The sequence below is a fragment of the Acidovorax sp. SRI_002 genome (assembly GCF_057586455.1).
In genome coordinates, this window is the sequence record NZ_JBYCZW010000006.1 from 57672 (window position 1) to 115342 (window position 57671).

Consider the following 57671-nt stretch of genomic DNA (forward strand, 5'->3'; position numbering starts at 1 on the left):
AAGTACATCAGCGACGACTACCCCCAGAACATCGGTGCCATCAGCGGCATCGTGGGCTTGGCCGGTGGCATGGGCGGCTTCATCCTGCCCATCCTGTTCGGCGCGCTGATGGACCTCACCGGCATCCGCTCCAGCGCTTTCATGCTGATGTACGGCGTGGTGTGGGTCTCGCTCATCTGGATGTACTTCACCGAAGTGCGCCGCACCGATCTGATGGCCACGCAGGCAGCACCGGCTGGCCGCTGAACTTTCACTTTCCAAGGAAACACCATGTCTGCCACACCCGCCAGTAGGCGCCAGGGGCGTCTGCTCACCCTCTGGGCTCCTGAGGACAAATCGTTCTGGGAGCGCGAAGGCGAAGCCATCGCCAAGCTCAACCTGTGGATCTCGGTGCCCGCGCTGTTCCTGGCCTTTGCCATCTGGCAGGTCTGGAGCGTGGTCGCCGTGAGCCTGCCCGGCCTCGGATTCAAGTATTCGACCAACCAGCTGTTCTGGCTGGCCGCAGCGCCCGCGCTCAGCGGCGCCACGCTGCGTATCTTCTATTCGTTCATGGTGCCGCTGGTGGGTGGACGCCGCTGGACGGCGATCTCCACTGCCAGCTTGCTGATCCCTGCGATTGGCATCGGCTTTGCGGTGCAAGACAACACCACGACCTATCCCACCATGCTCATCCTGGCGCTGCTGTGCGGCCTGGGCGGCGGCAACTTCAGCTCCAGCATGGCCAACATCAGTTTCTTCTTTCCGAAGGAGCGCAAGGGCTCAGCGTTGGGCGTGAATGCAGGCCTGGGTAACTTGGGCGTTTCGGTGGTGCAGTTTCTGAGCCCGCTGGTCGTCACGGCCGGCATCTTCGGCATCTTCGGTGGCGAAGGCCAGACCATCGTCAAGAACGGCCAGACCGTGCAGGTGTGGACGCAGAACGCCGCATTCATCTGGGTGCCATGGATTGCGCTGACGGCGCTGGCCGCCTGGTTCGGCATGAACGACATTGCCGATGCCAAGGCCTCCTTTGCCGCGCAGGCCGCCATCTTCAAGCGCAAGCACAACTGGCTGATGTGCGTGTTGTACCTCGGCACCTTCGGCTCGTTCATCGGCTATGCAGCGGGCTTTCCGCTGCTCATCAAGAGCCAGTTCCCTGGCATCAACCCGCTGGCCTACGCCTGGCTGGGCCCGCTGGTGGGCGCCGTGATCCGCCCCTTTGGTGGTTGGCTGGCCGACAAGCTCGGTGGTGCGCGTGTCACGCTGTGGAATTTCATCGTCATGGCCGTGGCCGTGATGGGTGTGACGTTCTTCCTGCCCTCCGGTGGCCCTGGCGGCAACGAAGGCCAGTTTGCCGGTTTCTTCGTGTGCTTCCTGGTGCTGTTCCTCACCACCGGCATCGGCAACGGCTCGACCTTCCGCATGATCCCCGTGATCTTCCTGACCGAAGCCATGCGCGGAGTGGACAAGCACAACGCCGCCGCTGTGGCCAGCGCCAACAAGGAGGGCAACACCCTGGGCGCGGCCACGCTGGGCTTCACCGCCGCCATGGCCGCCTACGGCGGGTTCTTTATCCCCAAGAGCTATGGCAGCTCCATCGCGCTGACCGGCAGCCCCCACGCCGCACTGTGGACGTTCTTCGCCTTCTATCTCGTTTGCATCGTGATCACCTGGTGGACCTACGCACGCAAGCACGCCGAGATGCCTTGCTAGTCAACCCCAGAACAGAAATCAGAAAAGGAGCCCTTCGATGAGCCATTTCCTCGATCGCCTTTCGTACTTCTCGCAGCCCCGCGAGACCTTTGCCCAAGGCCATGGCGAAACCAACGGTGAAGACCGCACCTGGGAAGACGCCTACCGCGACCGCTGGGCGCACGACAAGATCGTGCGCAGCACCCACGGCGTGAACTGCACGGGCTCCTGTTCGTGGAAGATCTACGTCAAGGGCGGCATCGTGACCTGGGAAACCCAGCAGACCGACTACCCCCGCACCCGCCCTGATCTGCCCAACCATGAGCCCCGTGGCTGCGCACGCGGCGCCAGCTACAGCTGGTACCTGTACAGCGCCAACCGCGTGAAGTACCCCATGGTGCGTGGCCGCCTGCTCAAGCACTGGCGCGCCGCCATCGCCCTGGCCAAGAGCCCGGTGGACGCCTGGGCCAGCATCGTCGAGAACGATGCCTCCAAGCGCGAATGGCAAAAGCAGCGCGGCCTGGGCGGCTTTGTGCGCAGCACCTGGGAAGAAGTCAACCAGATGATCGCTGCGGCCAACGTGTACACCATCAAGAAGCACGGGCCCGACCGCATCATTGGCTTCTCACCCATCCCGGCGATGTCGATGATTTCGTACGCTGCAGGCAGCCGCTACCTCAGCCTGATGGGCGGCGTGTGCATGAGTTTTTACGACTGGTACTGCGACCTGCCTCCCAGCAGCCCGCAGACCTGGGGCGAGCAGACCGACGTGCCCGAGTCGGCCGACTGGTACAACAGCTCGTACATCATTGCCTGGGGCTCCAATGTGCCCCAGACGCGCACGCCCGATGCGCACTTTTTGACCGAGGTGCGCTACAAGGGCACCAAGGTGGTGTCCATAACGCCCGACTACTCCGAAGTCGCCAAGCTGGGCGATCTGTGGATGCACCCCAAGCAGGGCACCGACGCCGCCGTAGCCATGGCCATGGGTCATGTGATCCTCAACGAGTTCTACTTCAAGGAAGGTGGCAAGGGCCGCAGTGCGTACTTTGACGACTACGCGCGCCGCTACACCGACCTGCCGCTGCTGGTGGTGCTCAAGGAAAAAACGCTGCCCGATGGCCGCACGGTGATGGTGCCCGACCGTTATGTGCGCGCCAGCGATTTCCCAGGCCAGCTTGACCAGTCCAACAACCCCGACTGGAAGACTGTGGGCTACGACGAGCTGGGCCAGGTCACGCTACCCAATGGTTCCATCGGCTTTCGCTGGGGGGCGGACGGCCGCCCCGACCAGGGCCTGTGGAACCTGGAGAACAAGGAAGCACGCACCGGCAACACCGTCCAGCTCAAGCTGTCGGTGATCGAAGATGGCGAGCAGGCCCACGACATTGCCGATGTCGCCTTCCCGTACTTTGGCGGCGTGGCAACGCCCAACTTCACGGCCAACGAACAAGGTGGCGACGTGATGGTGCGCCGCGTGCCGGTGTCCCACCTGGAGCTGGCCGGGCACGAAGCCCAGGGCCGCGTGATGGTAGCTACCGTGTTCGACCTGCTGGCGGGCAACTACGGCATTGACCGAGGCCTACCGGGCGAAGAGGCCGGTGGCGGTTACGACGCCGACCGCCCCTACACCCCCGCCTGGCAAGAGGCCATCACCGGCGTGCCGCGCGAGCAGATCATCACCGTGGCGCGCCAGTTTGCCGACAACGCGCACAAGACCCAGGGCAAGTCCATGGTGATCATCGGCGCGGCCATGAACCACTGGTACCACAGTGACATGAACTACCGGGGCATCATCAACATGCTGATGCTGTGCGGCTGTATTGGCCAAAGCGGTGGCGGCTGGGCGCACTATGTGGGCCAGGAAAAGCTGCGCCCACAGACAGGCTGGACGGCGCTGGCCTTTGCGCTGGACTGGATCCGTCCACCCCGCCAGATGAACAGCACCAGCTTCTTCTACGCCCACACCGACCAGTGGCGCTACGAGAAGCTGGGCATGGAGGAAATCCTCTCGCCCCTGGCTGACAAGAAGGCCTACCACGGCGCACAGATCGACTACAACGTGCGCGCCGAGCGCATGGGCTGGCTGCCATCAGCGCCCCAGCTCAAGACCAACCCCATGCAGGTGGCCAAGGATGCAGCTGCAGCGGGTATGGACGCGAAGGATTACGTCGTCAAGTCTCTGAAGGACGGCACGCTCACGATGAGCTGCGAGGACCCGGACCATCCGTCCAACTGGCCGCGCAACATGTTCGTGTGGCGCTCCAACATCCTGGGCTCGTCGGGCAAGGGGCATGAATACTTCCTCAAGCACCTGCTGGGCACCACCCACGGCGTGCAGGGCAAGGACCTGGGCAAAGACGAGGCCAAGCCTGAGGAAGTGCAGTGGCACACCAACGCACCCGAAGGCAAGCTGGACCTGCTGGTCACGCTCGACTTCCGCATGAGCACGACCTGCCTGTATTCGGACATCGTGCTGCCCACGGCCACCTGGTATGAGAAGAACGACCTCAACACCAGCGACATGCACCCCTTCATCCACCCGCTGTCCACGGCGGTGGACCCTGCCTGGCAGGCCAAGAGCGACTGGGAAATCTACAAGGGTTTCGCCAAGGCTGTGAGCGAGGTCAGCGTGGGCCACCTGGGCGTGGAAAAGGACGTGGTGCTTACACCCATCATGCACGACACGGCGGGTGAAATGGCCCAGCCCTACGGCGTGCGCGACTGGAAGCGGGGCGAGTGCGAACTGATCCCCGGCAAGACGGCGCCGCAGGTCACCGTTGTCGAGCGCGACTACCCCAACCTCTACAAGCGCTTCACCGCCCTGGGCCCCTTGATGGACAAGGCAGGCAACGGCGGCAAGGGCATCGGCTGGAACACGCAGACCGAAGTCGGCCAACTGGGCGACCTGAACGGCCGCGTGAAGGAAGAGGGCGTGACGCAGGGCATGCCCCGCATCGTGACCGACATCGACGCCACCGAAGTGGTGATGATGCTGGCGCCCGAAACCAACGGCCACGTGGCCTGCAAGGCCTGGGAAGCCCTGGGCAAGCAGACTGGGCGCGACCACGTGCACCTCGCGCTGCACCGCGAAGACGAGAAGATCCGCTTCCGCGATATCCAGGCGCAGCCGCGCAAGATCATCAGCTCGCCCACCTGGTCCGGTCTGGAAAGCGAAAAGGTCAGCTACAACGCCGGCTATACCAACGTGCACGAGTACATCCCATGGCGCACCCTCACGGGCCGCCAGCAGTTCTACCAAGATCACCCGTGGATGCGTGACTTTGGCGAAGGCTTCGTGAGCTACCGCCCACCCGTGCACCTCAAGACGCTGGAAGAAGTGGAAGGCAAGAAGCCCAACGGCAACCGCGAGATCGCGCTCAATTTCATCACGCCGCACCAGAAGTGGGGCATCCACAGCACGTACAGCGACAACCTGATGATGCTCACGCTGAACCGGGGTGGCTCGGTGGTGTGGCTGAGCGAGGACGACGCGAAGGTCGCTGGCATCGTGGACAACGACTGGGTCGAACTCTTCAACGCCAACGGCGCGATTGCAGCCCGTGCGGTGGTGAGCCAGCGCGTGAACCCCGGCATGGTGATGATGTACCACTCGCAAGAGAAGATCATCAACACCCCCGGTTCCGAGATCACCGGCACGCGCGGCGGCATCCACAACTCGGTCACGCGCATTGTGCTCAAGCCCACCCACATGATTGGCGGCTATGCGCAGTTGAGCTACGGCTTCAACTACTACGGAACCATTGGTACCAACCGCGACGAGTTCGTGCTGGTGCGCAAGATGGACCGTGTGGACTGGCTCGACGACGAGCCCGTGTCCAGCACGGCAGCCCACGCCTGAAGCCGAAGACAAGGAGAAACACGATGAAAATTCGCGCACAAATCGGCATGGTGCTGAACCTGGACAAGTGCATCGGTTGCCACACCTGTTCCGTCACCTGCAAAAACGTCTGGACCAGTCGCCCGGGCGTGGAATACGCCTGGTTCAACAACGTCGAGACCAAGCCTGGTATCGGCTACCCCAAGGAATGGGAAAACCAGGACAAGTGGAACGGCGGCTGGGTGCGCAACCCTGACGGCTCCATCGCCCCCCGCCAGGGCGGCAAGTGGAAGCTACTCATGCGCATCTTCGCCAACCCCAACCTGCCCCAGATCGACGACTACTACGAGCCCTTCACGTTCGACTACGACCACCTGCAGTCGGCGCCTGAAACGAAGGCCGCACCCACGGCCCGCCCGCGCAGCCTGATCACCGGCAAGCGCATGGAGAAGATCGAGTGGGGCCCGAACTGGGAGGAAATCCTGGGCGGCGAGTTCAGCAAGCGCAGCAAGGACAAGAACTTCGACGATGTGCAAAAGGACATCTACGGCCAGTTCGAGAACACATTCATGATGTACCTGCCACGCCTGTGCGAGCACTGCCTGAACCCGGCGTGCGTGGCATCGTGCCCCAGCGGCTCGATCTACAAGCGCGAGGAAGACGGCATCGTGCTGATCGACCAGGACAAGTGCCGTGGCTGGCGCATGTGCGTCTCGGGCTGCCCCTACAAGAAGATCTACTACAACTGGCAATCGGGCAAGGCCGAGAAGTGCATCTTCTGCTATCCCCGCATCGAAGCGGGTCAGCCGACCGTGTGCTCCGAGACCTGCGTGGGCCGCATCCGCTACCTGGGTGTGCTGCTGTATGACGCAGACCGCATCCAGGAAGCCGCCAGCGTGGAACGCGACCGCGACCTGTACCAGGCGCAGCTCGACATCTTCCTCGACCCGAACGACCCGGACGTGATCAAGCAGGCCCGCATCGACGGCATCCCGGACAGTTGGATGGACGCTGCCCGCAACAGCCCCGTCTACAAGATGGCTGTGCAATGGAAGGTGGCCCTGCCGCTGCACCCCGAGTACCGCACGCTGCCCATGGTCTGGTATGTGCCGCCGCTCTCGCCCATCACGGCCGCCGCCAACGCGGGCCATGTGGGCGTGAATGGCGATATCCCCGATGTGTCGCAGCTGCGCATCCCCGTGCAGTACCTGGCCAACCTGCTCACCGCTGGCGATACCGGCCCCGTGGTGCGGGCGCTGGAGCGCATGCTGGCCATGCGCACCTACCAGCGCGACAAGCACGTGGAGCAGCGCCAGAACCTGGCCGTGCTCAAGCAGGCCGGCCTGTCGATGGCCGAGGTCGAGGAGATGTACCACGTGATGGCAATTGCCAATTACGAGGACCGCTTCGTCATCCCATCGGCCCACCGCGAATACGCCGAAAACGCGTTCGACATCCGGGGCGGCTGCGGCTTCTCGTTTGGCAACGGGTGCTCGGATGGCGCCACCGAGACCAGCATGTTCGGTGGCAAGAAGCCCCGCACGATCCCGATCAAGGCCACGGTCTGATTGCACACAGGAAGGAATCACCATGTTCAAGAAGAACCCGACCTCTGTGCGCCTGACCCTGCGCGCCCTGGGCTACCTGCTGAGCTACCCCGATGCGCAGTTGCGCAGCGTGATGCCGCAGCTCATCGACGCGCTGCAGGCCGAGCAAGCCCTTACGGCTGATCGCATGGATGAGCTGAAGGCAGTGTGCGAGCACCTGGCTGCACTCGATCCGCTGGAAGCCGAGGCCCGCTACGTGGACAACTTCGACCGGGGCCGCCAGACCTCGCTGCACCTGTTCGAGCATGTGCATGGCGACTCGCGCGACCGGGGGCCTGCGCTCATCGATCTGCTGCAGACCTACGACAAAGCAGGTCTGAAGTTTGAAGCCGAAGAGCTGCCCGACCACCTGCCGGTGGTGCTGGAGTTCGCCTCCACCCAGCCGCCCGAAGTGGCCAAGGAGTTCCTGGGCGAAATGGCCCACATCCTGAACGCGCTGTTCAGTGCGCTGGTGGCAAGAAGCAGCCCCTATGCCAGCGTGATTGCTGCGGTGCTCGAAGTGTCGGGCCAGCGCGTGCAGTCGGTGGCGCTCACGCCCGAGCCGCCCATGGACGAGGTCTGGGCCGAGCCCGAAGCGTTTGGCGGTTGCAGCACCCAGGGCCAGGCCAAGCCTGACCAGCCGCAACCTCTGCATTTTGTTCGTACCCCCCGCGCCGAGCGGGCACCAGAAGGAGTCTCCGTATGACCGCCTGGCTTGACACCCTGTTGTTTGGCATCTATCCGTATATTTGCCTCGCTGTCTTTTTCATTGGCAGCTGGGCGCGGTTCGACCGCGACCAGTACACCTGGAAAAGCGATTCGTCGCAGCTGCTGCGCACCGGCAGCCTGCGCTGGGGCAGCAACCTGTTCCATATCGGTGTGCTGTTCCTGTTCTTTGGCCATACCGTGGGCATGCTCACGCCGCACTTCCTGTACGAAGGCTTTATCACTGCAGGTGCCAAGCAGATCATGGCGATGGTGACGGGCGGTATCGCGGGCGTGCTGGGCTTCATTGGCCTGTCCATCCTGCTGCACCGGCGCCTGTCGGATGACCGCATCCGCGCCACGTCCAAGACCAGCGACATCCTGATCCTGGTGCTGCTGTGGCTGCAACTGGCGCTGGGCTTGGCCACCATTCCGCTGTCGGCGCAGCATCTGGATGGCTCCATGATGATGAAGCTGGCCGAGTGGGGTCAGCGCGTGGTGACCTTCCGCAGCGGCGGCGTCGAGCTGCTGGCCGAAGCGGGTTGGATCTTCAAGGCCCACATGTTCCTGGGCATGACGATCTTCCTGGTCTTCCCGTTCACCCGCCTGGTGCATGTGTGGAGCGGCTTTGGCGCGCTGGCCTATGTGCTGCGCCCCTACCAGGTGGTGCGTGCGCGCCGCCTGAACCTGCCACCCGGCCACACGCAGTCGCAAGACCGCCGTGGTGTTTGAGTTCGTACCGCATAAGGAGCACACCATGAGCGGATGTGGAACCGGTAGCTGCGGTTGCAGCACCAGTGCAACCAGTCAGAGCGCCCCCCAAAGGGTGCTTTCCCCCGAGCAAACGGCCGCTTACGAGGCGCTGTCTGCCACGGTAGGGGCGACTGTCATGGCAGACACGCCCGCCATGGCGGCCCCTCAGCCCACGGGGCTGGCCCCGGTGGCGCGCATTAACGGCGTGGCGTTGAACTCAACGGCCGACTGGCTGGATGACGAAGCCTTGCGCCAGCGTGCCTGCACCGAACTGCTGCGCCAAGCGGCCCAGCAGGCGGGTTTGCTCTCAGCAGACGATGTGCCCGGCGTCGGGGGAGCCATCAGCACTGAGGCCTCCAACGCCATCGAGCAGCTGCTGGAGCGTGAGCTACCCATCCCCGACCCATCGGAAGAAGCCTGCCGTCGCTACCACGACGCCCACCCTGCGGCACACGCTCAGGGCGAGCGCGCCCAGCTGCGCCACGTGCTGTTTGCCGTGACGCCGGGCGTGGATGTGAAGCAGCTGCGCCTGCGTGCCGAGGCCATGTTGATTGACTTGCGCTGTGCGGACGATGGTGGTGCCAAGTTTGCCGAGGCGGCTGCGCAGTGGTCCAACTGCCCCAGCGGCCAGCAAGGCGGCGACCTGGGCTGGCTCACCCGCGCCGACTGTGCCCCCGAGTTCGCCCGCGAGGTGTTTGGCAGCGCCGAGATCGGTGTGCTGGCACGCCTGGTCCACAGCCGGTTTGGCCTGCATGTGGTGGAGGTGGTGGCGCGCGATCCGGGGCAGCAGCCTTCGTTCGAAGAGGTGCGCCAGGCCATCGCCCTCACGCTGCGCCAGCAGGCCTGGGTGAACGCATTGAGGCAGTACCTGCAATTGCTGGCGGGCGCTGCCGTGGTGGAGGGCGTGGCACTGGACGCGGCCGATTCTCCGCTTGTACAGTAGTTGCATTGCACGCCATCTGATCGCACCATGCCCGACGAGCTGCTTGATCGCCTGCGTCGTTTTCACGACGACGCCTTTCCCCAGTACCGCGAACAGTTCCAGACGCTGGTGGACGAGGGGCAGCACCCCACCACTTTGTTCATCGGCTGTTCCGACTCGCGCCTGGTGCCCTACCTGTTGACCGGCGCGGGCCCGGGGGAGCTTTTCCTGGTGCGCAACGTAGGTGCGTTCATCCCGCCGTATGACGGATCTCACGGCCACCATGGCACGACGGCTGCCATTGAGTTTGCAGTGCTCAACCTGCACGTGCGCCGCATCGTGGTGTGCGGCCACAGTCACTGTGGGGCTATCAAGGCGATGTATGGTGAGGTTTCGCCCGAAGCGCCCAACCTGAACCGCTGGCTGGACCTGGGGCGCGAGGCCCTGTTGCCCATGCAGGCGGGCCCCGAGGTGCTGCGCCGCACTGAGCAGCGCGCCGTGGTGCTGCAGCTCGAACGCCTCATGGAGTACCCCATGGTGCGCAGCCGTGTGCAGTCAGGGCAGATCAGCCTGCACGGCTGGCACTACGTGATCGAGGAAGGAGAAGTCCATGTGTTTGATGTCAAGACGGGCGGTTTTGTGCCGGCCTCGCTGGCGGACAACAGCGGCACCGGCCCCTACCACCCTTACGTGGAGCATGATGGGCAAGTTCTTCTGGACGAGCTTTGACCTTGTCCGGCATTCTCGCGGCAGATCCGTGAGGAATGAGGCCCTCTTGATGGAACGCAAGACCTCACAGGCGTGAAACCCAAATCATCGGCCCCCATGAAACGCGAACCTCAGCCCCCCCTCAAGCCCACCTCGTCCCTGCAGCCCATCAGCCTGGATGTGCTGCGCGAGAAATACCTCAAACCTGGCGAAACCTCCGCCGACGAGCTGTACCAGCGTGTGGCGCGGGCTCTGGCCTCGGTCGAAAAACCGGAGCTGCGCGACAAGTACGAAGCCTTGTTCCTCGCCAACCTGAAGGCAGGCGCCATCGGCGCGGGCCGCATCATGAGCGCGGCAGGCACCGACATACAGGCCACCCTCATCAACTGCTTTGTGCAGCCCGTGGGTGACTGTATTCAGGGCGTGGATGACGAAGGCTTTCCGGGCATCTACGAAGCGTTGCGTGAGGCGGCCGAGACCATGCGCCGTGGCGGGGGCGTGGGCTATGACTTCTCCCGCATACGTCCCAAGGGCGCACAGGTGAAGGCCACCGCCTCCATGGCATCGGGGCCGTGCAGCTACATGAACGTGTTCGATCAGTCCTGCTCCACCGTGGAGAGCGCGGGAGCGCGGCGGGGGGCGCAGATGGGCGTGCTGCGCATCGACCATCCCGATGTGCACGAGTTCATCACAGCCAAGCGCACGCCAGGGCGCTGGAATAACTTCAACGTGTCGGTGGGCGTGTCGGACGAGTTCATTGCAGCCGTGCAGAACAACGCACAGTGGGAGCTGGTGCACAAGGCTCGCCCCGGCGCTGCGTTGCTCGCCCAGGGCGCCCACCAGCGTGCAGACGGCCAGTGGGTGTATGCCACCGTGCCCGCACGCGAGCTGTGGGACACCATCATGAAGTCGGCCTACGACTTTGCCGAGCCCGGTATCCTGTTCCTGGGGCGCATCAACGAAGACAACAACCTGCACTATTGCGAAGACATCGCCGCGACCAATCCCTGTGGTGAGCAACCGCTGCCGTCGTACGGTTGTTGTGACCTGGGCCCCATCATCCTCACCCGCTTTGTACGCCACCCCTTCGGTTTTGGCGGGGTTGCTGCGTTTGATTTCGATGCGTTTACCAAAGCCGTGGCGCTGCAGGTGCGTGCGCTCGACAACGTGCTCGATGTGACCTACTGGCCGCTGCCGCAGCAGCGCGACGAGGCCATGGCCAAGCGCCGCATTGGTGTGGGCTTTACCGGCATGGGCAACACACTGGCCATGCTGTGCCTGCGCTACGACCTGCCCGAGGGCCGCACCATGGCTGCGCGGATTGCCGAGTACATGCGCGACGCAGCGTATGCCGCATCGGTGGACCTGGCGCGTGAGAAAGGAGTGTTTCCGAAGTTCGATGCCAACGGCTATCTGGTCGAAGGCACGTTTGCCAGCCGCCTGCCGGAGTCGCTCCAGGCTGCCATCCGCCAGCATGGCATCCGCAATAGCCATCTGCTCTCCATCGCACCCACGGGCACCGTGAGCCTGGCCTTTGCCGACAACGCTTCCAACGGCATCGAGCCGCCGTTTTCGTGGATGTACAAGCGCAAGAAGCGCGAGTCCGACGGCAGCACGACCGAATACGCGGTGGAAGACCATGCCTGGCGCCTGTACCGCGAGCTGGGCGGGGATGTGGAGGCGTTGCCGGACTATTTCGTCTCGGCCCTCGCCATGCCCGCCGAAGGCCACATCGCCATGATGGAGGCCGTGCAGCCCTTTGTGGACACGGCCATCTCCAAGACTGTCAACATCCCTGCCGACTACCCCTACGAAGGGTTCAAGGACCTGTACCTTCAGGCCTGGCGCGCCAAGCTCAAGGGCCTGGCCACCTACCGACCCAACGCCATCCTGGGGTCGGTGCTGGAGACCCACGCTGCACCTGCGCCCACGCTTGCTGCTGCGCCCATGGTGCCACCCGCACCCCCGGTGGATCCCATGCGCACCGTCATCGAAAGCCGCCCCCAAGGCGGTCTCTCTGCCGTGGCGGAGAAGCTCGAATACTGGACGCAAGAGGGGCACAAGACCCTGTACCTCATCGTGTCCTTCCTGCCCGTGCCCACGGGCGTGGGCAACGGTACGGTGGACCGCGCCATCGAGTTCTTCATGCCCGTGGGCCAGAGCGGCGAGTCGCAGCAGTGGATCACGTCCAGCATGCGCATGTTGTCGCTCGCAGCGCGTGGCGGCTTTTTGGAGCGGGCGCTGTCGGACATGCGCAAGGTCGCCTGGGACCGCGGCCCCGTGCGCCTGGGCACCCATCGCAAGGACGACGGCACGCTGGTGCCCATGTGGCACGACTCCGAGGTGGCGGCAATGGCCTATGCCATTCAGAACATCCTGGCGCGCCGCGTGGCCGACCCGGTACAGCAGCAGCTGCCGCTGGATGAGCCTGCACCGCCCCCGGTGGCAGTGCCCCAGGCCATGGCGGGCAAGAAATGCAGCGAGTGTGGCGCCCACGCCGTGATCCGCAAGGATGGTTGCGACTACTGCACGCAGTGCGGGCATCTGGGGACCTGCGGGTGACCTCTCGCCCCGTCATCCCCCTGCGCACCGCGTCGGGAAAACCGTCGCCGGAGATGCTGGCGTCGCTGGACAGGCAATGGCGCTGGCGCTATCTGATGCTGGCACCGCACCGGTTGGGGTTTTTCCTGGCCATGGTGGTGCTGGTGGTGTCAGGGGGGTGGTGGGCGTTGGTGCAGGTGGCGCGGTCCAGCGGTGGGTGGGGGCTTTATTACGCGGTGTCTCCCACACTGGTGCACTCGGCCGTGATGGCGTTCGGATTCATTCCCCTGTTCTTTTCCGGCTTCCTGTTCACAGCAGGCCCTAAATGGCTCGGGGTGGAGCCTTTGCCAGTGGAGGCGATTCGCGCACCGCTGGTGGCGCAGGCGGTGGGGTGGCTGTTGTGGCTGGTGGGCGCGCACCTGTGGGTGGGCGTGGCGCTGGTCGGGTTGGCGGTGGCGACGGCGGGCCTCGTCTGGATGACCGCGCAGTTCTGGGGGCGTGTGCGGCGCAGCCAGGCCGAGGACCAGTTGCATGCTCGCACCATCGCCTGGGCTTGTACGCTGGGATGCATCAGCCTTGTTGGGCTGTGGCTGGGGCTGGCCGTGGGCACCCATGCGCTCGCACGTGCCTGGGTCTTCACCGGCCTGTGGGGGTTTGTAGTGGTGGTGTATGTCACGGTGGCGCACCGCATGATTCCATTTTTCACCTCCAGTGCCATGCCCATGGTGCAGGCTTGGCGGCCTTTCTGGGTGCTGTGGCTGATGCTGGCGGCCGCCGTGCTGCAGGTGCTGGCGGTGTGGCTGGATTGGCTCGGGTTGCCTGCCAGCGCTGCGGGGCCGGCCTGGGGGGTGGTACACGGCACGCTGCAGTTGGTGATCGGGTGCGTGCTGGTCTGGCTGGCCTGTGTCTGGGGGCTGGTACAAAGCCTCAAGAACAGGTTGCTGGCCATGCTGCATATCGGTTTCCTGTGGCTCGGCCTTGCCTTTCTGCTCGGAGGGCTTTCGCGGTGGCTGGCGTGGGGCTATGGCATGGGAGCCCTGGGCCTGGGAGCGCTGCATGCCCTGACCATGGGCTGCCTGGCATCGCTGATGCTGGCCATGGTGACGCGGGTGTCGTGTGGGCACAGTGGCCGTGCGCTGGTTGCTGACCACACGGCGTGGACATTGTTCTGGCTGCTGCAGGTGGCTACCGTGTTGCGCATTGCGGCAGAAGTGCCGGGCGTTTTTGGCATAGCGTGGGTGTGGGTGCTGCCGGTGGCGGCTTTCCTGTGGGCCGCCACCATGGGCGTATGGGGTGTGCGGCTGGGCCGGTGGTACGGTTGCCTGCGGGCCGACGGCCGGCCGGGCTGAAGAAGCTTCTTTCAAGGACCTGTGATGGCTGTCATTCCCTGGCCTCTGCACCATGCCCCCCGGCAGGTGCCAACTGCTGCGCTCCCGCCAGACGATACCGCCGCCATGGCTGCCGCGCTGATCCACTCGCGCCAGACCATCCTGCCTAAACGCCTGGCTGCTCCCGGACCCAGCGCGGGGGAGCTGGCCCAGATTCTCAGCGCTGCGGCCCACGCGCCGGACCACGGCCAATTGACGCCCTGGCGTTTTGTGCTGGTGCCCGCCGCCGCGCGGCCGGCGTTGGCCGACGTGTTTGCGCAGGCTCTGTGCGAACGAGATCCTGCCGCTACGCCCGAGCAGGCCGAGCAGGCCCGCGAAAAGGCCTACCGTGCCCCGGTACTCATGCTGGTGGTGGTAGATAGCCAGTGCGGCGACCCCGCCATCGACCTGTCAGAGCGCTTGGTGTCCGCTGGCTGCGCGGTGCAGAACATGTTGCTCATGGCCACTGCACAGGGCTTCGGATCGGCCCTCACCAGCGGCAAGGCCCTCAAGTCCCCCGTATTGCGCGGCTTGTTCCAGCTGGATGCCTGGGAGCAGGCGCTGTGTTTTGTCAGCATTGGCACCGTGCAATCGCGCAAGGCGGCGCGTGCTCGACCTGTAGCAGACAGCTATGTGAGCACGCTAGACCCGCAAAAGGGCGTGGTGCCAGGCTTCTGAGAAGACCGAGCCTCCCTCGCAGCATTTTTAATTCATCGGAATTTTTTATGAACATTTCCAGCTTCGACGATCTACTTGAGGCGGCACGCATGCAGCCTGAACCCCAGCGGCTCCTGTTCGTGTTTGTTGCCGTTGAATTGCCCGACGATGCCACCCCCGCGCAGCGGGCCCGGTTTGAAGCCGGGCAGGGCGGCGCGCTGGTGCCACTGATGTGCGTGGACAAGACGCCACAGGAGCTGCCTTCGTTCGACGCGCTGGTCGGTGAGGCCAGCCAGTTCACGGCCCCTGGCCACGACTGGGCCATGGTGTTCGCAGCCGCCATGTCGGGCACCCTGAACAAGGCGCCCACCAGCGCCGATGCCGAGGCGCCTTTGCAGCGCATGGTGGATGCGATCAAGGGCGGTGCGCATGGTGCCTACATCCCCTTCGACCGCCAGGGCCAGCCCGTGCGCTTTGGGTGAGGCGAGGATGGCGTCCACTTCTGCACCTGCTCGCCACATTCCTGGCTTCAGCGCACCTGCAGTCGGGTTCGAAGAGCCCTTCGCCATGCTGGAGGCCTGCCACGAGCGCGTGCAGCGCACGCTGACACTGCTGGACCGCCTGCGTGAACATGTCCGCCAGCAAGGTGCCGATGAGAGCGCGCGCCAGGCCGCGCGCGATGTGTTGCGCTACTTTGATGTCGCTGCGCCATTGCACCATGAGGATGAGGAGCTCCATGTCTTCCCGCTGTTGCTGGCCCAGGCTGCACCGGAGATGAGGACTCTGGTGCAGCGGCTGCAACAGGACCATGTCGACATGGTGGCTGACTGGGCGGCGGCGCGAGTTCCGCTACAAGCGCTGGCGCACGGGGAAATCGAAGGCTTCTCGGAATCGGCAGAGGCGCTTTTTGATCGATTTGCGGCGCGCTATGCGAGCCATATCCACCACGAGGAGCGCCAGGCCTACCCGGCGGCGCTGCATCTTTTGGAGCCCGCTGTGCTGGGCAGGATGGGACAAGAAATGGCACACCGGCGGGGCGCGCCTGAGCGCTGAAAAGCTCCGTCAGTGCGCTCTGCGCGCCCAGAAAGAGGAGGCCACAGTACCCGCTTTCCATGGCGGTTTGCTTTGCGGTGGACTTGGCTGTTGTCCCTGGAGCCGCCCGGCTGGCGCTTGATGGCGGTTCGGTGCCGCGCAGGTGTTTACCATGGCGGGATGTCAATCTCTCATCTGTATCGGGAAGCACCTTGACCGACACAAAGAAACCCCATTTCGGGCAGTCCTTCAAGCCTGGTGCCATACCAGCCAGCCAGCCCAGTTTTAAATTCGGAATCAACTATGGAACGGGCTTGGTTGCGGGCGTTAGATCTGTGGAGTCGCCCCTCCCCGATGATGCGACGGCGTGCAACACCCGGGGCAATGAATGGATGATGGCCAACCGGCCCGCAGACGCTATTCGCGCCTACGACCGAGCCATCGCTCTCAAGCCCGACTACGTTGACCCCTACTTCAATCGTGGCAACGCGCTGCTACGCCTGCAGCGCAATCAGGACGCGCTGGCTTCGTTCGATCAGGCCATTGCACTCTCGCCTGGGTTGGGGCTCGCACATTACAACCGGGGAACGGTCCTGCAAACCTTGGATCGGTTGCCGGAGGCCATGGAAAGCTACCGCAAGGTGCTGGCGATAGATCCTGCGAATGTGCAGGCGCGTTTCAATCTGGGCTGCATTCACCTGCAGATGAAGCAGTTTGATGAAACCCTGGAGTGCATGGACCAGGTGATCGAGCGCGCACCCGAGATACCGGAGCCGCACAACAACCGAGGCACGGCTTTGCTGAGGCTGGGCCGGTATGCAGAAGCGGTTGCTGCCTTCAGCCGGGCGCTGGAGATTAACCCGCAGTCCGCCGAGGCGTACAACAACCGTGGCGAGGCGCAACTGCAACTGAGAAATCTGGAAAGCGCACTGGCGGACGTGAGCCGCGCGATCGAGCTTCGGCCCCAGCAGGGGGAGTCCAGATTCCTCATGGGTCGGCTTTTGCGGGAGATGAAGCGGTACGACGAGGCTTTGCAGCAGTTCTATCTGGCCCAGCGGCTGCCCGCTCCTTTGGCGATGCTGCAAAGCGAGATCGTTACCGCCAAGGTCCATGGCTGTATTTGGCAAAACCTGGAGGAAGAACTGCTTCAGCTCCAACAGGACATCCGGGCTAGGCAGCCTGTCCTTGAGCCATTCTCTGCCCTGTCCGTGTTCGACCAGCCTGCCCTCCACAAAGAGATTGCAAGCCGTCTTGTAGAACGCGATATGCCTGGCTCTGCAGCGTTGGGCGCGATTCCTGTTCGTGCGAGGGGCGATAAGATTCGCATCGGTTACTACTCTGCAGATTTTCGCAATCACCCCTCGGCGTACTTGATTGCAGAGCTGATTGAAGTGCATGACCGCGAGCGATTTGAATTGTTCGCGTTTTCGGTCAGTCCCCAGGTGCACGACAGCATGCGCGAGCGACTGGTGGTGGCCTTTGACCATTTTCTGGATGTGCGTGAGCGTACCGATCTAGATATTGCGCAGCTTTCGCGAGAGCTTGGTATCGACATTGCTGTGGATCTGATGGGCTTTACGCAAGCGACGCGTTTGAGATGTTTTTCCTACCGGTGTGCACCCGTTCAGGTCAGCTACCTGGCGTACCCTGGCACCATCGGCGCCGGTTACATGGACTATGTGATCGCCGACAAGGTGGTGATTCCTCCCCATGCCCAGGCCGACTTCACTGAAAAAGTGGTCTATCTGCCGCACAGCTACCAGGTCAACGACTCCCAGCGGAAAGTAGCTGACCGGACATTTTCCCGCGACGAACTGGGTTTGCCCGCCACTGGTTTTGTGTTTTGCTGCTTCAACAACAACTTCAAGATCCTCCCACCCACGTTTGACGGCTGGATGCGCATCCTCCATGCCGTTGAAGGCAGCGTCTTGTGGCTGCTGGAAGACAACCCGATTGCGGCGCGGAATCTGCGCCGAGAGGCGCAGGCCCGGGGGATTTCTGCAGACCGCCTCGTGTTTGCCAGCCGCGTGCCCATGGACCAGCATCTCGCCCGCCAGCGGATGGCCGACCTCTTCCTTGATACGCTGCCCTACAACGCGCACACCACCGCGAGCGATGCCTTGTGGGTAGGGCTGCCGGTTCTGACGTGTTCAGGACAATCGTTTGCGAGCCGAGTGGCGGCGAGCCTGTTGCATGCCGTGGGGTTGCCCGAGCTTGTCACCCAGACGCAGTCTGCATTTGAGGCCCGAGCCATAGAGCTTGCCCGCGATGTGGTGCAACTCAGGAGCATTCGGGACAAGCTGGAGGAACAGGGGCCCCAGTCGCCCTTGTTCAATGCCCGGCTCTTTGCGGGGCATATCGAGTCGGCATACACCACAATGGTCGAACGCGCGCACCAGGGGCTGCCTCCCGATGTGATTGAGGTGTGAAACTTCACGGCGCCCTTCGCGTGGGCGCGAGCCCCATGTCTTGTATTTTTCAGTTTTTTTGCCCCCTCCATGAATCTCACCTTGTTCGGAACCGGTTATGTGGGGCTCGTTACCGGCGTATGCCTTGCGGAGCTGGGCAATGATGTCCTGTGCATCGACACGGATGCCGAAAAAATTGCCACACTGCAGCGCGCAGAGATTCCAATCTACGAGCCAGGGCTGCAGGAGTTGATCGTCGGCAATGTCCGCGCCGGCAGGCTGGCGTTTTCCACCGACATGGCGCGCGGTGTTGCCCACGGTGACGTGCAGTTCATCGCGGTGGGCACGCCCTCTGCGGACGATGGCAGTGCGGACCTGAGTCATGTGTTCGAGGTGGCGGGTGCCATCGCGACCCACATGACCAGCTTCAAGGTGATCGTCAACAAATCTACCGTGCCTGTGGGCGCGGGCGAAGCGGTGCACAAGGCCGTCGCTACTGTGCTTGCCCAGCGCTGGCCCGGTGCCCATCCAGCACCTGGCTTTGCGGTGGTCTCGAACCCGGAGTTCCTCAAAGAGGGCAGTGCGATCAACGACTTCATGCGGCCTGACCGGATCATCGTTGGATTGGGTGAGTCGCCTGAAGAGCAGCGCGCTGGTGATCTCATGCGTGCGTTGTACCGCCCGTTCGGGCATGGCCATGATCGCGTTATCTGCATGGACCGCCGCAGCGCAGAGTTCACAAAGTACGCCGCCAACGCCATGCTCGCCACGCGCATCAGTTTCATGAATGAAATGGCCAATCTGGCAGATCGTCTGGGGGTGGATATCGAACCTGTGCGGGTGGGTATTGGCGCTGATCCGCGCATTGGTGACAGCTTTCTTTATCCCGGCGTTGGTTACGGTGGCAGTTGCTTTCCCAAGGACGTGACAGCGTTGCAGCGCATGGGCGATGACGTCGGGCTCCCGCTGCGGTTGTTGGCGGCGGTGGCGCAGGTCAATGAAGGACAGAAGCGGCAGCTGGTGGATAGGCTGGTGCAGCGGCTCGGCCCGGATTTTTCGGGCCAACGGTTTGCGTTGTGGGGGCTGGCCTTCAAACCCAATACCGACGACATGCGCGAGGCTCCCAGCAGGGTGCTGGTGCGCGAACTGCTGGAGCGTGGTGCGGTGCTGCAGGTGTTTGACCCGGTGGCCATGCAGGAGGCTCGCCGATGCCTGCAAGACGATTTGCAGGATCGGCCCGACCTGTTGGAGCGTATCCGTTATGCCCAAAGTCCTATGGATGCGGCGCGCGATGCCGACGCATTGTTGATCGTGACCGAATGGCAGGTGTTTCGCAGTCCCGACTTCGATGCCCTGCGGGCGGTCCTGCGGCAGCCGCTGGTCGTGGATGGGCGCAACCTCTACGAGCCTCGGTCCATGCGTGCTTTGGGGTTCGACTATCTGACGGTGGGGCGGAATGCGGTGGATGCACCTGGGGCCACCACACCATGAAGAAGGCTAAGTCAATCCTGGTGACCGGGGGCGCGGGCTTCCTCGGCTCTCATTTGTGCGAGCGTTTGTTGCAAGATGGTCATGGGGTGCTGTGCGTGGATGACTTTTCCACGGGCTCCGAAAAGAACATTGCCCACCTCCAGGCTTCGCCGCGTTTTCGTTGGCTTCGGCACGATGTCACCCAGCCGCTGGCCGCTGAGGTGGACGAAATCTACAACCTCGCCTGCCCCGCATCGCCCGTGCACTACCAGGCCGACCCCGTGCGGACCCTGCGTACCAGCGTGATGGGGGCGCTGAACCTGCTGGAGCTGGCCCGCCAGTGCAGGGCCGTAATTCTTCAGGCTTCCACCAGCGAGGTGTATGGCGACCCCAGCGTGCACCCACAGCCGGAGTCCTACTGGGGCAACGTCAATCCCATTGGCGTGCGGGCCTGCTATGACGAGGGAAAGCGCTGTGCGGAGACCCTGTTTTTCGATTACCGGCGCCAGCATGGCGTGCGCACGAAGGTGGTGCGGCTGTTCAATACCTATGGCCCCCGCATGCGCCCGGACGATGGCAGGGTGGTCTCCAACTTCATCGTGCAGGCGTTGCGCGGCGCTGACCTGACCGTATACGGCTCAGGTGACCAGACCCGCAGCTTCTGCTACGTGGACGACATGGTGGAAGCACTGGTGCGCATGATGGCAACGCCGGACGAAGTGGCGGGGCCTGTCAACTTGGGGAATCCTGGGGAATTCACTATCCTGGAACTCGCCCAGAAGGTCCTTGCTCACACGGGGGCCGCCGCCCGGATCACCCACCACCCCCTGCCGGGAGATGACCCCCGGCAGCGGCAACCCGACATCACGCTGGCGCACCAACTGCTGGGCGGCTGGGAGCCCCGTATGGATCTTGATGCTGGATTGCGCCAGACCATTGCTTACTTCAGGGGCGCAGGTGCCCCCTGAACCTGAAAGGCAAAGGGATGCGGCTTTTCACGTTGTCTCCCTTTCCCATTTGGACTGGTCGCCAGGTCGAAAGTGTCGGTATGGTGGCTGCAGGGTGTACTGGTCATCGACTGATGCCGTCTCACTTTCACCATGCCTGTGAATTCTTTCTTTCGCGTTCTTGCAACGCTTGTTCTGGCCCTTGCCGCCGCAGTCGGCTGCGTGGCTCTGCACACGCCCTTGCCCTGGATGATCGGCCCGTTGCTGGCGACTTCCGTCGTGTCGATCGCTGGCGGCCCTACGCAGAGCTGGGGGCCACTGCGCAATGCCGGGCAGTGGACCATTGGCGCAGCGCTGGGCCTTTATTTCACACCCCAGGTGGCGGCGCTGATCAGCGGGCTGTGGTGGGCCATCGTGCTGGGCATCGTGTGGGCGCTTTTTCTCGGCTGGCTGTTTGGTGCCTGGCTGTACAGGCTGCATGCACCGCGCATGCACGGTGTGCCTGCACCCATGCTGCGCGCCACCAGTTACTTCGCCGGTGCAATTGGTGCTGCGTCCGAGATGACCTTGCTGTCCGAGCGCGAGAACGCACGCACCGACTTGGTTGCAGCGAGCCACAGCCTGCGCTTGCTGATCGTCACCGTGACGATTCCCTTTGCCTTGCAGTGGAGCGGTCTGCATGGCCTGGACATTCTGCCGCCCACCGTGCGGGCGGTGGACTGGCCCGGCTTGGCGCTGATGGCGCTGCTGACGGGTGCTGGTGCCCTGGTGATGGACCGGCTGGGCCGTGCCAACCCCTGGTTTATGGGCGCCATGCTCGTGTCCATGGTGCTCACGATGGCGGGCATCAGCCTGTCCGCCGTGCCGGCGGCCATGGTGAACGCAGCGCAACTGGTGATCGGTGTGAGTCTCGGAGTGCGCTTTCGGGCTGATTTCCTGCGCACGGCTCCCCGCTGGCTCGTATCCGTAGCCGCCGGTACGCTGGTGTTGATGGGGGCGTGCACGTTGTTCGCGGGCCTGCTGGCCTGGGCCACGGGGTTGCCCTGGGTCACCTTGCTGCTGGGTACTTCGCCGGGCGGGATCACGGAGATGGCGATTACCGCCAAGGTGCTGCAATTGGGCGTGCCCGTGGTCACAGCGTTTCAGGTATGCCGGTTGATGGCGGTGCTGATGCTGGTAGGCCCGCTGTACCGGCGCATCTATCCGGCAGCGGCGATCTGACCGAGGGGGCGCTCGCGTCACAATCTCCCTTTTATTGGCGCTGGAGGGTTGTCCTGGTGACGGCCGTTCCGCGTTTCTATCCGCTGCACACCCTGGATCATGAGCATTCACTACAACTTCGGAATACGCCCTCCCCAAGTGACGAAAGCCCAACTGGCTGCGTGGTTGGACCAGGCCATGCGAGCACACCGGGAGGGCGCCATTGCGCAGGCCAACCAGCTCTACAACACCATTTTGAAGAATGACCCCAAAAACGTTGGCGCCCTGCACATGCAAGGCGTTTTGGCGTACCAGGCGGGTCACTTGCAAATTGCGGTGGACCTGATCGGCCAGGCCATCAAGCTGGCTCCGGACGATGCTGCGCCCCACATCAATCGTGGGCTGGCTTTGAGCGCATTGAAGCGCCATGACGAAGCACTGGCGCATTTTGAGCGAGCCACCAGCCTGCGCCCAGATTTCGCAGAAGCCTACGTCAACCGGGGGATCACGCTCAAGGAGTTGTCGCGGCCCGAAGACGCCATCGCAAGCTACGACCGGGCCATCGCCCTTCAGCCCAGACTGGCTGCCGCCCATAACAACAAGGGTAATGCCCTTCGCCAGATGGAGCGGCTGGACGAGGCGCTGAAATGTTATGAACAGGCCTTTGCCCTGGACGGCCAGGACGTGGACGCGTGCCAGAACATGGGCATGCTGCACGCCGATGCCGGCCGTTCGGACGAGGCCCTGAAATGTTTCGATCACGTTATTGCACTGAGGCCTCAGCACGCCGAAGCCCATAACGGCAAGGGGGCGATCCTGGCGCAAAAGGAGCAGTGGACGCAGGCCATTGCGCACTTCGAGGCCGCCATTCAGGGCAATGACAAACTGGTCCAAGCCCACAAGAACCTGGGGATAGCGCAGCGCAGCCTTTTCCAACTGTCCAATGCGGTACAGGCTTTTCAGAAGGCTGCCCAACTGAGCCCACTCGACGTGGAGATCCTGGCGTTCCTAGCCCTTTCGTTGCTGGAGGCGGGGCGGTATGCAGAAGCACTTGCCGTCTACGACCAGGCGATTCGGCTGGCGCCTGAAAGGCCAGACCTGTACTACAACCGCGCCAATTTGAACATCCGGTTCAACCGGCATCAGGACGCCGTGGCCGACTACACGCAGGTGTATCGCCTCAAGCCAGATGCGAAGTATCTGCTCGGGTATCTTGCGAGCTGCAGGCTCAAGACCGGCGATTGGGGGCACTTGGCAGACGACATGGCGCAATGTGAGCGGAGCATCCGGGCCGGTGAGCTGGGTGTGAAACCCTTCATCGCGCTTTCGTTGTTCGACTCGCCCGAGTTGCACAAGCAGGCGGCACAAGCTTCCGTACAGCAGGATTTTCCTGAATCCACCGTCCTGGGGCCCATCCTTGCGCGTGCTGGCGCAGGCAAGATCCGGGTCGGTTACTACTCTGCGGATTTCCACGGCCACGCCACTTCGTATCTGATAGCGCAGCTTTTCGAAGTCCATGACCGTGAACGCTTCGAGTGGTTTGCCTTTTCGTTCGGACCTCCCGCGACGGATGCCATGCGCGCGCGTCTGGTTGCAGGTTTCGACCATTTCATCGACGTGCGCGAGCGCAGCGAGATCGATATTGCCCGCTTGTCGCGGGAGCTGGGCATCGACATCGCCATTGACCTGATGGGTTTCACCACGGGCTGCCGCTTTGGCATTTTTGCCCACCGCTGCGCCCCCATCCAGGCCGGTTATCTGGGCTACCCGGGGACGACCGGGGCAGACTATATGGACTACGTGATTGCCGACAAGGTGGTTGTGCCCCCCGACGCGCGGCGCCATTTCACCGAAAGACTCGTCTACCTGCCGCACAGCTACCAGGTCAACGACTCGCAGCGCGCGATCAGTGACCGGATGTTTACCAGGGAAGAGGCGCGGCTGCCTGCCACGGGGAGCGTGTTCTGCTGTTTCAACAACAACCAGAAGATCCTCCCGCAGGTATTCGACAGCTGGATGCGCATTCTGCAAGGGGTGCCTGACAGCGTTCTGTGGCTTCTGGCAGACAATCCTGCTGTGGAGGACAGCCTGCGGCGCGAGGCGCAGTCTCGCGGCGTGGCGGCCGAGAGGCTGGTGTTTGCACAGCGCCTGCCTCTGATCGAGCATCTGGCGCGCCACCGGTTGGCCGACCTGTTTCTGGATACCTTGCCCTACAACGCTCACACCACGGCCAGCGATGCCTTGTGGGCGGGTCTGCCGGTGCTCACGCGGCTGGGAGAATCGTTTGCGGCGCGAGTGGCGGCCAGCCTGCTACATGCTGTGGGCCTGCCGGAGCTTGTGACCTACAGCGCCGCCGAATATGAAGCCCTGGCGATCTCGCTCGCCCAGGACCCTGCGCGCCTGAAGGCGCTGCGCGACAAACTCCAAGCGGAAAAAGCCCAGTCCCCCTTGTTCAACACCCACCAGTTTGCGCGTGATATCGAGGCTGCCTATCTGGCGATGCATGAACGGCACCTGCAGGGGCTGCCGCCCGAGGTGATTGAGGTGTGACAACTGGGGGCGCTGCCCCAGTCTGCCGAGAATGGAGGAGACCGATCTGGGCCCCCTGGACCATCCAGGGATGGCTGCTGTGGAGGATGCGGTCAGTGCACCACGACCGGGTTCTGTGCCAGGCCCGCATAGCGGTCCAGCGCGTCTTCCACTTCTTCCTGTGTGGGGGTGTCGCGCTGCCAGGCCAGGATCTGCTCCTGGAACATCTCGGCCCAAGAGCCGTCCAGGTACACCTCTTTGCCGGAGCGCTTGTCCACGATTTCAAAGCCGTGGCGCGCGAGCTGGGGAACGGCGGGGGCGGTGTCGTTGAGCACCTGGGCGCTCTTTTTCTCCACGGCGTCGGGCAGCATGTGGACCACCACGAAGGATTCTGAGTCGTAGAGCATGTGCATCGTGTTCCCCTTGTCGATATAGATGTCAGATGACAGCGGGTGCGCAGAGTTCAAGTGGCACAGGCAAAGCCCGTGGCTTTTGTCCCCTTGCCGATGCAGTATTTCATGAAAACCCGGTGCTTCCGGTTTCGCGGGTCTATTTTGGTGGGATGGCGCTCCTGCGCAACACTTTTTAACAAGACCCCTCCAGACTATCAAGGCGGGCCGCTGCGGCTCAGTTGCAGGTCGGCGAAGTCGCCGTTGGCTTGGGTGAGCTTGATGCGTACCGGCAGATAACCTAGTGCGGGGGCCACCCACAGTTCGGCCTTCTGGTCGTAGTCCTTGCGGGGCAGGCGCTGCAACTTGAGGGTGGGCGTGGCGCCTGCGGGCAGGTCCAGTGTTTCTGCCCCCTCGATGGTGAAGGTCCAGCGGTCGGCGCTGCGCGCGCTCACGGTGGTGAGCGTGATCTGGGTGCCGGTCACAAACCGTGCGGGATCGGCGGCGAGCAGGGCGCCGAGTTGGATGAACACACTCAGCCGGTCCTGTACCCCCGGGCCCACGGTGGCGTCCGGCGTGTTGGCGCTGAAGGTGGCCCGGCCCTTGGTGTAGTCGAAGTGCGCTGCCTGCTCGCTGCGGGACTTGTCTGAAAATTTCTCGGGCAACAGCCCTTGGGCCGTGATGGCGCCCACGCTGCGCTGCGTGCGGGAGCCCACTAGGAAGGCGCTGATCTGCTGCCGCGCCTCGTAGCGGCTGCCATCGTGCTGCCACAGCAGCTCGGCGCGGGCACTGTAGGCAAATTTCTTGGCCTGCCCACTCACGTCAAACGCCAGCCGTGTAGGCGGGGGCAGGCGCACAGGCGGTGGTGCCGTGTTGGGCGTGTGGTCCGTGCCAGCCCCGGGTGGGGCGATGTCCACGCCTGTTGTGGCTTCAGAGGGGAGAGGCGCTGATGATGCCTGGGCTGGTGCCGATGCAGGGGAGGCTGCCGTTGTGGGGAGCGTTTCCTCCACAACGGTCGAGACAGCTTCGGCGGGGGCGGCCAGCGCGACGTCTGCACCCGCCTCGGTGCTGGGGGCCGTGGCCTCGGTGGAGGGGGATGCAGGGGATGGCGCCTGGGCGACCGGGGGTTGGTGTGTTGCCCGTGCCTGTGGTTTGGGGCGCGCGGGCGGCTTGGGCGCGACCGCAGGTTTCGCCGCAATGGGGGCAACGGCTGCCACAGCTGCCACAGCGGCAGCGGGTGGCGGCGGGGCCGCAATGCTGCGCGTGCTGAACACTTTGCCGACAGGCGACCGGGGGCTGTCCCAAGCCAGCGGCACGCCGCTCAGCACCAGCCAGTGCAGGGCCAGCACCAGGACTGTGATGAGAAAGAGCGCGCGCCGTGGCATCTACCTGCGTGCCGGGGCCGTCAGGCGCTGCCCGCGCCCAGATCACTGGAGAGCTGGGCCGCAGCCGCGCGCAGCGGCGCGTCGATGGCGCCGCCCCACTCGGGGTCGAAGGTGGCAATGGAGCCCAGCGTGGTGATGCCCAACTCCAGGTGGCCGTCCGCGTCAAACACGGGTGCGCAGAACGCCACGATGCCAGGCAGCAAGGTATCGACCACCCGCGCGGCACCGCGTTCGCGTACCTCGGCCAGCAGGGTGTTGACCTCGGTCATGGTCGAGGGCAGGTCGGTGCGGCGCATCTTCACGGCGCGGGCCAGCTCCTCCTTGAGCAGCGGCGCCACCACATCAGGCGCCATGTGCGCCGCAAAGCAGCGGCCGGTGGCCGACGACAACAGCGGCATCACGTCACCCAGGCGCAGGTTGGCAGTGACAGCCTGGGGCGACTCCTCCCAGTGCACGATGGTGGGGCCGTGGTTGCCCCACACGGCCAGCGCCAGCGTGTGACCGATGGCTTCCATGAGTTCCGGCATGCGCTCGCGCGCCAGGCGCACGGCATCGAGCCGGGCCAGCGACGCCAGCCCCAGCTTGAGGGCGGCGGGGCCCAGGTCGTAGCGGGCGTTGCGCGGGTCTTGTGTGACCAGGCCCAGGCGCTGAAAGCTCACCAGATACCGGTGCGCCTTGGCCGCGCTCATGCCCGCCGAGGCCGCCACATCCTTGAGCATGAGCGGCCCGCGCGAGCGGGTCAGCCCCTCCAGCAGGGCAAAACCCACCTCGACCGATTGAATTCCTGCACGTTCTTTGTCCATGTGCACTAAAATTTGCGAGTTTTGTTTAGTTAAATCAATTTACCCAAGCGTAATTCGTGTTGGGTGAAGACTTTCAACCCCTTGAGACAAAGGTCCTGCCACCATGAAACTCGCTACCTACAAAGACGGCTCGCGCGACGGCCAACTGGTTGTCGTCTCCCGCGACCTGGGCACGGCCCATTATGCGACCGGCATCGCCAGCAAGCTGCAGCAGGCGCTGGACGACTGGGGCTTCATCTCGCCCCAGCTGCAGGACCTGTACGACCAGCTCAACAGCGGCCGCGCGCGCCACGCGTTCCCGTTTGACCCCAAGCAATGCATGGCCCCGCTGCCCCGCGCCTACCAGTGGGCGGATGGCTCGGCCTACATCAACCACGTCGAACTGGTGCGAAAAGCGCGCAACTCCGAAGTGCCCGAGAGCTTCTATACCGACCCCCTGATGTACCAGGGCGGCAGCGACGACTTCATCGGCCCTTGCGACGATGTGGTGGTGCCCAGCGAAGCCATGGGCATCGACTTTGAGGCCGAGATCGCCGTCATCACCGGCGACGTGAAGATGGGCACCACCGCCGACCAGGCGCTGGACGGCATCCGCCTGGTGATGATTGCCAACGACGTGAGCCTGCGCAACCTGATCCCTGCCGAGCTGGCCAAGGGTTTCGGTTTCTTCCAGAGCAAGCCCGCCACCGCCTTCGGCCCTGTGGCCGTCACGCTGGACGAGCTGGGCGACGCCTGGGACCATGGGCGCGTGAACCTCACCGTGCAGTCCACCTGGAACGGCCGCAAGGTCGGCATGTGCGACGCGGGCCCCGAGATGACCTTCCACTTCGGCCAGCTGATCGCCCACGTGGCCAAGACGCGCAACCTGCGCGCGGGCTCCATCATCGGCAGCGGCACCGTGAGCAACAAGGGCGTGACCGACGCCAACGGCCGCACCGAATGGCCCAAGGGCTACAGCTGCATCGCCGAAAAGCGCTGCATCGAGACCATCCAGGACGGCAAGCCCAGCACCGAATTCATGAAGTTCGGCGACACCATCCGCATCGAAATCAAGGGCAAGGACGGCGCGAGCATCTTTGGCGCCATTGACCAGAGCATCGCAGCCCCCTGAGCCGCCTTCGGCGTCTTCCCCCTCAGGGGGACGCCACCCGTGGCCTGGCAAAGCCAGTTCCACGGTGGTGCTGGCCTTAGCGCGCGCCGGTTTCAAGCGACGCGCGCATGTGCAGTCAAAAATACAAGAAAAAACAGGCTCTAGCGCTTATTGGATAAGCGTTAGCAGCTATTAATTTAATAGTTTCATATAGGAGACAACCCCATGCAGCGTAGAACCCTCTTGTCCGCCCTGGCCGCCGCAGGCGCCACCACCGCCGCCCCTTGGGCCCTGGCCCAGCAAGCAGCTTGGCCCGACCAGCCCCTGCGCTGGGTGGTGCCCTACCCCGCAGGCGGCGGCACCGACGTGCTGGCCCGCACCGTGGCCGAAGCCATGCGCCAGACGCTGGGACAGCAGATCATCGTGGACAACCGCCCAGGCGCCTCCACCAACATCGGCGGCCAGGCCGTGGCCACGGCCAAACCCGACGGCTACACCTTCATGTCGGCCGACAACGCCATCCTGGCCTACAACGAACACCTGTTCACCAAGCTGCCGTTCAACCCCGAAAAAGACTTCACCTACGTGGGCGGCATCAGCCGCTTCCCGCTGGCGCTGGTGGTGCATCCATCGTTCGAAGCCAAGACGGTGAAGGAGTTTCTGGACTACGCGCGTGCCAATCCCGGCAAGCTCAACTACGCATCGCCCGGCAACGGCTCGCCACACCACCTGGCGATGGAGATGTTCAAGAACCGCACCAAGACCTTCCTCACCCACATCCCCTACCGCGGCGCCGCGCCCGCGCTGCAGGACGTGATGGGTGGGCAGGTGCCGTGCATGTTCCTGGACCTCGCCGCCGGCTTGCCCGTGATCACCTCGGGCAAGGTGCGTGCCTTGGCCATCGGCTCGGCCAAGCGCGTGGCCGCGCTGCCGGACGTGCCCACCCTGGCCGAAGCCGGTGTGCCCAACACCGAGGTGTTTGCGTTCCAGGGCATCCTGGCGCCCGCCGGTCTGCCCGCTGCGATCACGGCGCGCCTCAACGGCGACCTGAACAAGGCCCTGCTCAACCCCGCCGTGGTCAAGCGCATGAACGACTTCGGCATGGAAGCCCTGCCCGGCACGCCCGAGCAGTTCCGCGCCATGGCACGCTCCGAGTCCAAGCGCTGGGGCGAGATCATCAAGGCGGCAGGCGTGAAACTCGACTGACCCCCCTGAGCGGCTGCGCCGCTTCCCCCCAAGGGGGACGCACCCGGTGGCCTGGCAAAGCCAGTTCCACGGGTGCACTCGCTTGGCGACGCGCCCTCTGCGGGGGGGGCTGCGGTGTTTCTTACTCCGGCAGGTGGCACACCGCTTCGATGTTGTTGCCTTCCGGGTCGATGACAAACGCGCCGTAGTAGTTCTCGTGGTAGTCGGGCCGCAGGCCCGGGGCTCCGTTGTCTTTGCCCCCGGCTTCCATGGCGGCGCGGTAGAAGGCATCGACCTGGGCCCGCGTGGTGGCCCGCCACGCCAGGTGACAGCCCGTGGTCGCGGGCGGGCCGCCGTAGGGCGAGGGGCCATCGATGAACCACACATCCGCCTTCTTGCCGTCGGGCTCGGACGGAGCCGGGTAGGCATAGCCCAGCATGTTGGAGCCGTAGTTGCCTTCAAAACACAGGTTGTAGCCCAAAGGCGCGAGGGCAGCGGTGTAGAACGCCTTGGTGCGGGCGATGTCGGTGACACGGAAGGTCATGTGGTCCAGCATGGGAGGGACTCCTAGGGTTGTTGTGTGCGGTTTTATATCTGAAATACTGATATTAAACACAGTATTTTTCATCTGGATACAGAACTCACCGCAGCCTCAAAGGCCGCCCCGCCCATGCCTCTGACTCATCGGACTGGCGCTCTTCAGGTCCACCCCTCCAGCACCAGCTTGCCCCGCGCCTTGCCGCTCTCGATGAGCGCATGGGCGCGTTTCAGATTCGCCGCATTGATGCTGCCCAACCGCTGGTCCAGCGTGGTGCGGATCAGCCCCGCATCCACCAGCTGCGCCACCTCGGACAGCAGCCGGTGCTGGCCGATCATGTCGTCCGTGCCAAACAGCGCACGCGTGAACATCAGCTCCCAGTGCAGCGACACCGACTTGCGCTTGAACTTCGTCACATCGAGTGACACTGGGTCGTCGATCAGCGCGAACTGGCCTTGCGGCGCGATGGCCTCGACGATCTGGTCGAAGTGCGCATCGGTCTGCGTGAGACTCACGATGATGTCCACCGTGGGGTGGCCGATGCGGGCCAGCTCTTGCGTGAGCGGCTGGCTGTGGTCGATGACGTGGTGGGCGCCCAGGTCGCGCACCCACTGCTGCGTTTCGGGGCGCGATGCGGTGCCGATGATCGTGAGGCTGGTGAGCCGCGCCGCAAGCTGCGTGAGGATGGAGCCCACACCACCGCTCGCGCCGATGATGAGCAGGGTCTTGTTGGTGGGCTGCTTGCCTGGCGCCACGCCCAGGCGGTCAAACAGCAGTTCCCACGCGGTGATGGTGGTCAGCGGCAGTGCGGCAGCTTCCGCAAAGTCCAGCGACTTCGGCGCGTGGCCCACGATGCGCTCGTCCACCAGATGCAGCTCGCTGTTGGTGCCGGCGCGCGCGATGGAGCCTGCGTACCAGACGCGGTCGCCGGGCTGGAACAGCGTCACCTCTGGCCCCACGGCGCGCACGATGCCGCTGGCGTCCCAGCCCAGCACCTTGTAGTCGGGGCCGTCGCCGCTGCGCGAGCTGCTTTTGCGCACCTTGGTGTCCACGGGGTTGACGGAAACAGCGTGCACCTCCACCAGCAGGTCGTGGCCGGTGGCCACGGGGTCGGGTTGGGTGATGTCGAGCAGCGACTCGGGGTGGTCAATGGGGTAGGCGGTTTGGTAGCCGATGGCTTTCATGGTGCAGGTCCTGGTGTGTGGAGTGGGAGTGATGGGGACTGGGTTGCGTGTGGTCAGCTCAATCCAGGGCCTCAGCGGCGGGCTGTTGTGCTGCAGTCGTGCGGGCGGCGCTGTAGTCGCTGTAGCCATGCTCGGTGCCACCGAACAAAGTCGCGGGGTCAAATGCGGCCAGCGGCAGCCCGGCGGCGTAGCGCGCCGGCAGGTCGGGGTTGGCAATGAAGGGGCGGCCGAAGGCCACAAGGTCTGCCATGCCGGATGACAGGATCTGCTGCGCGCGCTCGGGCGTGTATTTGCCCGCCACGATCACGCGGCCGCTGTAGGCATTGCGCAAGGCCTGGCGGAAGTCATCGGGGATGCTGGGGGCGTCGTCCCAGTCAGCCTCAGCCAGGTGGATGTAGGCCAGGCCCAGCGTGTCCAGCTGGCGCGCAAGGTGCAGCATGGTCGGAATGGTCTCGGGGCAGTTCATGTTGCGCTGGGTGATGAACGGGGCCAGGCGCATGCCGGTGCGCTCGGCGCCCGCCTCGCTGGCCACGGCGGCGGCCACTTCGCGGGCGAAGCGGGTGCGGTTGTCCATGGTGCCGCCGTAGGCATCTGTGCGGTGGTTGGACGTGGTGCGCAGGAACTGGTCGATGAGGTAACCGTTGGCCCCGTGGATTTCCACCCCGTCGAAGCCTGCCCGCATGGCGTTCGCAGCGGCGCGCCGAAAGTCGTCGATCACACCCGCGATCTCCGCGGTGCTCAATGCCCTCGGCACCGGGCTATCGACCATGCGGCCCACGCCGTCGTCGCCCACCACCCAGACTTTGGCCTCGGGCGACAAGGCGGACGGCGCCACGGGCAGGCCATCGGCGTGAAAGCTGGGGTGCGACATGCGGCCCACGTGCCACAACTGCAGCACCATGCGGCCGCCAGCGGTGTGCACGGCATCCGTCACCCGGCGCCAGCCTTGCACCTGGGCTTCGGTGTAGATGCCCGGCGTAAAGCTGTAGCCCTGGCCCTGGCGCGAAATCTGGGTGGCCTCGCTCACGATGAGCCCGGCGCTGGCCCGCTGGGCATAGTAGGTGGCCATCATCGCGTTGGGCACGTCACCGGGCTGGGTGCTGCGAGCGCGGGTCATGGGGGCCATCACCATGCGGTTGGGCAAGGTGAGGGGGCCAAGCGTCAAAGGGGCAAAAAGGGGAGCTGTGGCAGGGCGGGTCATGGTCGAAGCGTGCGGAGTGGGCTGGACGGGCTTGTATGGTCGTTTTGTCTTGTTTATTTTTAAATAGGCTGACGATTGAATGAATAGTCAAAGAAAATTTGAAAATAGCCGGCTCAATGCCACGACCAAGACATGAAAAGCCTGCAAGACCTGGACATCTTTGTGCGCACTGTGGACAGCGGCAGCCTGTCGGCCACGGCCCGGGCGCTGGACCTGACACCGGCTGCAGCCAGTGCGGCGCTCAAGCGGCTGGAGGCCGAGCTGGGCGTGCTGCTGTTCGTGCGCTCCACGCGCAGCCTGCGGCTCACGCCCGAGGGCACGTTGTTTCTGGAGCACTGCCGCCCCGCGCTGGCCGCGCTGCAGCAGGTGCAGGGGCAGCTGGCCAGCGGCCGGGCGGGTGCGCTGAGCGGCACGCTGCAGCTGGCGGCGCCGTCGGACCTGGGGCGCAATGTGCTGCTGCCCTGGCTGGATGCGTTCCAGACCCAGCACCCCGGCATCACCGTGCGTTTGCAACTGTCGGACCGCATGGCGAATGTGTACAGTGAGCCGGTGGACGCCGCCTTTCGCTATGGCAAGCCCCAGGATTCGGGCCTGGTGGCGCTGCCGCTGGCGGCCGAGCACCGGCGCGTACTGTGTGCGGCCCCGGCCTACCTGGCGGCCCACGGCGCGCCCCCCACCCCACATGCGTTGGTGGACCATGACTGCCTGTGCTTCATGCTGGGCGAGGATGTGCACGACCGCTGGCGGTTCTGGGATGCGGCGGGCCAGGAGGCGCAGGTGCGCGTGCGCAGCCACAACGTGGCCAATGACGGCGATGCCGTGCGCCGCTGGGCCGTGCTGGGGCGCGGCATTGCCTACAAGTCGTACTTTGACGTGGCGCACGACCTGGCTGCCGGTCGTCTGGTGCCACTGTGCACCGACTGGACCACGGAGGCGGTCCCGCTGTTTCTGGTGGCCCCCAGCCGCAGGCAGCTCACGCCCCTGGTACGCGCGCTGCGTGACTTCATGGCCACGCGGCTGCAGGCGCTGCAGCAGCAAGAGGTCGCCTCCTGATCTTTGCGTGTCGCGGGCGAGGGAGGAGAGGGGGGGGGCATGCCGCCGGCCGCCAATCGGTGGTCCGGATTCAGCGAGTGCCTGGGGCAGGGCGGTTTTACGCTCCGGTCGGAGTGGGGCGCCAAGCCATCGCTCGCCCGGCTGGCGGCGCAACTGGCGCCCGGCATTTCTCCCCAAGACCCAAAGGCATCTTCATGAATATCGTTCTTTTGCACGGCAGCTGGCATGGCGCCTGGTGTTGGCACAAAGTGGTCCCGCTGCTGCAGGCCCGGGGGCACCAGGTGCATGTGCCTGACCTGCCCGCTCACGGTCGCCATTGGCGGGTGGCGCGGGGGCGCACCACGCTCTCGGCCATGGCGGCGCATGTGTGCCGGGTGCTCGATGCGCTGGACGGCCCGGCGCTCATCGTGGCGCACAGCCGGGGCGGCATTGTGGCGTCCACAGTGGCCGAGCAGCGGCACCACAAGCTGGTGGGTGTGACCTACCTGGCCGCCTACATGCTGCGCCATGGCGAGCGGGTGACGGACTTCTTCCGCCAGGACAAGGCCTCGCTGGTGGCGCGCCACATCCATGTCAGCCGCAGCACCTTGACCGACCACCTGGCGCCCGAGGCCTACCGCCCCGCGCTGTACGCCGATTGCTCGGACGCCGACGTGGCGCTGGCCCAGGCGCTGCTCACGCCCGAGCCCTCGTTGCCCGCACTCACCCGGCTTGCGCTGACGGTGCCGCGTTATGGCAGCGTGCCCCGGCACTACATCGAGCTGACGCAGGACCGGGCCGTGACCATCGAGCTGCAGCGCAAGATGATCGCGGCCTCGCCCTGCGCCACGGTGTCGTCCATCGAGGCGAGCCACTCGGCGTATTTCTCGCAACCCCAGCGGCTGGCGGACACCGTGCACCAGATCGCCGGTTTCCGCTGAAGGGCCCGGGATGAGCGCGGCGGTGGCAGGGCTATCGCCCACGCGACGCCGCCGGGGCGCGGGTGCGCCGCACAATGCGACCCCCAACGGCGCATGCGCCTGCCTCGCCCAGAAAGACCCCCATGCTGAATTTCGACTTCCACAACCCCACCCACATCGCCTTCGGCCAGGGCCGCATTGCCGACCTGGCCAAGCTCGTGCCCGCTGCCGCCAAGGTGCTGATCCTCGTGGGTGGCGCCAGCGCCGAAAAGACCGGTACGCTGGCCGAGGTGCGCGCCGCGCTGGGCGAGCGCCAGCACGCCACCTTCAGCGGCATCGAACCCAACCCCAGCTACGAGACCTCCATGAAGGCCGTGGCGCAGATCCGCGAAGGCGGGTTTGACTTTCTGCTGGCCGTGGGCGGCGGTTCGGTCATCGATGCCGTCAAGTTCATTGCCGCGGCGGTGCGCTTCGAGGGCGATGACCCCTGGGCCATCCTCGAAAAACATGGCCGCAACGTGAAGGGCGCCCTGCCGTTTGGCGCCGTGCTCACGCTGCCCGCCACGGGCTCAGAGATGAACAACGGCGGCGTCATCACCCACCGCGCCAAGGGTGCCAAGCTGGCGTTTGGCAGCGTGCACACCTACCCGGTGTTCTCGGTGCTCGACCCCACCAAGACCTACACCCTGCCACCCCAGCAGCTGGCCAATGGCGTGGTGGATGCGTTTGTGCACACGGTGGAGCAGTACCTCACCTACCCGGTCAACGCGCCCGTGCAGGACCGTTTTGCCGAAGGCATCCTGCAGACGCTGATCGAGATCGGCCCGCGCCTGCTGGCAGCCCCCGAGCCTGTGTACGACGACCGTGCCAACCTCATGTGGGCCGCCACCATGGCGCTCAACGGCCTGATCGGCGCTGGCGTACCGCAGGACTGGGCCACCCACATGATCGGCCACGAGCTGACGGCCCTGCACGGCATCGACCACGCGCGCACCCTGGCCATCGTGCTGCCCGCGCTGCTGCACGAGCGGCGTGGCGCCAAACGCGCCAAGCTGCTGCAGTACGGCGAGCGCGTGTGGGGCATCACCACGGGCACGGATGACGAGCGCATCACCGCCGCCATCGAGCGCACGCGCGATTTCTTTGAAAGCATGGGCATCGCCACGCGCCTGTCGGGCTACGGCCTGGGCGCCGACACCGTGGGCGCCGTGGTGGCGCAGCTCGAAGCGCATGGCATGGTGACCCTGGGCGAGCAGCGCGAGATCACACCGGCTGTGAGCCGCCGCATCCTCGAAGCTGCGCTGTAAGCCGCCGCCGAGCGGGAGGGCGGGCGGGCAGACGCTCGCGCCTCCCGTGGTGCATTTCGCGCCGCGCAGCGGCGTTTCGTCGCAGGGCGCTGGAGCCCGCTGCGGGTGCTGCCTACAGTGCCGTCACGCCGCCACCTCGGGCGGCCATTGACGAAAGGCGCACCGTGATCCTCATCCTCTTCCTGGCCCTCCGCACCACATGGCGGGTTGCCCGTGCCCCGCTGCTGGCTGCTTTTGTAGCGATGCTGGCCTGGGCCACCCCGGCATCGGCGCAATATGCCGGGCTGCGCACCCTGGTGGTCCCGGGTGCCGAGCCCGTGACCGTGGCCTTGTACTACCCCACCCCCGCCGTGGCGCGCACCCTGCCCATGGGCCCGTGGCGGCCCGTGGTCACGCCGGGCGCCCCGGTGGCAACCGCGCCCCTCAAGGGCCTGATCCTCATCTCGCACGGCACGGGCGGCCATGAACTGGGCCACCACAACCTGGCCACGCGCCTGGCGGCCGACGGCTATCTGGTGGCAGCGCTGCGCCATCCGGGCGACAACTGGGAAGACCGGTCGATGATTACCTCGGGCCGCTACTTCAGCGAGCGCCCCCGCCAGGTGAGCCGCGTGCTGGACGCATTGCTGGCCAGCCCCGAATGGGGCCCCCGCATTCCGGCCGGGCGCATTGGCGCCGTGGGCCATTCGGCAGGCGGCTACACCGTGCTGGCCCTGGCCGGTGCGCAGGCCGAACCGGCCCGTGCGGCGCAGCACTGCCGCAGCGTGTCGGACGACCCCGGCTTTTGTAGCCTGGGCAAGCTGCCCGCCCGTGGCCAGACCGCCCAGACTACCAAGGAGGCCCCTGCGGCCGCCACCGCGGTATCCACACAGGCCGGCGCCCCCGCGCTCGATGGTCCGCTGGTCTCGGTGGCAGACCCCCGCATCCGCGCCGTGGTGGCCATGGCGCCCATGGCGGTGGTGTTCACGCCCGACAGCCTGAAGGCCATCAGCGTACCCGTGCGGCTGATGGTGGCCGAGCGCGATGCCGTGCTTGTGGGCCCCTACCATGGCGGCTATGTGGCAGCGAATTTGCCGTCTGCACAGGCCAGTACGGTGCCGGGTGCAGGCCACTTCGCCTTCATGGCCCAGTCTGTCTGGCCGCTGGCGTCCGAGGCGGGAGACGCCGCCGCCAACCCCGAAGGCTTTGACCGCGTGGCCTACCACGCCACGCTGGAGAACGAGGTGGCGGAGTTCCTGGCCAGGCAGCTGCGCTGAGATGCTGGGGGGCTTACAGCACGGTAGTACCGTCCTGTAAGCCAATGCCGCAAACCTGCCTGCATCGCGGGACAACGGGCCCTATGGCTGGTACGGTGGTGGTTTGCTTTTTCCGATCAATCCCCTACAACGAAAGCGACCTCCATGGCACACATCCTCATGGTTCTGACGTCCCACGACCAACTGGGCGACACCGGCAAAAAGACGGGCTTCTGGCTGGAAGAGTTTGCGGCACCGTACTACGTGTTCAAGGATGCAGGCGTGCAGATCACGCTCGCATCGCCTCACGGTGGCCAGCCGCCCCTGGACCCCAAAAGCGACGACGAAAACGCCCAGACCGATGCCACGCGCCGCTTCAAGGCCGATGCTTCCGCGAAGCAGTAGCTGGCCAGCACCGTGCCCCTGTCCAGCGTGAAGGCCGAGGACTTTGACGCCGTGTTCTACCCCGGCGGCCATGGCCCCCTGTGGGACCTGGCCGAAGACGCGCAGTCCATCGCACTCATCGAAAAGACCTTTGCGGCCGGCAAGCCGCTGGCGCTGGTGTGCCACGCACCCGGCGTGTTGCGCCACACCAAGGCGCCCGACGGGTCGCCCTTGGTGAAGGGCAAAAAGGTCACGGGTTTCACCAACACCGAAGAAGACGCCGTGCAGCTGACCCAGATCGTGCCGTTCCTGGTGGAAGACATGCTCAAGGAGAACGGCGGTGTGTATTCCAAAGGCCCTGACTGGGCACCCTATATGCTGACCGATGGCACGCTGATCACGGGGCAGAACCCGGCATCGTCAGAGCAGGGCGCCCATGCCTTGCTCAAGCAATTGGGTTGATGAGGAAAAGGGGCTTCGGCCCCATATTTGCGCCGGGTGGCTGCACCGGGTTATCCGTGTTCCACATTGGAAGCAAAAAAGGCAGCCAGCGCTTTATCCATCAGCGCAAGCAGTTATCAAATTGGAAGTGATCGTGTGGTGATGCCTGTCGCCAGCCCACGCAACGCTCTCGCTTCATTCAATACGGCAGGATGCCTGGCAACAGCGGGCGGTCAAGCCGGTGGCGCCACCACTTGAGTGCCTCGCCCATGTGCTCGGGTCGCCAGGCCAGCCAGAAGGTTTCGTCCGGGCGGGGCTCCTCCACCTGCAACTCCACCAGAATGCCGGTCTCCAGCTCCACGCGCACACAGGCGCGGGGCACAAAACCGTGGCCCAGACCTGCGGCCTGGCAAGCGATCTTGGCCTGCATCGATGGCACGGTGATACGGCGCTGGCCTGACAGCAACCCCACCGTGCGGTCGTTCAGCGAGCGCGCCCCGTCGCCCACCACCACGGCCGTGTGTTCCAGCAAGTCGCTGCGCGTGAGCGGCCGCTGCAGCTTGGCCAGCGGGTGTGTGGCCGTCACGCAAAAAGCGAAGGCCAGGCTGCCCACGGCCACCACCTTGTAGCCACCCCCCGCTGGGCCTTCGCCTGCGGCCACGACGATGTCTGCGCGCCCTTCGCGCAGCGCCTCCCAGGTGCCTGTCAAGGCTTCGCTGCTGATGCGCAGTCGGGTGCCGCAGTGCAGGTCTTCAAACGCGCAGATGTCCTGGTTGAACGCGTGCGTGGGGATGAGCGAGTCGTGCATCAGCCGCAGCTCGGACTCGAAGCCCGTGGCGATCTGCCGCATCCGCGATTCGAGCTGCTGCGCGGCGGCCAGCAGCCAGCGCCCCTCCTTGAGCATCTCTTGGCCGGCAGGGGTGAGCGTGACGCGCGGGCCGTTGCGGGTGAACAGGGCCAGGCCCAGCTGGTCTTCCAGCTTGCTCACGGCGTACGAGATGGTGGACGGCACCTTGTGCAGCCGCTCGGAGGCACCTGCAAACGAGCCGTGGCGGGCAATGGCGTCGATGGTTTCAATGGCTTCCAGCGTGAGTTTCAACATGGCCCAATTCCTTGATCTGCATCATCGAAATTATCGATGATGAGTTGGAAAACCTTTCAGCATACGCCCCGGAACGGCGCGAGATACTTTCTTCACCGCAGCACTGAAGCCTTGATGAATAGGGCGATGAGGCAAGAACCTCCCAGTGTGAATCACATCGACGAAGAAAGGACCTGCACCATGCTCGACATCCGCAAAGCCCAACACCGCGGCAACGCCAACCACGGCTGGCTCCATTCGCGCCACACATTCTCCTTTGGCCACTACCACGACGCCAACCAGCAAGGCTTCTCCGACCTGCTGGTCATCAACGACGACCGCGTGGCCCCGGGCAAGGGCTTTGGCACCCACCCGCACCGCGACATGGAAATCTTCTCGTACGTGCTGGAAGGCGCGCTGGAGCACAAGGACTCCATGGGCACGGGCTCGGTCATCCGCCCCGGCGACGTGCAGATGATGAGCGCCGGCACCGGCGTGCGCCACAGCGAGTTCAACCACTCCAGCGACGAGCCCGTGCATTTCCTGCAGATCTGGATCGTGCCCGGTGTGCGCGGCGCCGCACCCCGCTACCAGCAGGTGCATTTCAGCGAGGCCGACAAGCGCGGCCGCCTGCGCCAGATCATCTCGCCCGAAGGGGCTGACGGATCGCTGGCCGTGCACCAGGACGCCCGGGTTTACGCCGGCTTGTTCGACGGCAGCGAAGAGTCGGCCGATCTGGACGTGGGCCCGGGCCGCAACGTGTATGTGCACGTGGCCCGCGGCAGCCTGGACGTGAACGGCGAGCGTCTGTCCGAAGGCGACGGCGCCCGCATCCGCGACGCCGGGGCCCTGCGCTTTGCCAACGGCGAAGGCGCCGAGGTGCTGGTGTTCGACCTGCGGCCCAACGAGCTGCCCACGATGCCGCACTGAGCGCATGGGGCGCACTGAGGAGCGGGGTGGGCGATGCCGCCCATCCCTTGCGCCCCGGCCCGCCGCATTGCCTTGTCTATTTTTTGTTTTTCTCGACGTCCTTCATCTTCAATTTCCAGGGAGTTCACCATGACCAACGCCAACGCCAACGCCAACGCCAACGCCAACGCCAACGCCAACGCCAACGCCAACGCCAACGCCAACGCCAACGCCAACGCCAACGCCAACGCCAACGCCAACGCCAACGCCAACGCCAACACGACCGCCGCAGCCAACGCCACCGCCCGCCCCGTCGCCTACGCCAAGCCCGGCGCCACGCTGCTGAACACCGACGACCACACCCTGGTCATGATCGACTTCCAGTCGCAGATGGCCTTTGCCACGCACTCCATCGATGCGATCACGCTGCGCTCCAACGCCGGCCTGGTGGCCAGCGCCGCCGCCGGGTTTGGCGTGGACACCATCCTCACCACCGTGGCCGAAAAGAGCTTCAGCGGCCCCATGTTCGAGGAAGTGACCGCACCGTTCCCCGGCCAGGCGCTGCTGGACCGCACCTCCATGAACACGTGGGAGGACGAGGCCGTGATCGCCCGGGTCAACGCCATCGGCAAGCCGCGCATCGTGCTGGCCGGCCTGTGGACCAGCGTGTGCATCGTGGGCCCGGCGCTGTCGGCGTTGGACCAGGGCTTCGAGGTGTATGTGATCGCCGACGCCAGCGGCGACATCTCGGCCGAAGCCCACAACCGTGCCATGGAGCGCATGGTGCAGGCCGGCGCTCGGCCCATCACGGCATTGCAGTACTTGCTGGAGCTGCAGCGCGACTGGGCGCGGGGCGAGACGTACAACATGACGACGGGCATCGCGAAGAAGTTCGGCGGCGGCTATGGCCTGGGCATCACCTACGCCAAAAGCATGTTCAACGCCCAAGAAGCCTAAAAAAAAGGGTGCATTGGCCTACTGCGCGACCCGATCCCGCACCTGCGGTTCTCGCCGTACGCTTGTACGGCTGCGGTCCTCGATGCAGGCTAGGGCCGCTCGCTACGGCCACTGCACCCTTTTTGCGCTCTGCCATTGCTGAAATCCTTTGAAGTCCGAAGACATGACACAACCTGCCACCACTCCCGACCTCATCCTGCGCAACGGGCGCTTCACCACGCTGGACCGCGCCAATCCCACGGCAAGTGCGGTCGCCATTGCGCAAGGGCGCTTCACCAAAGTGGGTGATGACCGCGAGGTGATGGCGCTGGCCGGTGCGGGCACGCGGGTCATCGACCTGGGTGGGCGCAGCGTGCTGCCGGGGCTCATCGACAACCACCTGCACATCATCCGCGGCGGCCTCAACTTCAACATGGAGCTGCGGTGGGACGGGGTGCGCAGCCTGGCCGATGCCATGGCCATGCTCAAAGCGCAGGTGGGGGTGACACCCGCGCCGCAGTGGGTGCGCGTGGTGGGCGGCTTCACCGAACACCAGTTTGCGGAAAAGCGCCTACCCACATTGGCCGAGCTGAACGCCGTGGCGCCGGACACGCCCGTGTTCATCCTGCATTTGTACGACCGCGCGCTGCTCAACGGCGCCGCGCTGCGCGCGGTGGGCTATGGCAAGGACACGCCCGCGCCACCCGGCGGCGAGATCGTGCGCGACAGCGCGGGCAATCCCACGGGCCTGCTGCTGGCCAAGCCCAATGCGGCCATCCTGTATGCCACGCTGGCCAAGGGCCCCAAGCTGCCGCACGACTACCAGGTCAACTCCACGCGCCACTTCATGCGCGAGCTCAACCGCCTGGGCGTGACCGGCGCCATCGACGCGGGCGGCGGCATGCAGAACTACCCGGATGACTACGACGTGATCCAGGAGCTGGCCGATGCCGACCAGCTCACCATCCGCCTGGCCTACAACCTGTTCACGCAAAAGCCCCAGCACGAGAAGGAAGACTTCCTGAACTGGACGGCCACCTCGCAGTACAAGCAGGGCACGGACTACTTTCGCCACAACGGCGCGGGCGAGATGCTGGTGTTTTCCGCCGCCGACTTCGAGGACTTCCGCCAGCCCCAGCCCGAGCTCGCGCCCGGCATGGAAGGCGAGCTGGAAGAGGTGGTGCGCATCCTCGCGCAGAACCGCTGGCCCTGGCGCATGCACGCCACCTACGACGAGACCATCGAGCGCGCGCTCAACGTGTTCGAAAAGGTCAACCAGGACACACCGCTGGTCGGCCTGAACTGGTTCTTCGACCATGCCGAGACCATCTCGGAAAAGTCCATCGACCGCATCGCTGCCCTGGGCGGCGGCGTGGCCGTGCAGCACCGCATGGCCTACCAGGGCGAATACTTCGTGGAGCGGTACGGCGCTGCTGCGGCCGAGGCCACGCCCCCGGTCAAGCGCATGCTGGAGAAGGGCGTCAATGTGTCCGCCGGCACCGACGCCACCCGCGTGGCCAGCTACAACCCCTGGGTGTCGCTGTCCTGGCTCGTCACTGGCAAGACGGTGGGCGGCCTGCAGCTTACGCCGCAGCGCAACTGCCTCACCCGCGACCAGGCCTTGCGCATGTGGACCGAGAACGTCACCTGGTTCAGCAACGAGCAGGGCAAGAAGGGCCGCATCGAGGCGGGCCAGCTGGCCGACCTCGTCGTGCCCGACCGCGACTTCTTTGCCTGCCCCGAGTCCGACATCGCCGACACCACGGCCCTGCTCACCGTGGTGGGCGGCAAAGTGGTCTATGGCGTGGGCGACTTCGCGCGCTTCGACGACGCAGCCCCGCCGCCCGCCATGCCCGACTGGTCGCCCGTGCGCACCTTCGGCGGCTACGGCGCCTGGGGTGCCCAGGGAGGGGCGGACGGCGCGCCGCTGCAGGCCGTGCTGCGCAACGCGGCGGCGAACTGCGGCTGTGCGAGCAACTGCAACCTGCACGGCCACGCCCATGCCACGGCCTGGAGCAGCAAGCTCCCCGTGTCCGACCTGCAGGGCTTTTGGGGTGCGCTCGGCTGCGCCTGCTGGGCGGTGTGACGGTGCAGCACGCATTGCAAAACGCCGCCACCGCGCCCTGGGTGCAGACGCTGGCGCTGCTGTGCCTGTGCGCCGCGTACCTGCAGGGCGGCATCGGCAAGGCCCGCAACTTTGCGGGCGCCGTGGCCGAGGTGCGCTCGCTCGGCCTGGCCCCCGCCGCGCCCATCGCTGCCGCCACGCTGGTGCTGCAGCTTTCGGCCTCGGCGCTCATTCTGTCGGGCTGGTACCGCTGGCTGGGGGCGCTCGCCCTGGCGGGCTTCACGGCGCTGGCCGCCTTGCTGGCAGACCGCTTCTGGGCCGCGCCGCCCGACGAGCGGCAGCGCAGCGCCAACGCATTTTTTGAACACTGGGGCCTGGTGGGCGGCATGCTGCTCGTCGCCTGGCACGACCTCGGAGGCCGCCATGTCTGATCACCGCCCAACCAAACCCGACACCACCACCGCACCGGGCAGCTTTGCGCCGCTGGCCATTCCCGTCTTTGCGGTGCTGTGGACCGCCACGGTGCTGGGCAACATCGGCAGCTTCATGCGCGACGTGGCCAGCGCCTGGATGGTGACCGAGCTCTCGTCCAGCCCCACCGCGGTCGCGCTGATCCAGACCGCCGCCACGTTGCCGGTCTTTCTGCTTGCCATCCCTGCGGGCGTGCTGTCGGACATCCTGGACCGCCGCCGCTTCCTCATCGGGGTGCAGGTGCTGCTGGCGGCCGTCAGCGGAACGCTTCTCATCCTGGCCAACACCCACACGCTGACGGTGGAGTGGCTGGTGGCCCTGACCTTTGTGGGCGGTATCGGTGCCGCGCTCATGGGCCCCACCTGGCAGTCCATCGTGCCCGAGCTGGTGCCGCGCAGCGAGCTCAGGAGCGCCGTGGCGCTCAACTCGCTGGGCATCAACATCGCACGCGCCGTCGGCCCGGCGGCGGGCGGCCTGCTGCTGGCCAACTTCGGCGCGGCCATGGCCTACGGCCTGGACGTGCTGAGCTATGTGTTCGTGATCGCCGCGCTGCTGTGGTGGAAGCGCCCCAAGGCCGAGGCCTCAGGCCTGAACGAGCAGTTCTTCGGCGCCTTCCGCGCCGGCGTGCGCTACGCCCGCGCCAGCCGCGAGCTGCATGTGGTGCTGCTGCGCGCGGCCGTGTTCTTCCTGTTCGCCAGCTCAGTCTGGGCGCTGCTGCCGCTGGTGGCGCGCCGCATGCTGGGCGGCTCGGCAGGCTTTTACGGCGTGATGCTGGGCGCCGTGGGCGCGGGCGCCATCCTGGGCGCCGTGCTGCTGCCACGCTTGCGCAAACGGCTCAACACCGACGGCCTGGTGCTGCTGGCCTCGTTGCTCACCGCCGCCGTCATGGGCGTGCTGACCGTGGCCCCGCCCCAGTGGGCCGCCGTGGCGCTGATGCTGGTGCTGGGCCTGGGATGGATCATCGCGCTGACCACCCTCAACGGCGTGGCCCAGGCCGTGCTGCCCAACTGGGTGCGCGGCCGGGGCCTGGCCATCTACCTCATGGTCTTCAACGGCGCGATGGCCGCCGGCAGCCTGGGCTGGGGCCTCATCGCCGGGCAGGCCGGCTTGCCGGTTACGCTGCTGATGGGCGCGGTCGGTCTGGTGGCGGCGTCGCTCATCTTTCACCGCGTGAAGCTGCCCACCGGTGAGGCCGACCTGCAGCCCTCGAACCACTGGCCCGAGCCGCTGCTGGCCGAGCCTGTGGCGCACGACCGGGGCCCGGTGATGGTGCAGATCGAGTACCGCATCGCTAAGCCCGATCTGCCCGCCTTCCTGCAGGCCATGCAGCACCTGTCTGCCGAGCGCCGCCGCGACGGCGCCTACGCCTGGGGCGTGGCCGAACACACGGGCGAGCCGGGCCGGGTCATCGAATGGTTCCTGGTCGAATCGTGGGCTGAGCATCTGCGCCAACACCACCGCGTGTCCAAGGCCGACGCCGACCTGCAAGCGGAGGCGCTGCGTTTCCATGTCGGGCCGGAGCGGCCGGTGGTGCACCACTTTTTGGCGCTGACGCCTGGCGGATCGGATGGGCAGGGCGCAGCCCCTTCAACCACGGCCTTGCACACGCACTGACGAAGAATATTGGTAAAAATGGCCTCTAGCGCTTATTGGTTAAGCGCTGGTAGCTATCAAATTGATACTGCGTCAGTTTGGCGGGTGACGCAGCCTGATCAGGCGGATGCCAACGCCGGGGTGTCCACCGAACTGGCCTCCACCTCGACGAGGCAGTCATAAAACGTCGGCGCGCGGCCCAAGTCCGTGAGGGCCTGGCTGGTGACCTCGTTCACGTTGGTGCCGTTCAGCCCCAACTTGCGCCACCAGATGCCCAGGCCATTCACAACCCCGGGCCGTGCGCGGCGCGACACGGTGGCGTGGCACAGGTAGCTGCCCCGGTCGTTGAACACGCGCACCACGGCGTCGTTGGCAATGCCACGTGCTTCGGCATCGTCGGGGTGGATCTCCAGCACCGGGCGGCCTTCGATGTTGCGCAGGCTCTGCACATTCACGAAGGTGGAGTTCAAGAAGTTGCGCGCGGGCGGCGAGATCATGGCCAGCGGGTAGCGGGCGTCCGTGCCCTGCAGTTCGTAGTTGGGCAGGTGGTCGGGCAGGCCGTCCAGGCCCTGAGCGGCCAGGCGGGCGCTGTAGAACTCGCACTTTCCAGAGGGTGATGGGAAGTTGCCTTCGGCGAACGGGGCATCGGGGATGGCGAGCGTGGCAAAACCTTGGGTCTCGAGCAGCGCGTAGTCCACCGCGTCGCCAAAGGCCTGGCGGCACAGGGCCTCGTCGCTCTCGGCAAAACAGGGCTCGGCAAAGCCCATGCGCGCCGCCAGGTCGCGGAAGATCTGGGCGTTGCTACGGGCCTCGCCCAGCGGCGCAATAGCGGGGCGGTTGAGCAGCACGTCGGTGTGGCCGTAGCTCAGGTGCACGTCCCAGTGCTCCAGCTGCGTGGTGGCGGGCAGGATGTAGTCGGCGTAGTCGGCCGTGTCGGTGCGGAAGTGCTCCAGCACCACCGTGAACAGGTCTTCGCGCGCAAAGCCTTGCACCACCTTGCCCGAATCGGGCGCCACGGCCACGGGATTGCTGTTGTAGACCACGATGGCCTCCACCTTCGGTCCGAACGCAGGCGAGGCCCCGCGCAGCAGGTCGTCGCCAATGGTGGACATGTTGATGGTGCGCGGTATCTGGGCCGGCATCAGGTCGGGCCGCTGCAGCACGGCGCGCTGCGCGGGGAACTGGCCCGAGCTGGACAGCAGCACGCCGCCCGCGCGGTGGCGCCAGGCGCCCGTGAGCGCAGGCAGGCAGGCCACGGCGCGCACCGCATTGCCGCCGCCACGCACACGCTGCATGCCGTAGTTCAGGCGGATGGCGGCGGGCTTCGTCGTGCCGTAGTCCTTGGCCAGCTGGCGGATCTGCTCTACCGGAATGCCGCACACCTCGGCCGCGCGTTCGGGCGGCCACTGCAGTGCGCGCTCGCGCAGCTGGTCCCAGCCCAGCGTGTGGCGGGCGATGTAGTCGTGGTCCAGCCAGTCGTTCGCGATCAGCTCGTGCATCAGCGCCAGTGCCAGCGCCGCGTCGGTGCCGGGGCGCAGGGCAATGTGCTCGTGGCATTTGTCGGCCGTCTCGCTCTTGCGGGGGTCAATGCACACCAGCTTGGCGCCATTGCGCTTGGCCTGCTGGGCGTAGCGCCAGAAGTGCAGGTTGCTGCCGATGGAGTTGCTGCCCCAGATCAGGATGAGCTGCGATTCGGCAAAGAACTCCACCTTCATGCCCACCTTGCCGCCCAGGGTCTGCACCAAGGCCTCGGCGCCGGCCGATGCGCAGATGGTGCGGTCCAGCTGCGAGGCACCCAGCTTGTGGAAGAAGCGGCGGTCCATGCTCTCGCCCTGCACCATGCCCATGGTGCCCGCGTAGCTGTAGGGCAGGATGGCTTCGGGCGCGCGCGCGGCGATGGCCTGCAGGCGCTGGGCGATGTCGCTCAGCGCCTCGTCCCAGGTCACGGGCACGAACTGGCCGGCCCCCTTGGCGCCCGTGCGCTTGAGCGGCGTGAGCACGCGCTCGGGGTGGTAGCTGCGCTCGGTGTACTTGCTCACCTTGGCGCACAGCACGCCGTCGGTGTGTGGGTGCGCGGGGTTGCCCTGTACGCGGGTGGCCACGCCGTTCTCTATGGTCGTCAACAGGGCGCAGGTGTCCGGGCAGTCGTGCGGGCAGGCGCCGCGCACCTGAGTCGGTACAGATAGAGGGGGATTTGCAGCAGAAGACGTGGGCATTTGGTAGGTTGATCGTTAAACTGGCAATCAGGGTTGGAACGGTTGTGCATATCTAGCCACCCTTCCAAGGAGGCTGCCTACCGGCAGCGCAGAGGGATCGCCCTCGATTCACAAGAGCAGAGATTTCACCATGAACCAACCGGTATTGGGTCGTAGACAGTTTTCCGTGGGCCTGGGCGCTGCAGCGCTGGGGGGCTTCCAGCTGGCACACGCGCAAAGTGAAGGCCGGATTGTGCTGGGCCAGTCTGCTGCCTTCACGGGCCCCGCCGCGCAGCTGGGCGTGCAGTTCAACCTGGGTGCCAAGCTCTTTTTCGACCAGCTCAATGCGCAGGGTGGCGTGGGCAAGCGCACGGTGGAAATCCGCACGATGGACGATGGCTACGAGCCCGACCGCTGCGCCGAGAACACCCGCAAGCTCATTGCCGAAGACGTGTTCGCCCTGTTTGGTTACATCGGTACGCCCACCAGCCTGGCGGCGATGCCTATCTTCACCAAGGAAAAAGTGCCATTCTTTGGCCCCTTTACGGGGGCCGAGGCGCTGCGCCAGCCGTTCAACCGGCTGATCTTCCATGTGCGCGCCTCGTACTACGACGAAACCGCACTCATCGTGCGCCAGCTTACCAACCTGGGCCTCAAGAAGATTGCGGTGTTCTACCAGAACGACGCCTACGGCAAGGCCGGGCTCGATGGCGTGACGAAGGCGCTGACCGAACTCAAGCTCTCGCCTGTGGCCACTGCCACGGTGGAGCGCAATTCGACCGACGTGAAAGCGGCTGTGGACAAGCTGGTGCCGGCCAAGCCGGATGCCGTGGTGCAGATCACTGCCTATGCCTCGGCCGCATCCTTTGTGCGCGCAGCGCGCAAGGCGGGCTTTGGCGGCACGTTCTACAACGTGTCTTTCGTGGGCACGCAGGCGCTGGCCGACGAGCTGGGCAAGGATGGCGCCGGTGTGGTGGTGTCGCAGGTCGTACCTTCGCCCTATCAGCCGTCGCGCCAGATTACCCGCGAGTTTCTGGAAGCCATCAAGAAGGGCGGCGACAAGGTGCAGGCCAACTACTCCAGCATGGAGGGTTTTCTGGCCGCCCGCATCTTCACTGAAGGTCTGCGCCAGGCCCAGGGCAGCGGAAGGCCCACCCGCGAGAGCCTGATCACCGGCATTGAGTCGCTGGGCAGCCAGGTGATTTCGGGCTTTCCGGTCACCTACAGCGCTACGAGCCATGCGGCATCGAAGTTTGTCGAGATGTCCATGCTGACGGGCGACGGCCGCGTGAGGACCTGACTGCAGCGCCGCAGGCCCCGGCGGAGGGCTCTGCGGCATCTATCTGCAAGGCGATCAGCCCAGTGTGCGTGTGCGCACCAGTCCTTGCATGAAGGCCTCGCAGCGCGCCAGCTGCTCCAGGCTCACGTATTCGTCGGGCTGGTGGGCCTGCTGGATGCTGCCGGGGCCACACACCACGGTGGAGATACCCGCGTTCTTGAACAGGCCCGCTTCGGTGCCAAAGGCCACCAGCGTGGTGTTCTTTTCGCCGCTCAGCTCCTGCGCCAGGCGCGTGACCGGGTCGTCCTTGCTGCCCAGAAAACTCGGAATCTCGCAGATGGTCTCGAATTCAAAGCCTGCTGCGGGCGCCACCTTCTTCATCGCAGGCTCCAGCGACTTGGCATAGGCCACCACTTCGGACTGCATCTGCGCTGCATTGGCCGTGGGCAGGTCGCGGAACTCGTAGCGGAACTCGGCGTCGCGCGGCACCACGTTGTCGGCAATGCCGCCGTGGAACTGGCCCACGCTGGTGGTCGAAAACGGCACGTCGAAGCCCTCAAAGCGGGGCTCGTTCTTTTCAAAGTCTTCCGCCATGTCACGCACCCGGCCCACCACGCGGGCGGCCATCTCGATGGCGTTGACCGAATGCGGCGTGAGGGACGAATGCGCCTCCTTGCCGCGCACGCAGCACTTGTAGCGGTACACGCCCTTGTGTGCGATGGCGGGCACCATGCTGGTGGGCTCGCCCACGATGCAGGCCAGGGGCTTGATGTTGGCATCTCGCAGGTCGGCGATGAGCTCTTTTACGCCAAAGCAGCCGATCTCTTCCTCATAACTGAAGGCCAGGTGGATGGCGAAGGGCGCGTCGCTGTTCAGGAATTGCTCGGCGTGCGAGACCGCAATGCCAATGAAGGCCTTCATGTCGGCACTGCCGCGCCCGTACAGATTGCCGTCCTTGACCAGAGCGCTCAGTGGGTCCATGGTCCAGTCCTGCCCGTCCCACGGCACCGTGTCGGTGTGGCCCGAGAGGATCACGCCAGCGGGTTTGCCCTCGCCCAGCGTGGCGAACAGGTTGGCCTTGGTCTTGTCGTCGTTGAAGGTCAATCGGCTTTTCACGCCCAGCTTGGCCAGGTGGTCGCGGATGAAATGGATCAGCTCCAGGTTGGAGTGGTGGCTGACGGTGTTCATGCGCACCAGGGTTTGCGCAAGTTCGAGGGCGTGGGGGGAGAGTGTCATGTTGCAGTGCAAATAAACCCGGGGTGGCGCAAGGGGCGGCCAGCGGGCTAGACTGTGAGATCGTAAGGACACATATCATGAACGTTATTGACTCCATCGTCACCCAGGCGGCCAGTATTGCAGCGGTGCGCCGGGACATTCACGCCCACCCCGAGCTGTGCTTTGAAGAGGTGCGCACCGCCGACGTGGTGGCCCAAAAGCTCACCGAATGGGGCATTCCCATCCACCGGGGGCTGGGCAAGACGGGCGTGGTGGGCATCGTCAAGGGGCGCGACGGTGGCGCCAGTGGCCGGGCGATTGGCCTGCGCGCCGACATGGACGCCCTGCCCATGCAGGAGTTCAACACCTTCGCCCACGCCAGCAAACACCAGGGAAAGATGCACGCCTGCGGCCACGACGGCCACGTGGCCATGCTGCTGGCGGCGGCCCAGCACTTTGCCAAGCATCGCAACTTTGACGGCACTGTGTACCTGATCTTCCAGCCCGCCGAAGAAGGCGGCGGCGGCGCCCGCGTGATGATCGAAGACGGCCTGTTCGAGCAGTTCCCCATGGAGGCCGTGTACGGCATGCACAACTGGCCCGGCATGCCCGTGGGCACTTTTGCCGTCAGCCCCGGCCCGGTCATGGCATCGACCAGCGAATTCAAGATCACCCTGCGCGGCAAAGGCGGCCATGCGGCCCTGCCGCACACAGGCATCGACCCGGTGCCGATCGCCTGCGGCATGGTGCAGACCTTCCAGACCATCATCAGCCGCAACAAGAAGCCGGTGGACGCGGGCGTGATCTCGGTCACCATGATCCATGCGGGCGAGGCCACCAATGTGGTGCCCGACAGCGTCGAACTGCAGGGCACGGTGCGCACCTTCACCGTGGAAGTGCTGGACCTGATCGAAAAGCGCATGCGCCAGATTGCCGAGCACACCTGCGCCGCACACGACGCCACCTGCGAGTTCGAGTTTGTGCGCAACTACCCGCCCACCATCAACTCGCCCGCCGAGGCCGAATTTGCCCGCAAGGTGATGGCGGGCATCGTGGGGGAGGAGCGTGTGCTGCCCCAGGAGCCCACCATGGGCGCCGAAGACTTCGCCTACATGCTGCAGGCCAAGCCCGGTGCGTACTGCTTCATCGCCAACGGCGACGGCGCGCACCGCGAGATGGGCCACGGCGGCGGGCCTTGCATGCTGCACAACCCGAGCTATGACTTCAACGACGACCTGATCCCGCTGGGCGCCACCTACTGGGTCAAGCTGGCCGAGGAATGGCTGGCCCAGCCCGCTGACGCCGCCTGACGCACAGATCCGAGTCATGCCCGCCCTGGCGCCCATCGCGCGCGCCGGGGTGTTTTGTTTCCACCCCCGTCTGAAAGTCCCTGTCCATGATCGGTCTCGTTGACGCGTTTTCGCCCAGTTACGCAAAGGCGCGCACAAAGTTTCTGGAGGCGGCCGCCACCGCAGGCCTGCCCATCGAGTCACATGCCCACCCCCTGAAGGGCCGCGATGGTGAAGACCTGGCCATGGACGTGGTGCGCGACGGCCCGGCCGATGCCAAGAAGCTCCTCATCGTGAGCAGTGCCTGCCATGGCGTCGAAGGCTATTGCGGCAGCGGCGTGCAGGTGTTTGCACTGCGCGACGCCGAGTGGCGTGCGAAGGCGCGCGACGCCGGTGTGGCCACGCTCTATATCCATGCGCTCAACCCGTATGGCTTTTCGCACGTGCGCCGCTTCACCCACGAAAACGTGGACCTGAACCGCAACTTCCAGAACTTTTCAAGGCCCCTGCCCGTGAACACTGCCTACCGAGAGGTGCAGCCCCTGCTGCTGCCCGAGCAGTGGCCACCTGGCCCCGACAACGTGGCCGCTGTGGAGCTGTACATCGCCACCAAGGGCGAAGCGGCATGGCAGGCCGCCATCTCGCAAGGCCAGCATGAGTTTCCGCAAGGGGTCTTCTTTGGCGGCACCGAGCCCACCTGGAGCAACCGCACGCTGCGCCAGGTGCTGCGCCAGCACGGTGCAGGTGCGTCGCACATTGCCTGGATCGACCTGCACACCGGTCTGGGCCCCAGCGGCCATGGCGAACGCATCTATGCGGGCAATGACGACGACGTGGCCGTGGCCCGCGCGCGGGCCTGGTGGGACGGCGGCGGCGCCACGCCAGTCACGTCCATTTATGACGGCTCGTCCACCTCGGCCTTCCTCACCGGCCTGATGTGGACCTCGATCTACGACGAATGCCCGCATGCAGAGTACACCGGCATCGCCATGGAGTACGGCACGGTGCCCGTGCTCGACGTGATGAACGCCATCCGTGCCGAGCAGTGGCTCAACCTGCACCCCGACACGCCCGCCGACAAGGCCGCCCAGATCAAGGCACAAATGCTGGCGGCCTTCTACACCGACACCGATGCCTGGAAGGGGCAGATCATCAGCCAGGCGCGGCAGTCGATGTTCCAGGCGGTGGAGGGGCTGGTTTCTTGAATACTTGGTGAAAAATGCACCTGGCGCTTATCCAGAAAGCGCAAGTAGCTATAAAAAATATAGTATTTCAGGTCCATGGGGCCTGGTTTTTACGAGGGAGCCGCTGGCGCATGGCGGCTACCATCGTTCCCAAAAACCAGGAGACCCCATGGCGCCGCGCCCCCGCACACCCCCCATCCCGCACGCAGCAGAACACGCTGGCCCATGAGGCCGCCCAGCGTGGCACACGTGGCAGCGCAAGCGCAGCAAGCAGATCCCCTGCGCGCGCTCAGCCGCAGCCTGCTCCAGCTGGCTGAACAGGCCCAGCACGCGCCGCCGCAGGACCTGCTGCACCAGGCGCTGCAGACGCTGCGCGGGCTGGTGCCTTTTGATTCGGCGTGGTGGGGCGAGGTGTCGGCAGGCGAGTCTGGCGCAGGGGGCGGCGCGCAGGAGGTGCAGGCCGCGCCGCGCAACTGGCTGCACGGCAGCATCGGCCTGGCCCGGGGTTTTGCCGACGAGTGGAACGCCTTGTCCGCTGCGGACGATTTTGCGAAGCATTCCATGCGCCACCTGGGCGAGGTGATCCGCGAGCGCGACCTGGTCGGCGCGCCACCTGAAGACCCGCAGGTGATGGCCTTCGCAGAGCGGCACGGCCTGTACCACTGCATGGCCCTCACGGCTGAGCTGCCGCACAGCGGACTGCTGTTTTTTGTCTCGGTCTACCGGACGCCCACACACAGCGAATTCACCGATGCCGAAACCGTGCTGTTCGGCGAGTTTGTGCTGCACCTTCTGCAGCACTGGCACCACCGGCTGCAGCGGTTGCAAAGCGATTCGCCCCGCCGGCCCTGGGACAGCTTTGCGCTGGCACAGCCCACGGGCGAGCTGCTGTTTGCGGGCCTGCGCATCAGCCAGGCCCTGCGTGCGGCCCACCCGGAATGGGCGGGCACCCACCTGCCCCCGGCCGTGGTGCAGGCGCTGCCCGGCGCTCCTTGCAACCTGGTGCTGGGCAAGGCCTGCCGCCTGAGGCTGGAGCCCTGCGGCCCGCTGGTGGCGCTGAGCATCGCATCGCGCCAGCACAAGCAGGCGCTGGCCCCGCGCGAGCTGAGCGTGGCCATGCTGTACGCCCAGGGGCAGTCGCACAAGGACATTGCCGCCACGCTGGGCCTCACGCCCGCCACGGTGCGCACCTACCTGCGCACCGCTTACGCAGCGCTGGGTGTGCGCAACAAGCTGGAACTGGTGGCGGCGCTGCGCAACGCGTAGGGCGGTGGCCCGCCGCTGTGCGGGCTCGGTAGTTTCCCGCTCCCTCTGCATTTGCAGAGGCCGCAGCGGCAGCTTCTTTTTCTATCGTCCGCACCGGAGTCCCAGAGACTGCGGTGGCGCTGCCGCCGCAAGCTGGGCTCCTGAGAACAACACACCACAGGAGACTTCCCGCATGTTCCCGCACCCCACCCGCGCCGCCGTGGCGCACCCCCGTCGCAACGCATCCGCGGCACCCTCGGGCCGATGGCCCGCACGCGCCCTGGGCGGCCTGGGCGCCGCAGCCACCCTGGCGCTGACGGCCTGCGGCGGTGGCAGCGATGCCCCTGCGCCCCTGGCCAGTAAGCCCTTGGCAGAAGCTTGCGCTGCCTACAAGTCAACCACCTTGCCCCATGGCGCCAAGCTCACGCGCACCGAGCTGCGCAAGGCCGAGGGCACGTTGCCCGACGTGTGCATCGTGCGCGGGCAGATCGTGTCCTCGCCCGACTCCACCATCAACTGGGCGGTGGAACTGCCCACGCTGGCGCAATGGAACAGCAAGACGCTGACCATCGGCGGTGGCGGCTTCGACGGGTTTATCCCCACAGACGACCCGTGGTACCAGCAGCTGGTGGGCCCATCGGCCAATCCGTATGTGAAGATCAGCTCCGACTCCGGCCACCAGATCCAGGGTTTCGCCTGGGGCAAGAGCGATGTGGCGTTGCGCAACCATGCGTTCGACGCCAACCATTTTGTGCTGGAGGTGGGCACCGCCATCGCCACCGAGTTCTACGGCAAGCGCCCCGTGCGGCGCTACCACATGGGCCATTCCAACGGCGGGCGCTCAGGTCTGATCTCCACGCAGAAGTACCCCAAGGACTACGACGGCGTGGTGGCCATGGAGCCCGCCATCGCCCAGCAGGCGCACCAGGTCAACCTCGGCCCCACGGTGCTGCGCCACATCTTCAAGAGCCGCGAGAACTGGATGAGCCCCGCCAAGATCGCGCTCTACGCCAAGGCCGAGACGGCCGCGTGCGACGGGCTGGACGGTCTGAAGGACGGCATCATCGGCAACGTCGAGGCCTGCAACTACGTGCCCACCGAGCTGCTGTGCCAGGGCGCGGACAGCGACAGCTGCCTCACGGCCGGGCAGATCGAGTCCATCCGCCTCATCTACAGCGACCACAAGACGCCCGTGACCCTGTCGCGCGGCGCAGTGGGCTACCCGCGCTTTGGCCGGGGCGGCGCGTCCACGTCCGATTGGCAGTCGTACATGTTCGGCACCAGCTTCGATGCCCCCGATTCGTTCAACCACATGGCCGTGACGGCGGCTGCGCGCCTGGTGGAGGGCAACCCCAACGCCAACATCCTGAGCCACGACCCCACGCAGTACCAGGCGCAGTACAGCCGCCTGGCCGAGATGATCGACGGCACCGACCCGGACATTGCTGCCTTTGCCGACAACGGCGGCAAGCTGCTGATCTGGTACGGCGCGGGCGACACCTGCGTGTCGATGTACCGCACGGTGGAGTACCTCGACACGGTGAAGCAGCGCCTGGGCGCCAGCAAGGTGCAGAGCTTTGCGCGCATGGTCACCTCGCCCTCCAACGGGCATGACCTGGACGGCGCGGGCACCGAGCCCCGCTCCATCGACCTGCTGGCCGCCATGGACGCCTGGGTGGAAAAAGGCACGGCGCCCGACAAACTGGTGGCCACCAAGTTCGCACCCGGCACCACCACGCCAGTGGCCCAGCGCCCGGTGTGCGAGTACCCCAAGTTCCCGCGCTACAACGGCACGGGTGACCCGGCCAAGGCTGAGAGCTTCACCTGCTCTGCGACCTGAGCGCGGTGGGTGGTGCAAAGGCGCGCCCCACCGGGGGGCGCCCTTTGGCCGCTGCATGGGGCCTTGGCGGTTTCACAGCCCCAGGTCGCTCAACCCCGGATGGTCGTCCGGCCGGCGCCCCAGGGGCCAGAAGAACAGCCGGTCTGCAGCCTGGATGGGGCGGTCGTTGATGCTCGCGTGGCGCACGGCCATCAGGCCCGCATCGTTGAACTCCCAGTTCTCGTTGCCATAGCTGCGGTACCACTGGCCCGCGTCGTCATGCCACTCGTAGGCAAACCGAACAGCGATGCGGTGGCCGCTGAACGCCCACAGCTCCTTGATGAGGCGGTAGTCCAGCTCGCGCGCCCACTTGCGCTCCAGCAGCTGCCGGGCGGCCTCGCGGCCCACGGGAAACTCAGCCCGGTTGCGCCAGCGGGTGTCCTCGGTGTAAGCCAGGGCCACACGCGCCGGGTCGCGCGAGTTCCAGCCGTCTTCGGCCAGGCGCACTTTCTGGATGGCTGTTTGCAGGGAGAAGGGGGGGAAAGGCGGACGGGTTTCCATGGGCAGCACCTTGGGGTTTGTGGGGCAAGAGGAATTGGTAGACAAGTCTGTCTACATCGCATCATAGCGAAATGTAGACAGACTTGTCTACAATGCCCACATGATTCCCCTGCCGCCTTCTGACTGGAAAGACCTGCCTGCCCGCGACCGCCTGCTGCAGACTGCGCACGCGCTGTTTTACCGCGACGGTATCCGTGCCACGGGCATCGACCGAGTGATCGCCGAGTCGGGGGTCACCAAGGTCACGTTCTACCGGCATTTCCCCAGCAAAAACGATCTCATCTGCGCCTATCTTGAATACCGCCATGCAGGCTGGATTGCATGGTTTGCTGCGGCCCTGGAGCGCCATGGGAATGCAAAGCGTGGTGGTGCGTCCGGCCTGAATGCGCTGGTGGCCACGCTGGCCGAATGGTTTGGCCGCGATGACTTCCGGGGCTGCGCCTTCATCAACAGCGTGGGCGAGCTGGGCAGCACGGTGCCGGAGGTGATGGAGATTGCACAGCGCCACAAGCATGAGATGACGGACCTTCTGGCCACCCTGCTGCCGCCTGGCGCACAGCGGGCGCGCGACGCGCAGGCCGTGACGCTGGTGGTGGAGGGCGCCATCGTGCGTGTGCAAATGGGCGAGCCGGTGAAGGCGGTGCTGGGCAGCGTGGAGCGCCTGCTGGCGGGCCTGGCCGCATAGCCTGCCTGCCCGGAGCTGCGCATCACCTCACGCGTACTGCGCCAGGCCGTGGCCGAAGGACCAGTTCTCCTTGGCCACCTCGACGATGTTGATGAACACGTCCTCGGGCCGCAGGCCCGGGCTCTCGCCCAGCAGCTGCGCGGTGCGCGCAAACAGCGCCTTCTTCTGCTCCAGGCCGCGCGTGTTGTTGGCGGTGATCTGGATGAACACCACGTCGTCGCTGCGGGCCACGCCCAGGTACGTGGGGCTGTAGCGGAAGTTGGCGGCGTCGTGCTCGGTGATGGTCATGAACTGGTCGTCCTCGGGCACGTTGAAGGTCTCGCGCAAGGCGCGGTACAGCGTGTCAAAGATCGCCTGCCGGTAGGCCGCAGGCTTGCCGCCGCGCATGGCAATGTGGATGAGGGGCATCGCAAGATCCTTTCTGAACAAGATGCTGGCGAAATCCTATCCATATGAATATGCTATGGATATCTATTTCAGAAATATCAAATTCAAATGGTTGAGCGATCCCTGGATCTGGATGCCGTCGAAGCCTTTGTGCGCATTGCCGAGCTGGGCAGCTTCACGCGCGCAGCTGAGGCCATGGGCACGGCGCAGGCCGCGATGAGCCTGAAGCTCAAGCGGCTGGAGGACCGGCTGGGCTGCCGCCTCATCGAGCGCACGCCGCGCCACGTGCAGTTGTCGGCCCGGGGCGCGGCATTTCTGGAGCATGCGCGTGAACTGCTGGTCGCGCACGACCGGGCGCTGGCCACGTTCGCTCAGGCCCGCCAGCGCCTGACCATCGGCATCAGCGACCATGTGGCCGGGCCGGAGCTGCCCGCGCTGATCGCCCGCATGAACCAGCAAGACCCACAGCTGCTCATCGAGATCCGCATCGGCTCGTCGGGCGACCTGCTGCAAAGCTACGACCGGCGTGAGCTGGATGCCGTGCTGGCCCGCATGCACGTGGGCCGCAGCGATGGCGAGCTGCTGGCCGAGGAGCCCTTCGGGTGGTTCGCCGCCCCCGGCTGGCAGCACCGTGCGGGCGAGCCCTTGCCCCTGGCCACGCTGGCCGAGCCCTGCGGTGTGCGGGCGATGGCGGGGCAGGCGCTGGACACTGCGGGCATCGCCTGGGCCGAGGTGTTTGTGGGTGGAGGCGTTGCGGCCGTGGCGGCGGCCGTGATGGCCGGGCTGGGCGTGGCGGCACTGGCGCCGCGCATGCTGCCGCTGGGGGCAGTGGATGTGGGTGCCCGCCTGGGGCTGCCTGAGCTGCCGCGTCTGCCGGTGCTGCTGCACACACGCAATCAGGAAGGTCGCCCGCGCGATGCGCTGGCAGCGTTGTCGGCGGCCTTTCGCAGCGCGGTGCGGGGATAGCGCACAAGCCTGTACGCTTGTTGATGGACCCGGCCTTTCACTCCAGCCTGGCGCCTTGCGATGCGCCGTGCCGCGTGTCGCGGTCGTACTGTTTTTCGCGCTCCGCGTGTTCGCGCAGCAGGCGGTGGCCCAGCGTGTTGGCCCGGCGCTCCAGCGCCGCGCAGTCGGGGGCAGCAGGCAGTGCGGCAATGCCCTCGTCAATGGCCTGCGCCGCATCGCGCCCGAACTGGACATGGCCCTGTTCGTGGCGGGACAAGGCGCTCAGGTACCGGTCGAAAACCGCCTGCTGGGCGGGCGTGCCACTGCGCAATTCGGGCAATTGCACTTCGGTGCGCAGCCGGGTGGTCACCTCGGTGATGGCGC

Annotated in this window: 48 protein-coding genes and 1 pseudogene (2 of these 49 cut by a window edge); 37 read left to right on the forward strand and 12 right to left on the reverse strand. The window is 65.5% G+C overall.

All coding sequences use genetic code 11. The annotated features are described in order from the left end of the window. The 18 genes from AC2YJX_RS17165 to AC2YJX_RS17250 form a co-directional block, all read left to right on the forward strand. A protein-coding gene (locus AC2YJX_RS17165; protein ID WP_487256758.1) for an MFS transporter crosses the window boundary here: on the forward strand, positions 1–246 show its 3' end. Its footprint begins 1038 nt before the window's first position; the window shows 246 of its 1284 coding nt (coding positions 1039–1284); the start codon falls outside the window, past its left edge; the stop codon is at positions 244–246. A gap of 24 nt (positions 247–270) precedes the next feature. Next, positions 271–1689, forward strand: a complete 1419-nt coding sequence (locus tag AC2YJX_RS17170) for an MFS transporter (RefSeq protein WP_055398426.1) — start codon at positions 271–273, stop codon at positions 1687–1689. Positions 1690–1726: 37 nt separating this feature from the next. Beyond that, positions 1727–5530, forward strand: a complete 3804-nt coding sequence (locus tag AC2YJX_RS17175; RefSeq protein WP_487256759.1) for a nitrate reductase subunit alpha — start codon at positions 1727–1729, stop codon at positions 5528–5530. 23 nt (positions 5531–5553) lie between these two features. Beyond that, on the forward strand, positions 5554–7077 hold the full coding sequence (gene narH, locus AC2YJX_RS17180) for a nitrate reductase subunit beta (protein ID WP_121422051.1): 1524 nt from the start codon (positions 5554–5556) through the stop codon (positions 7075–7077). A gap of 22 nt (positions 7078–7099) precedes the next feature. Further along, positions 7100–7801, forward strand: a complete 702-nt coding sequence (gene narJ, locus AC2YJX_RS17185; protein ID WP_306552959.1) for a nitrate reductase molybdenum cofactor assembly chaperone — start codon at positions 7100–7102, stop codon at positions 7799–7801. Beyond that, positions 7798–8532 carry a respiratory nitrate reductase subunit gamma gene (narI, locus tag AC2YJX_RS17190; protein ID WP_218299036.1) on the forward strand — a complete coding sequence of 245 codons (735 nt, stop codon included), beginning with the start codon at positions 7798–7800 and terminating at the stop codon, positions 8530–8532. The genes narJ and narI overlap by 4 nt, the downstream gene beginning before the upstream one ends. Positions 8533–8689: 157 nt before the next feature. After that, the gene (locus AC2YJX_RS17195) at positions 8690–9496 is read left to right on the forward strand and encodes a peptidylprolyl isomerase (RefSeq protein WP_218299112.1); all 807 of its coding nucleotides are present in this window, start codon (positions 8690–8692) and stop codon (positions 9494–9496) included. A 27-nt stretch (positions 9497–9523) separates the two neighbouring features. After that, on the forward strand, positions 9524–10204 hold the full coding sequence (locus AC2YJX_RS17200; protein WP_436130440.1) for a carbonic anhydrase: 681 nt from the start codon (positions 9524–9526) through the stop codon (positions 10202–10204). A gap of 96 nt (positions 10205–10300) precedes the next feature. Then, positions 10301–12745 carry an adenosylcobalamin-dependent ribonucleoside-diphosphate reductase gene (locus tag AC2YJX_RS17205; protein ID WP_487256760.1) on the forward strand — a complete coding sequence of 815 codons (2445 nt, stop codon included), beginning with the start codon at positions 10301–10303 and terminating at the stop codon, positions 12743–12745. After that, entirely contained in the window at positions 12742–14073 is a 1332-nt protein-coding gene (locus AC2YJX_RS17210; protein ID WP_487256761.1) for an NnrS family protein, read from the forward strand. Before AC2YJX_RS17205 ends, AC2YJX_RS17210 begins: the two co-directional genes overlap by 4 nt. Before the next feature lie 24 nt (positions 14074–14097). After that, positions 14098–14769, forward strand: coding sequence for a nitroreductase family protein (locus AC2YJX_RS17215; protein ID WP_121507777.1), 672 nt, complete (start codon positions 14098–14100; stop codon positions 14767–14769). Between the two features lie 47 nt (positions 14770–14816). Beyond that, on the forward strand, positions 14817–15230 hold the full coding sequence (locus AC2YJX_RS17220) for a ribonucleotide reductase subunit alpha (protein ID WP_121507776.1): 414 nt from the start codon (positions 14817–14819) through the stop codon (positions 15228–15230). 7 nt (positions 15231–15237) lie between these two features. Beyond that, entirely contained in the window at positions 15238–15801 is a 564-nt protein-coding gene (locus AC2YJX_RS17225; RefSeq protein WP_233559481.1) for a hemerythrin domain-containing protein, read from the forward strand. A 191-nt stretch (positions 15802–15992) separates the two neighbouring features. Further along, positions 15993–18209, forward strand: coding sequence for an O-linked N-acetylglucosamine transferase, SPINDLY family protein (locus AC2YJX_RS17230; RefSeq protein WP_487256762.1), 2217 nt, complete (start codon positions 15993–15995; stop codon positions 18207–18209). Positions 18210–18278: 69 nt separating this feature from the next. After that, positions 18279–19679, forward strand: coding sequence for a UDP-glucose dehydrogenase family protein (locus AC2YJX_RS17235; RefSeq protein ID WP_228897572.1), 1401 nt, complete (start codon positions 18279–18281; stop codon positions 19677–19679). Next, on the forward strand, positions 19676–20626 hold the full coding sequence (locus AC2YJX_RS17240; protein ID WP_487256763.1) for a UDP-glucuronic acid decarboxylase family protein: 951 nt from the start codon (positions 19676–19678) through the stop codon (positions 20624–20626). Before AC2YJX_RS17235 ends, AC2YJX_RS17240 begins: the two co-directional genes overlap by 4 nt. Before the next feature lie 132 nt (positions 20627–20758). Then, positions 20759–21826 (forward strand): AbrB family transcriptional regulator, encoded by a 1068-nt coding sequence (locus AC2YJX_RS17245; RefSeq protein WP_228897570.1) that lies wholly within the window; start codon positions 20759–20761, stop codon positions 21824–21826. Between the two features lie 99 nt (positions 21827–21925). Further along, on the forward strand, positions 21926–24355 hold the full coding sequence (locus AC2YJX_RS17250) for a tetratricopeptide repeat protein (RefSeq protein WP_487256764.1): 2430 nt from the start codon (positions 21926–21928) through the stop codon (positions 24353–24355). 92 nt (positions 24356–24447) lie between these two features. Here the strand turns inward: AC2YJX_RS17250 and AC2YJX_RS17255 are convergent, their stop codons facing one another. The 3 genes from AC2YJX_RS17255 to AC2YJX_RS17265 form a co-directional block, all read right to left on the reverse strand. After that, the gene (locus AC2YJX_RS17255; protein ID WP_055392879.1) at positions 24448–24747 is read right to left on the reverse strand and encodes a BTH_I0359 family protein; all 300 of its coding nucleotides are present in this window, start codon (positions 24745–24747) and stop codon (positions 24448–24450) included. Between the two features lie 194 nt (positions 24748–24941). Then, positions 24942–26108 (reverse strand): DUF3108 domain-containing protein, encoded by a 1167-nt coding sequence (locus tag AC2YJX_RS17260; RefSeq protein WP_487256765.1) that lies wholly within the window; start codon positions 26106–26108, stop codon positions 24942–24944. Positions 26109–26128: 20 nt separating this feature from the next. After that, entirely contained in the window at positions 26129–26911 is a 783-nt protein-coding gene (locus tag AC2YJX_RS17265; RefSeq protein ID WP_055396937.1) for an IclR family transcriptional regulator, read from the reverse strand. 103 nt (positions 26912–27014) lie between these two features. Between AC2YJX_RS17265 and AC2YJX_RS17270 the strand changes: the two genes are divergently transcribed. Further along, positions 27015–28022 carry a fumarylacetoacetate hydrolase family protein gene (locus AC2YJX_RS17270; protein WP_055396939.1) on the forward strand — a complete coding sequence of 336 codons (1008 nt, stop codon included), beginning with the start codon at positions 27015–27017 and terminating at the stop codon, positions 28020–28022. Positions 28023–28226: 204 nt separating this feature from the next. Next, complete coding sequence (locus AC2YJX_RS17275) at positions 28227–29207, forward strand: Bug family tripartite tricarboxylate transporter substrate binding protein (RefSeq protein WP_121507768.1); 981 nt, start codon at positions 28227–28229, stop codon at positions 29205–29207. A gap of 121 nt (positions 29208–29328) precedes the next feature. Here AC2YJX_RS17275 and AC2YJX_RS17280 read toward each other — a convergent pair whose 3' ends face one another. The 3 genes from AC2YJX_RS17280 to AC2YJX_RS17290 all read right to left on the reverse strand — a co-directional run bounded on the left by AC2YJX_RS17280 (position 29329) and on the right by AC2YJX_RS17290 (position 32109). Continuing rightward, positions 29329–29742 carry a VOC family protein gene (locus tag AC2YJX_RS17280; RefSeq protein WP_121507767.1) on the reverse strand — a complete coding sequence of 138 codons (414 nt, stop codon included), beginning with the start codon at positions 29740–29742 and terminating at the stop codon, positions 29329–29331. A gap of 143 nt (positions 29743–29885) precedes the next feature. Beyond that, positions 29886–30908, reverse strand: coding sequence for a zinc-binding alcohol dehydrogenase family protein (locus AC2YJX_RS17285; RefSeq protein ID WP_487256766.1), 1023 nt, complete (start codon positions 30906–30908; stop codon positions 29886–29888). Positions 30909–30966: 58 nt separating this feature from the next. Further along, positions 30967–32109 carry an alkene reductase gene (locus AC2YJX_RS17290; RefSeq protein WP_487256767.1) on the reverse strand — a complete coding sequence of 381 codons (1143 nt, stop codon included), beginning with the start codon at positions 32107–32109 and terminating at the stop codon, positions 30967–30969. A 132-nt stretch (positions 32110–32241) separates the two neighbouring features. Here AC2YJX_RS17290 and AC2YJX_RS17295 point away from each other — a divergent pair, with 132 nt between their 5' ends. From AC2YJX_RS17295 to AC2YJX_RS17315, 5 genes and pseudogenes are all read left to right on the forward strand, one after another. Beyond that, positions 32242–33162 (forward strand): LysR family transcriptional regulator, encoded by a 921-nt coding sequence (locus tag AC2YJX_RS17295; RefSeq protein WP_487256768.1) that lies wholly within the window; start codon positions 32242–32244, stop codon positions 33160–33162. 194 nt (positions 33163–33356) lie between these two features. Beyond that, positions 33357–34082 carry an alpha/beta fold hydrolase gene (locus AC2YJX_RS17300; protein WP_487256769.1) on the forward strand — a complete coding sequence of 242 codons (726 nt, stop codon included), beginning with the start codon at positions 33357–33359 and terminating at the stop codon, positions 34080–34082. 122 nt (positions 34083–34204) lie between these two features. Then, positions 34205–35368, forward strand: coding sequence for an iron-containing alcohol dehydrogenase (locus AC2YJX_RS17305; protein ID WP_487256770.1), 1164 nt, complete (start codon positions 34205–34207; stop codon positions 35366–35368). A gap of 164 nt (positions 35369–35532) precedes the next feature. After that, positions 35533–36624: an alpha/beta hydrolase family protein gene (locus AC2YJX_RS17310; RefSeq protein ID WP_487256771.1), complete on the forward strand. Its 1092-nt coding sequence runs from the start codon at positions 35533–35535 to the stop codon at positions 36622–36624. A gap of 144 nt (positions 36625–36768) precedes the next feature. Then, positions 36769–37449, forward strand: a pseudogene (locus AC2YJX_RS17315) (type 1 glutamine amidotransferase domain-containing protein). A 178-nt stretch (positions 37450–37627) separates the two neighbouring features. Here AC2YJX_RS17315 and AC2YJX_RS17320 read toward each other — a convergent pair. Further along, complete coding sequence (locus AC2YJX_RS17320) at positions 37628–38530, reverse strand: LysR family transcriptional regulator (RefSeq protein ID WP_487256772.1); 903 nt, start codon at positions 38528–38530, stop codon at positions 37628–37630. A 180-nt stretch (positions 38531–38710) separates the two neighbouring features. Here AC2YJX_RS17320 and AC2YJX_RS17325 point away from each other — a divergent pair, with 180 nt between their 5' ends. The 5 genes from AC2YJX_RS17325 (at position 38711) to AC2YJX_RS17345 (ending at position 44504) form a co-directional block, all read left to right on the forward strand. Continuing rightward, positions 38711–39439: a pirin family protein gene (locus tag AC2YJX_RS17325; protein WP_431151657.1), complete on the forward strand. Its 729-nt coding sequence runs from the start codon at positions 38711–38713 to the stop codon at positions 39437–39439. Positions 39440–39568: 129 nt separating this feature from the next. Next, positions 39569–40375, forward strand: coding sequence for a hydrolase (locus AC2YJX_RS17330; protein ID WP_487256773.1), 807 nt, complete (start codon positions 39569–39571; stop codon positions 40373–40375). A 163-nt stretch (positions 40376–40538) separates the two neighbouring features. Further along, positions 40539–42440 carry an amidohydrolase gene (locus AC2YJX_RS17335; RefSeq protein WP_487256774.1) on the forward strand — a complete coding sequence of 634 codons (1902 nt, stop codon included), beginning with the start codon at positions 40539–40541 and terminating at the stop codon, positions 42438–42440. After that, positions 42437–42850, forward strand: coding sequence for a DoxX family protein (locus tag AC2YJX_RS17340; protein ID WP_487256775.1), 414 nt, complete (start codon positions 42437–42439; stop codon positions 42848–42850). Before AC2YJX_RS17335 ends, AC2YJX_RS17340 begins: the two co-directional genes overlap by 4 nt. Continuing rightward, positions 42843–44504 carry an MFS transporter gene (locus tag AC2YJX_RS17345; protein WP_487256776.1) on the forward strand — a complete coding sequence of 554 codons (1662 nt, stop codon included), beginning with the start codon at positions 42843–42845 and terminating at the stop codon, positions 44502–44504. The genes AC2YJX_RS17340 and AC2YJX_RS17345 overlap by 8 nt, the downstream gene beginning before the upstream one ends. A gap of 98 nt (positions 44505–44602) precedes the next feature. On the opposite strand, the gene AC2YJX_RS17350 is transcribed toward AC2YJX_RS17345, so the two are convergent. Next, entirely contained in the window at positions 44603–46699 is a 2097-nt protein-coding gene (locus AC2YJX_RS17350; protein WP_487256777.1) for a molybdopterin-containing oxidoreductase family protein, read from the reverse strand. 130 nt (positions 46700–46829) lie between these two features. Between AC2YJX_RS17350 and AC2YJX_RS17355 the strand changes: the two genes are divergently transcribed. Further along, positions 46830–47978 (forward strand): ABC transporter substrate-binding protein, encoded by a 1149-nt coding sequence (locus AC2YJX_RS17355; protein ID WP_218299015.1) that lies wholly within the window; start codon positions 46830–46832, stop codon positions 47976–47978. A 54-nt stretch (positions 47979–48032) separates the two neighbouring features. On the opposite strand, the gene argE is transcribed toward AC2YJX_RS17355, so the two are convergent. Beyond that, positions 48033–49193, reverse strand: coding sequence for an acetylornithine deacetylase (gene argE / locus AC2YJX_RS17360; protein WP_055396963.1), 1161 nt, complete (start codon positions 49191–49193; stop codon positions 48033–48035). 77 nt (positions 49194–49270) lie between these two features. Here argE and AC2YJX_RS17365 point away from each other — a divergent pair, with 77 nt between their 5' ends. The 4 genes from AC2YJX_RS17365 to AC2YJX_RS17380 all read left to right on the forward strand — a co-directional run bounded on the left by AC2YJX_RS17365 (position 49271) and on the right by AC2YJX_RS17380 (position 54730). Beyond that, positions 49271–50482: a M20 aminoacylase family protein gene (locus AC2YJX_RS17365; protein ID WP_218299013.1), complete on the forward strand. Its 1212-nt coding sequence runs from the start codon at positions 49271–49273 to the stop codon at positions 50480–50482. An 86-nt stretch (positions 50483–50568) separates the two neighbouring features. Beyond that, positions 50569–51666: a M14 family metallopeptidase gene (locus AC2YJX_RS17370; RefSeq protein WP_487256778.1), complete on the forward strand. Its 1098-nt coding sequence runs from the start codon at positions 50569–50571 to the stop codon at positions 51664–51666. A gap of 204 nt (positions 51667–51870) precedes the next feature. Continuing rightward, positions 51871–52911, forward strand: a complete 1041-nt coding sequence (locus AC2YJX_RS17375) for a helix-turn-helix transcriptional regulator (protein WP_487256779.1) — start codon at positions 51871–51873, stop codon at positions 52909–52911. Positions 52912–53083: 172 nt separating this feature from the next. Beyond that, positions 53084–54730, forward strand: coding sequence for a tannase/feruloyl esterase family alpha/beta hydrolase (locus AC2YJX_RS17380; protein WP_487256780.1), 1647 nt, complete (start codon positions 53084–53086; stop codon positions 54728–54730). A 72-nt stretch (positions 54731–54802) separates the two neighbouring features. Here AC2YJX_RS17380 and AC2YJX_RS17385 read toward each other — a convergent pair whose 3' ends face one another. Then, the gene (locus AC2YJX_RS17385) at positions 54803–55270 is read right to left on the reverse strand and encodes a nuclear transport factor 2 family protein (RefSeq protein ID WP_487256781.1); all 468 of its coding nucleotides are present in this window, start codon (positions 55268–55270) and stop codon (positions 54803–54805) included. A 100-nt stretch (positions 55271–55370) separates the two neighbouring features. Between AC2YJX_RS17385 and AC2YJX_RS17390 the strand changes: the two genes are divergently transcribed. Continuing rightward, entirely contained in the window at positions 55371–55955 is a 585-nt protein-coding gene (locus tag AC2YJX_RS17390; protein ID WP_487256782.1) for a TetR/AcrR family transcriptional regulator, read from the forward strand. A gap of 27 nt (positions 55956–55982) precedes the next feature. On the opposite strand, the gene AC2YJX_RS17395 is transcribed toward AC2YJX_RS17390, so the two are convergent. Continuing rightward, entirely contained in the window at positions 55983–56363 is a 381-nt protein-coding gene (locus AC2YJX_RS17395; protein WP_487256783.1) for a tautomerase family protein, read from the reverse strand. Positions 56364–56450: 87 nt separating this feature from the next. On the opposite strand from AC2YJX_RS17395, the gene AC2YJX_RS17400 reads away from it, so the two are divergent. Beyond that, positions 56451–57308, forward strand: a complete 858-nt coding sequence (locus tag AC2YJX_RS17400) for a LysR family transcriptional regulator (protein WP_436130407.1) — start codon at positions 56451–56453, stop codon at positions 57306–57308. A 37-nt stretch (positions 57309–57345) separates the two neighbouring features. Here the strand turns inward: AC2YJX_RS17400 and AC2YJX_RS17405 are convergent, their stop codons facing one another. Next, on the reverse strand, positions 57346–57671 hold the 3' portion of the coding sequence (locus AC2YJX_RS17405; protein ID WP_487256983.1) for a DUF922 domain-containing Zn-dependent protease. Its footprint extends 232 nt past the window's final position; only the last 326 of its 558 coding nucleotides appear in the window; the start codon falls outside the window, past its right edge — the gene reads right to left on this strand; its stop codon occupies positions 57346–57348.

Bases quoted from the DNA above. Each gene is read 5' to 3' on its own strand.
- AC2YJX_RS17170 (WP_055398426.1), top strand. From the start codon at position 271: ATGTCTGCCACACCCGCCAGTAGGCGCCAGGGGCGTCTGCTCACCCTC.
- AC2YJX_RS17175 (WP_487256759.1), top strand. From the start codon at position 1,727: ATGAGCCATTTCCTCGATCGCCTTTCGTACTTCTCGCAGCCCCGCGAG.
- narH (WP_121422051.1), top strand. From the start codon at position 5,554: ATGAAAATTCGCGCACAAATCGGCATGGTGCTGAACCTGGACAAGTGC.
- narJ (WP_306552959.1), top strand. From the start codon at position 7,100: ATGTTCAAGAAGAACCCGACCTCTGTGCGCCTGACCCTGCGCGCCCTG.
- narI (WP_218299036.1), top strand. From the start codon at position 7,798: ATGACCGCCTGGCTTGACACCCTGTTGTTTGGCATCTATCCGTATATT.
- AC2YJX_RS17195 (WP_218299112.1), top strand. From the start codon at position 8,690: ATGGCAGACACGCCCGCCATGGCGGCCCCTCAGCCCACGGGGCTGGCC.
- AC2YJX_RS17200 (WP_436130440.1), top strand. From the start codon at position 9,524: ATGCCCGACGAGCTGCTTGATCGCCTGCGTCGTTTTCACGACGACGCC.
- AC2YJX_RS17205 (WP_487256760.1), top strand. From the start codon at position 10,301: ATGAAACGCGAACCTCAGCCCCCCCTCAAGCCCACCTCGTCCCTGCAG.
- AC2YJX_RS17215 (WP_121507777.1), top strand. From the start codon at position 14,098: ATGGCTGTCATTCCCTGGCCTCTGCACCATGCCCCCCGGCAGGTGCCA.
- AC2YJX_RS17220 (WP_121507776.1), top strand. From the start codon at position 14,817: ATGAACATTTCCAGCTTCGACGATCTACTTGAGGCGGCACGCATGCAG.
- AC2YJX_RS17225 (WP_233559481.1), top strand. From the start codon at position 15,238: ATGGCGTCCACTTCTGCACCTGCTCGCCACATTCCTGGCTTCAGCGCA.
- AC2YJX_RS17235 (WP_228897572.1), top strand. From the start codon at position 18,279: ATGAATCTCACCTTGTTCGGAACCGGTTATGTGGGGCTCGTTACCGGC.
- AC2YJX_RS17240 (WP_487256763.1), top strand. From the start codon at position 19,676: ATGAAGAAGGCTAAGTCAATCCTGGTGACCGGGGGCGCGGGCTTCCTC.
- AC2YJX_RS17245 (WP_228897570.1), top strand. From the start codon at position 20,759: ATGCCTGTGAATTCTTTCTTTCGCGTTCTTGCAACGCTTGTTCTGGCC.
- AC2YJX_RS17250 (WP_487256764.1), top strand. From the start codon at position 21,926: ATGAGCATTCACTACAACTTCGGAATACGCCCTCCCCAAGTGACGAAA.
- AC2YJX_RS17255 (WP_055392879.1), bottom strand. From the start codon at position 24,747: ATGCACATGCTCTACGACTCAGAATCCTTCGTGGTGGTCCACATGCTG.
- AC2YJX_RS17260 (WP_487256765.1), bottom strand. From the start codon at position 26,108: ATGCCACGGCGCGCGCTCTTTCTCATCACAGTCCTGGTGCTGGCCCTG.
- AC2YJX_RS17265 (WP_055396937.1), bottom strand. From the start codon at position 26,911: ATGGACAAAGAACGTGCAGGAATTCAATCGGTCGAGGTGGGTTTTGCC.
- AC2YJX_RS17270 (WP_055396939.1), top strand. From the start codon at position 27,015: ATGAAACTCGCTACCTACAAAGACGGCTCGCGCGACGGCCAACTGGTT.
- AC2YJX_RS17275 (WP_121507768.1), top strand. From the start codon at position 28,227: ATGCAGCGTAGAACCCTCTTGTCCGCCCTGGCCGCCGCAGGCGCCACC.
- AC2YJX_RS17280 (WP_121507767.1), bottom strand. From the start codon at position 29,742: ATGCTGGACCACATGACCTTCCGTGTCACCGACATCGCCCGCACCAAG.
- AC2YJX_RS17285 (WP_487256766.1), bottom strand. From the start codon at position 30,908: ATGAAAGCCATCGGCTACCAAACCGCCTACCCCATTGACCACCCCGAG.
- AC2YJX_RS17290 (WP_487256767.1), bottom strand. From the start codon at position 32,109: ATGACCCGCCCTGCCACAGCTCCCCTTTTTGCCCCTTTGACGCTTGGC.
- AC2YJX_RS17295 (WP_487256768.1), top strand. From the start codon at position 32,242: ATGAAAAGCCTGCAAGACCTGGACATCTTTGTGCGCACTGTGGACAGC.
- AC2YJX_RS17300 (WP_487256769.1), top strand. From the start codon at position 33,357: ATGAATATCGTTCTTTTGCACGGCAGCTGGCATGGCGCCTGGTGTTGG.
- AC2YJX_RS17305 (WP_487256770.1), top strand. From the start codon at position 34,205: ATGCTGAATTTCGACTTCCACAACCCCACCCACATCGCCTTCGGCCAG.
- AC2YJX_RS17320 (WP_487256772.1), bottom strand. From the start codon at position 38,530: ATGTTGAAACTCACGCTGGAAGCCATTGAAACCATCGACGCCATTGCC.
- AC2YJX_RS17325 (WP_431151657.1), top strand. From the start codon at position 38,711: ATGCTCGACATCCGCAAAGCCCAACACCGCGGCAACGCCAACCACGGC.
- AC2YJX_RS17330 (WP_487256773.1), top strand. From the start codon at position 39,569: ATGACCAACGCCAACGCCAACGCCAACGCCAACGCCAACGCCAACGCC.
- AC2YJX_RS17335 (WP_487256774.1), top strand. From the start codon at position 40,539: ATGACACAACCTGCCACCACTCCCGACCTCATCCTGCGCAACGGGCGC.
- AC2YJX_RS17345 (WP_487256776.1), top strand. From the start codon at position 42,843: ATGTCTGATCACCGCCCAACCAAACCCGACACCACCACCGCACCGGGC.
- AC2YJX_RS17350 (WP_487256777.1), bottom strand. From the start codon at position 46,699: ATGCCCACGTCTTCTGCTGCAAATCCCCCTCTATCTGTACCGACTCAG.
- AC2YJX_RS17355 (WP_218299015.1), top strand. From the start codon at position 46,830: ATGAACCAACCGGTATTGGGTCGTAGACAGTTTTCCGTGGGCCTGGGC.
- argE (WP_055396963.1), bottom strand. From the start codon at position 49,193: ATGACACTCTCCCCCCACGCCCTCGAACTTGCGCAAACCCTGGTGCGC.
- AC2YJX_RS17365 (WP_218299013.1), top strand. From the start codon at position 49,271: ATGAACGTTATTGACTCCATCGTCACCCAGGCGGCCAGTATTGCAGCG.
- AC2YJX_RS17370 (WP_487256778.1), top strand. From the start codon at position 50,569: ATGATCGGTCTCGTTGACGCGTTTTCGCCCAGTTACGCAAAGGCGCGC.
- AC2YJX_RS17375 (WP_487256779.1), top strand. From the start codon at position 51,871: ATGAGGCCGCCCAGCGTGGCACACGTGGCAGCGCAAGCGCAGCAAGCA.
- AC2YJX_RS17380 (WP_487256780.1), top strand. From the start codon at position 53,084: ATGTTCCCGCACCCCACCCGCGCCGCCGTGGCGCACCCCCGTCGCAAC.
- AC2YJX_RS17385 (WP_487256781.1), bottom strand. From the start codon at position 55,270: ATGGAAACCCGTCCGCCTTTCCCCCCCTTCTCCCTGCAAACAGCCATC.
- AC2YJX_RS17390 (WP_487256782.1), top strand. From the start codon at position 55,371: ATGATTCCCCTGCCGCCTTCTGACTGGAAAGACCTGCCTGCCCGCGAC.
- AC2YJX_RS17395 (WP_487256783.1), bottom strand. From the start codon at position 56,363: ATGCCCCTCATCCACATTGCCATGCGCGGCGGCAAGCCTGCGGCCTAC.
- AC2YJX_RS17400 (WP_436130407.1), top strand. From the start codon at position 56,451: ATGGTTGAGCGATCCCTGGATCTGGATGCCGTCGAAGCCTTTGTGCGC.